The following is a 57,671-nucleotide window of genomic DNA, read 5'->3' as shown; positions in this document are numbered from 1 at the left end:
ACGCACCGTATGTCCGATTCCGTGACCGACGCCGACACCGCCGCAAGCGCGGCGCTCGCCGGCGCGCGGCTCTACCTGTGCACGGACGCCCGCAAGCGCCAGGGCGACCTCGCCGAGTTCCTGGACGCGGTCCTGGCCGGCGGCGTCGACATCGTGCAGCTGCGGGACAAGGGCATGGAGGCGGCCGAGGAACTGGCGCACCTGGAGGTGTTCGCCGACGCCTGCGTCCGGCACGGCAAGCTGCTCGCGGTCAACGACCGCGCGGACGTCGCCCATGCCGCCGGCTCCGACGTGCTCCACCTGGGACAGGGCGACCTCCCGGTGCCCGCGGCCCGCGCCGTCCTCGGCGCCGACGTGCTGCTGGGCCGCTCCACGCACGCCCCGGCGGAGGCCGCCGCCGCGGCCGTCCAGGACGGCGTGGACTACTTCTGCACCGGCCCGTGCTGGCCCACCCCCACCAAGCCCGGCCGGCCCGCGCCCGGCCTCGACCTGGTCCGGTACACGGCCGGGCTGGGCACCGACCGGCCCTGGTTCGCCATCGGCGGCATCGACCTGGGCAACCTCGACCAGGTACTCGACGCCGGTGCCCGCCGGGTGGTCGTCGTCCGCGCGATCACCGAGGCCGACGACCCGGGAGCGGCGGCGGCCGAGTTCGCCGAGCGGTTGCGGCGGGCCTAGCCCCCCGCTGTCCAAGGGGTGGACAAGAACTCGGCAAATCGGGCAAATTTCCGGTACTCGGTTGGGGGACCGGCCGCCCCTGGCTAACCTGCGGGTATGGCCCTTGGAACCGCGTCCACCAGGACCGACCGTGCGCGTACCGTGCGTGACATCCTGCGTACCGGCAAGACGACGTACTCGTTCGAGTTCTACGCGCCGAAGACGCCCAAGGGCGAGCGGTCCCTGTGGAACGCGCTGCGCAGGGTCGAGGCGGTCGCTCCCGACTTCGTGTCCGTGACCTACGGCGCCGGCGGCTCCACCCGTGCGACCACGGTCAAGGAGACCCAGCAGATCGTCGTCGACACCACGCTGACGCCAGTCGCCCACCTCACCGCCGTCAACCACTCCGTCGCGGAACTGCGCAACATCATCGGCCAGTACGCGGACGCCGGGATCCGCAACATGCTCGCCGTCCGCGGCGACCCGCCCGGCGACCCGATGGGCAAGTGGGTGGCGCATCCCAAGGGCCTGACCTACGCGGCCGAACTCGTCGCGCTCATCAAGGAGTCGGGTGACTTCTGCGTGGGTGTCGCCGCCTTCCCGGAGATGCATCCGCGCTCAAGTGACTGGGACACGGACGTCACGCACTTCGTCGACAAGTGCCGTGCGGGCGCCGACTACGCCATTACGCAGATGTTCTTCGAGCCGGAGTCGTATCTGCGGCTGCGCGACCGGGTCGCGGCAGCCGGCTGCGAGACCCCGGTCATCCCCGAGATCCTGCCGGTCACGAGCGTGCGGATGCTGGAGCGGCTGCCCCAGCTCAGCAACGCCCGCTTCCCGGAGGTGCTGAAAGAGCGGATCCTCACAGCGAAGGACGATCCGGCGGCGGTACGCTCCATTGGCATCGAGTTCGCCACGGAGTTCTGCGCGCGGCTGCTGGCCGAGGGAGTGCCCGGTCTGCACTTCATCACGCTCAACAACTCCACGGCGCCGCTGGAGATCTACGAGAACCTGGGCCTGCACCACCCCCCGCGGGCCTAGACCGGCCACACCGGTATACGACACACTGCGTAGCGGTCACTGGGAGAGGGGCGTACATGGGCTGGACGGTCCTCTACATCGCGTTCGGCATCGTCGCGCTGTGGTTGCTCGGCGAGGTGCTGTTGCAGTACAAGGCGCGGCTGCGCTGGCGACTGCTGGCGTTCGTCGGCTTCCTCGGTGTCGTGCTCGGCGTGCTGATCTCCGCCGTCGTCGTCATCGCACTGGGCGCGGTGGCCTTCGCGGTCGGCCAGACGTACGTCACGCTGTCGTTCCGGCGCGGCTTCACCGACGGCTGGGCGGTCAGCCGCCGCGGCGAGGGTGGCGGCAAGCGCCGGGGTGAGGAGCCGGGCCACCCGGAGCCCATGCCGGAGGTCTCCGGCCCGGAGGCGACCGACACCGGCCACGGCCGGCACGACGACGGTTACCGGCAGGACGGCGCCTACGGACCGGACGGCGGGTACGGGCAGGACGCCGGTTACGGCAGCGACGGCACCCCGTACGGCCGTGACGACGACTACGAGCGCGACGACGTGTTCGCGCCGGCCCCGCGCGCGGCCGAGCCCTCCGCCGCCGAGGCCAGCACCGTCTACGAACCGCAGCCCCTGCCCGACGACACCGGCTCCTACGGCATATACGGCGACCCGGCCCACGCGGCCGCCGCCCAGCACCAGGACCCGACCTACGCGGCGGCGGCCCAGGGCACCGACCAGGGCTACGCCTACGACTACTCGGGCTACGGCCAGCAGCAGTACGGCTACGACATCAACGGCCGGCAGCAGTACGCCAATTACTCCGACCCGTACGTCGGCGCCCAGGGCCACGGCGACGCCTCGTACGATCCCGGCTACGACGGTCAGCAGTACGGCCAACCCCCCTACGGCCAGGACCAGTACGGCACCGGCGGCCACGGCGAGACCCCGGCCGGCGGCGTCTGGGTCCCGCAGCAGCGCACCGACGAGACCTACGGCGGCCAACTCCCGCCGGAACAGTCCTACCCGTACCAGAACAACGGGCAGCAGCAGAACAACGGGCAGCAGCAGGGCAACGGCAACGGATACGACGAGCACTACCGCTTCTGACGCGCCGCTCCCGCCACGCCGGCACCCACCCCGAGCCTCCGGCTCACCGCGAGCCGAGCGTCCCGCTCACCGCGCCGAACCTCCGCTCACCGCGAGCCCCGGAAGTCCGGCCCCTCCACGATCAGCCCGGCGACCAGCGCGCCCGACATGCCGGCGTGCGGCAGCCCGCCCCCCGGATGCGACCAGCCGCCGACCGCGAACAGGCCCGGTATCTGCGTGCTGTTGGACGGATGCAGGGTTCCCTCGGCCGCGGCCAGCGCAGGCGCGGGCACGGCCCCGCCCTCGGCCCCCGTCTCCCGCTCGGTGTGCACCGGCGTGCGCACCTCGCGCCACAGCACGCGCTCCCGCAACCCCGGCACCGCCCGCTCGGCGGCGGCGACCATCCGGTCCGCGAAGGCGTCGGCGGCGCCCGGCGCGCTCCAGTCGTACCCCGCCGAGGACGGCACCGTCGCCGTCACCACCACGGACTCGTGCGCCGCGTCGGGGAGCAGGGCGGGGTCGTCCGGCCGGTCGACGCGGACCGTGGGCCGCTCGGGCGTCCCCTCCGCCGTGAACAGGTCCAACTCGGCCGTCGCGTCCGGGGAGTGCACCACCGTGCGGTGCGCGGCACCCGGCTCCCGGCCGCCGCGCAGCGCGAGGCACACCACGACCCGGCCCGGGAACAGTCCCTCGGCGGTCGGCGCGACGGCGCCCGGCCCGTACGGCTCCCGGCCGGGCAGCAGGCCGCGCAGCCGCCAGGGGCCCGTGGCGACCACCGCGTCCGCCTCGGCCACCGTCCCGCCCCCGGAGCCGCGAGCACCGAAGGCGCCCTCGGCCCACTCCACGCCCGCCACGCGGCCGTCCTTCTCCAGGATCCCGGTGACGTCCGCCCCGAAGACGAACTCGACCCTGCGCCGCACGCACCGCTCGTACACCGCGCGCGCCAACTCCCGTATGCCGCCGCCGACGTACCAGACGCCGAAGGCATGCTCCAGGTAGGGCAGCACGGCCGCGCTCGCCGGAGCGGTCCCGGGGTCCAGGCCGTACCCGAGCGCATGTCCCGCCAGCAGGGCGGCGAGCCGCGGGTCCCGCAGCTCCCACGCGCCGATCTCGGCCAGCGTCGCGGCCCGCCGGGTACGCAGCAGCCGCTTGTGGGGGACCGCCGGATAGGGCTCGCGCGCGGCGAGCACGGACCAGTTCGGCCACAGCGGCTCCTCCAGCAGGGGCCGGCGGGTGCGGTCCCAGGCCTCGCGGGCGCGCACCAGGAAGTCGCCCCAGCGCTGCCCGGCACCGGAACCCAGCGCCTCGTCCAGGGCCGCGACGACACCCGCGCGCGAGGCGTTCGGCAACGACACCTCCGTGCCGTCCGCGAACACGTGCCGCGACGACGGGTCGACCTGGGTGAGCCGGACCTGGTCCTCCAGCGGCTCCTTGCCGGTCTTGAGGAAGAGATCGCGCCACACCGCGGGCAGCGGCAGCACGCCCGGACCGGTGTCGAAGCCAAAGCCGTCCCGCTCGAACCGGCGCACCGCTCCGCCGTACGTCTCCGTGCGCTCGTACACCACCACCCGGTGGCCCGCGACGGCCAGCCGGGCGGCGGCCGCCATCGCGCCCATCCCGGCGCCGATCACCGCAATCCGTGCCATGCCTGCGACTTTATCGACCGGCACTGACAGCCGGGGCCACGGGAGGTCAGTCGGGCGGCGGCGCCGCCCCGGCGGCCGGTCGGCGATCCGCACGGCGCCGCGCCCGGCGGTGCAGGAACCGCCGGATCCGGGAGACCAGGAAGCACAGCGCGGCCAGACCAGCGGCCAGCAGCACCGCCGCGACGATCGCCGCCGCCTCCGGGTGGAACACGGCGAAGGAGACGACGGCGCCCACGCCGACGTCCTCGGCCGTGCTCAGGATCATGTTGCTGAAGGGCTCCGGCGAGGCGTTGACCGCCATCCGCGTGCCGGCCTTGACCGCATGGCTGGCGAGCGCCGTCGAACCGCCGAGCAGACCCGCCGCCACGTCCGAGAGCGCACCGCTCTGCCCAGCGAGCAACGCCCCGACCCAGGCGCCCGCGAGCGGCCGGACGACGGTGTGCACGGAGTCCCACACCGAGTCGACGTAGGGAATCTTGTCGGCGACCGCCTCGCACAGGAACAGCGCGCCGGCCGCGATGAGCACCTCGGGGCGTTGCAGTGTCTGCGGGACGTCGTCGCTCACTCCGGTCGCTCCGAACAGGCCGAGCAGCAGCACCACGGCGTAGGCGTTGACACCGCTGGCCCAGCCGCTGGTGAACACCAGAGGGAGTACGGACACGGAGGCGATCGTAACCAGTGGGCGGCGCCGCAGTCCTGCGCCTGCGCGCGGACGGCTGAGTAGGCGTACCTAGGCGGTGAGTTGAGTACGCGCGCGGATGGGCTCCGAACTGCAGGAAAGGGAAAGTGGGAGGCACGGCAGGGAGACAGCGACCGGCACCGCCGACACGGGGCGGCGGAACGGTGACCGTCCCGAGCCGCTCCTTCCGCCGACTCGTCGGCGGAAGCGAGGACACGGGGGAGCCCAGGGGGAAAGACCGCAACGGGGGTTCCCACGGGGGAACACGGGGGAACACGGGGGAACACAGGGAAGCGCCGGTCCGAGGCGGCCCGCGGGGGACGCGGCCACGGCGGACCGGCGCTTTCCCGTCAGACCCTGCCGCTCACCCGCCCCTGCAACAGCCGCGACAGGGCCGCGTGCACCTCGTCCAGAGACCGCTCCGGCTGGAACGACTTCCAGTCCAGCGCCGCCACCAGCACCATGCCGACCAGGGCTGCCGCCGTCAGCGGCACATCGATCTCCGCGCCGAACTCGCCGCACGTCACACCCTCGCGCAGCACTCCCTCGACGACCGCGACGGCCTGCTGCCGCACCACCAGCAGGGTGGACTGCCAGGCTCGGTTGGTGCGCCACAACTCGGCCACGTACAGCTGGGTGAAGGCCGGGTAGCGGTCGATGAAGACGAGACCGGCGCGGATCATCGCGTCCAGGGCGTCCACCGTGCCGCCGCCCTCGCGCGCCGTCCGGTCGGCCGCCTCCCGGAGGGAGGCGGTGAGCAGACCCACGCCGTGCCGCAGCAACTCCTCGAAGAGGACCGACTTGCTGGCGAAGTTGTAGTAGACCGTGCCCTTCGCGACCCCGGCGCGCTCGGCGATCTCGTCCACCGTCGTGGCGGAGAAGCCCTGCTCGGCGATGAGCGTGACGGCCGCCTCGTAGAGCCGCTGCCGGGTGACCTCGCGGCGCGTGCTGCCGCCGCGCGCGGCACTGCTGCTTTCCATGGCGCCGATTCTCACAGGAACGGGCTCCGCGCCGGGCCGGGACAGGCACGCCCCGGACGCGGGGCCGGTGACCACGCAGACCACGGCCTCCGCACCGGCCGGCCTGCGGTCGAACTGTCGATCGAGGTAAATGCCCAGGTCAGAACGGATTGTCAGTGGCATACCGCACGATGGGCACATACGGCACCTCGTAGCGGGTGTGCCGTCAACAGACGACAGGAGGTTCGTCATGGCCAGCTCGTCCGCAGCAGCCGCCCACCGGCGCCGCGCCACCGGCCCTGCCCCCTCACTGACCGGCCCGGCGAGCGACGTGCACCCCGTGCTCCGCCGGGCCACGGCCCCGCCCGCCGCCCTCGACCTGCTCGCCCAGGCCTGTGCCGGACTCGACGAGGCCGCCGTCCTCGAAACGCCCAACGAGCGCTATGCGACGGCCCATCTCGCCGCCCTGCGCACCGCCGCCGCCGTCCTCGCCGCCCGGGGCCGCCCGGAGCCGACCGCCCGGCACCGGCCGCGGATCCGCAGCGCCTGGGAGGTGCTTCCCGAGATCGCGCCCGAACTCACGGAGTGGAGCGCCCTGTTCGCCTCCGGCGCGGCCCGCCGCGCCCGCGCCGAGGCGGGCATCAAGGACGCGGCCAGCCGTCGCGACGCCGACGATCTGATACGGGACGTGGCGATGTTCGTCCGGATCGTGGAGCGGATGCTGGTGCTCCAGCCGGTCCTGCCACAGCCCCGTCAGGAAACCGCCGAACCGGCCGCCCGCGCCACCGGCGGGGACCTCACTGACAGAGACATGCCGGACGCGGGATGACCGCCCCGCGCCGTGCGGCCACGCCCGGGGCTGCACGGAAGAGGACGCCGGGGACCGGCCCGCCGCGCGGGACGCGGAGGCCGCGCGCCCCCACGATGACCAGGTACGGCGCCGGAGGCAATAGGGTGGAGAGCGCCTGAAGCCTTCCCTCCTCCCGCGCCCCGGGCGGGGGAGGGACCCCGTTCGCGCCGCCGGGCAACAGGCGGTGCCGCGCCGAGGAGTCAACTGTCGTGTCGGACCCGATGCGCCCCCGCGCCTCTCTCCGTACCGCCGTGGTCTGGGAGGTCCTTCAGGACGCCCTCGACCGCCGGGTCAAGGCCACGGGTCGGGACTCGCTGGACGTCCTCGACACCGGAGGCGGCAGCGGCAAGTTCGCGGTGCCCGTCGCCCGTCTCGGGCACCGCGTCACCGTCGTCGACCCGAGCCCCAACGCGCTGTTCGCGCTGGAACGGCGGGCCGGCGAGACCGGTGTCGCCGACCGGGTCCGGGGCGTCCAGGGCGACATCCACGGCCTCTTCGACGTCGTGGCGCGCGGCGGCTTCGACGTCGTGCTGTGCCACGGCGTCCTGGAGTACGCCGACGACCCGGCGGAGGGCGTCCGCAACGCGGTGGCCGCCCTGCGCCCCGAGGGCGTGCTCAGCCTGCTCGCGGCCGGGCTCGGCGGCGCCGTGCTCGCCCGCGCCCTGGCCGGACACTTCACGGAGGCCAGGCACGCCCTCGCCGACCCCGACGGCCGCTGGGGCGCGGGCGACCCGGTGCCCCGGCGCTTCACCGCCGAGCAACTGACCAGGCTGGTCGAGGGCGCGGGCCTCGCGGTCGGTGCCGTGCACGGCGTGCGGATCTTCGCCGACCTGGTGCCCGGAGTCCTCGTCGACACCGAGCCCGGAGCGCTCGACTCCCTGCTGAAGCTGGAGGCGGCGGCGGCCGAGTTGCCGGCGTTCCACTCCGTGGCCACGCAACTGCATGTGCTTGGCGAGACCCGCGGGGCCGGCGAGGCCTGAGCCGCCTTCAGGGTCAGACCGCTGATCAGCGACGCGACAGCAGATGGAGTAGGCCACAGGCCCCCCGATCGCGGGGTTCGCGCCGTATGATCGAAGGAGACCGCCCGGCATGACGGGTCGGCCGCTGGGGAATGGAAGCCTCAGCGAGCCGGGACGGCCATGGCGGGTTTCGGTTGGCCAATTGGCCTAGAGGGGCGGGTTTCACGGGGGCGATTCCCTGCCTATCCTGAAGGGACCCCCGGGTCGCCCCGGCGACTGCACGATGAGGAGGACTCCGTGCCGCTCTCGGAGCACGAGCAGCGCATGCTCGAGCAGATGGAGCGAGCGCTGTACGCCGAAGATCCCAAGTTCGCGACAGCGCTTGAGGGAAGCGGGCTGCGTACGTACACCCGGCGACGGGTCTACCAGGCGGTCGCAGGCTTCCTCGTAGGTATCGCGCTCCTCATGGCAGGAATGGTCGCGCAGCAGATCTGGGTCAGCGTGGTGGGCTTCCTCGTCATGCTGGGCTGTGCGGTACTCGCCGTCACAGGCTGGCGCAAGGCCCCCAAGCCGGGTGAGCAGCCCGCCCCGGGTGCCGCGGGTGCCCCGCACGCGCGGCGTCAGGCACGGCCGAAGCGCTCCCTGATGGACCGTATCGAACAGCGCTGGCAGCGCCGCCGCGACGAGCAGGGCGGTCGCTAGAGGGCGTCACCGGGAGAACGCCGGGAGAACAGGGTCACCCATACATATATGACTGAGGGGTGACCGCCCATCACGGGTGGTCACCCCTCAGTCATGCGGTCACCACGCGGCCCAGCGCCCCGGCTGTCCGGGACAGCCCGGACAGCCAGGGCGTCGGCTCAGCTCTGCTGGCCGGACGGCTTGCGCAGGGTCGGCCGTGCCGCCGCCGCCCGCGCCCTGAGCGCCGCCGACCACGCCGACACCGCCCACAGTGCGCGCACGGCCGAGCGCGGCGCGAACAGCGCGCGCAGTCGCGTACCGCGGCTGACCGCGCCGCCCAGCGCCCCGGCCACCCGGCGCACGTCCTCCGCGAGCCCGGCCGTAGGCCGCGGCCGAGGCGCATAGAGGACCTGTTCCAGGGCGTCCGCCACCCGGTGCACCGCGGCACCGGCCGCCGCATCGAGGTGTCCGAGCCGGACGATCCGGGCCGCCGCCCGGCGCGGCGTCTGCGACTCGTCCGGCAGGATCCCGAAGTCCCACGCGGTGTCGGTCAGCTCCTGCCAGGCCGCCAGGGTGTGGGCCGCCGCGCCCTCCTCGGTGCGGGCATGACCGCCCAGCCGAACGGCCCGCAGCCGCTTGCGCCACAGCAGCGGCGACAACGGGAGGACCAGCACGACGAGCCCGCCGACGGCCCACAGCGCCGACTGCCACCCCTTCGGCCCGTCACCGCCGCCCGCCGCCGCGGCCGGCACCGACGGGCCGTCGCACGCCTCCAGCTTGCGCATCTGCGCCGTGCAGCTCTCGCTCGGCGAGGCCGCGGCAGAGGGCGCCTCGGACGCCTGCTGCGAGGGACGCGTCACGTCCGGCAGGGACGTGCCGGGCGTGTCCGACTGGGTGTACTCGGGCGCCGTGCCCCGGGTCGGGGTCGGCTCGAAGCGGGTCCAGCCCACCCCCTCGAAGTACAGCTCGGGCCAGGCGTGCGCGTCCTTCAGGCCGACCGACACCGTGCCGTCCGACTGTGGCGTACCGGGTGCGAAACCGACCGCGACCCGGGCCGGGATGCCCAGCGTGCGGGCCATCGCGGCCATCGCGAAGGAGAAGTGGATGCAGAAGCCCTGCTTCTTCTCCAGGAAGGTCGCTATCGCGTCCGGGCCCCGGCCGACCTGCACCTCGGTGTCGTACTGGAAGCCACCGGTCAGGGCGAAGTAGTCCTGGAGCTTGACCGCCTCCTCGTAGTGGCTCGTCGCCCCCGCGGTGACCTGCTCGGCCGTGCTCGCCACCACCGACGGCAGCGACTTGGGCACCTTGGTGTACTCGCGCCGCAGCGCCTGCGACGGCTCCGGGGCCGAGGCCAGCTGCTCCGCGGTCGGCTGCACGTCCAGGCTGGTCACCTCGTACGCCGCACCGCGGGTGTTCTGGCCGTGGTCGCCGACCAGCGTCATGCCCACCGGCTCGTAGCGCCACTTGCCGGAGACCTGCACACCGCTCGGCGGGTACGGCATCGGCAGCCAGTCCTGCGCGTACCAGTCGGCGGCCGTGATCCTCGTCCTGACCTGCGAGCGCCTGACGTCCTCGGCCAGTCCGGCCGGCGTGGGAAACCGGTCCGGTACGCCGACGATGTGCCGCTGGGACGGTTTCCAGGTGGTGCCGTCGAAGTCGTCCAGGGAGACGATCCGCAGATACAGGTCCGAGATGTCGTTGGAGCTGGTCCTCACGGACAGCACCTGGCGGTCCTCGTCCACGTTCAGGCTGTCGCGCAGCGACACCAGGGGGTTGACCGCGGAGATGGTGCCGCCGCTGCCGTTGCCCGCGCCCACCCCGGTTCCGGTGCCGTCCAGGAGGCCGCCCTGCATCGCCGGCAGCGCCAGAGGCACCACCAGGGCGACGCCCAGCGCGACCATGCCGATGCGCCGGCCCGTGCGGACGGGCGCCACCGCGCCGCCGGTCGGCCCGCCGGGGGAGCGGGCGGCGCCGCCGAAGACCCGGCCCCACTGGGAGAGCCGCTCCCGGCCCTCGGCGAGCAGCAGCATCAGATAGCCCGCGGCGGCGACCAGGAACCACAGCCAGTCGGTGCCGCCGTCGGACAGGCCCGCGGCGACCGAGTACAGGGCCAGCAGCGGCAGCCCGGCCGGGGCCGCGCTGCGCAACGTCACCGCGAGGAGGTCCACGATCAGCCCGATCACCAGGACACCGCCGACGAGCATCAACCGGATGCCGTCGGACAGCGGCGCCGGGATCGCGAACCGGCTCACGTCGTCCGAGCCCTGCTGGAGCAGGTCGGCGAAGTGACGGAAGGTGTCGGGCACCGGGATCAGCCCGAGGAGTGCCTGCTCCCGCGCGAAGACCAGGGTCAGCAGCAGGAGGCTCACCAGGGCCTGGGCCGCCACGGTCAGCGACCGGGCCAGCGGCACCCGCCGGGTCGCCGCGCCCACGCCCGTCTGCACCGCCACCAGGAGGCCCGCCTGGAAGATCCAGGTCGCCGGGGAGACCAGCGGGATCAGCGCACACGCCGCCATCAGCGTGGCCACGGCGGCGCCGATCGCCAGTCGGGCCCGCCCACTCATGCCGTCACCTCCCGCCCGCGCGCTCCGCCACCGGGCCCCGGCGCCCGTACCACGGCCCCGGCCGCAGCTGCCCGGCCCAGCCGTGTCCGTTCCGCTCGGGTCCTGTCGCCGTTCATGACCGTGCCTCCCCGCCGCTCAGCGCGGCCGCGCCCGTGCGTTCGTGGTCCGCCCGGCGCCACAGTTCGTCCAGCGAGGCGCCGCGCGGCACGCTCACGGTCGTCCAGCCCGCCTCCCGCAGCAGCCGCACCCGATCCGCCTGAGCGTGTGCCGGTCCTGGCACGTCCGCCGGTTCCCGCACCCAGGTGTCCGGGTCCAGCAGAAAGGCGACGGCGCCGCCGCTGCGCCGGCGCATCTTGGCGACCACGGCGGCCTGCTCCTCGTCCAGTTCGCCGAGGAAGGCCACCAGCAGGCCCTCGCTGCCGCCGCGCAGCACGTCGTAGGCACGGGACAGGCCCGCGCCGTCCGAGTGGTCGATCACGGCGAGGGTGTCCATCATCAGCCCGGCCGCGTCGGCCGTCTCCTGGCTGGCGCCGGCGAACCCGTCGGTGCCCTCCCCGGGCACCGAGCTGCCGGTGTCCGTCAACAGGCGTACGGAGAAGCCGCGTTCGAGCATGTGCACCAGTACGGACGCGGTGCCGGACACCGCCCACTCGAAGGCCGAGTCGGGGCCCGCGCCCGCGAAGGCGATGCCCCGGGTGTCCAGCAGCACCGTGCACCGGGAGCGCTGCGGCTGCTCCTCGCGGCGCACCATCAGCTCGCCGTAGCGCGCGGTGGAGCGCCAGTGGACGCGGCGCAGATCATCGCCGTACCGGTAGCCGCGCGGGATCACGTCGTCCTCGCCCGCCAGGGCCAGCGAGCGCTGCCGCCCGTCGCCGTATCCCTTCGCGTCGCCGCTGAAGCGCACCGGCGGCAGCGCCTCCACGCGCGGGATCACCGTCAGGGTGTCGTACGTCGAGAAGGAGCGGGTCAGCTCGCACATCCCGAACGGGTCGGTCAGGCGCAGTTGCAGCGGACCGAGCGGATAGCGGCCCCGCAGGTCGGAGCGGACCCGGTAGGACACCTCACGGCGACCGCCCGGCTCCACCCGGTCGAGCACGAAGCGGGGCCGCGGCCCGAGCACGTACGGCACCCGGTCCTGGAGCATCAGCAGGCCCGTGGGCAGCCGTGAGACGTTGTCCATGCGCAGATGGACCCGGGCCTCGGCGGCCGCGGGCACCCGCGAGGGGGAGAGCCGGCGGCTGCCCGCCACCCGGTAGCGCGTGCGGTAGAGCACCGTCGCGCAGGTGAGGGGCAGCGCGGCCAGCAGCAGCCCGACCCGGAGCAGTTCGCCCTGCCCCAGCACGTAGGCGCAGACGGCGGCGGCGACGCCGGCCGCCAGGAACGAACGGCCGCGCGTGGTCAGCCCGGCCAGCGCCGTGCGGACACCGCCCTTGTCGTCGCGTTCGGTCTCCGGCCGACCGGTCCCCCCGCCGCTCATCACAGCCTCCGCGGCGGCTGCTGGCCGTACGCGGTCGCACCCAGTGCGCCGAAGCCGCTCTGCCGCGGTGCCGCGGGCACCGGCGTGCGCTGCACGATCTCCTGGACCACCTGCTCCGCCGTGCGCCGGTTGAGCTGGGCCTGGGCGGTGGGCAGCAGCCGGTGCGCGAGGACCGCCACGGCCAGGGCCTGGACGTCGTCCGGCAGCGCGTACTCCCGGCCGGCCAGGGCCGCGGCGGCCTTCGCCGCGCGCAGCAGGTGCAGCGTCGCGCGCGGGGAGGCGCCGAGTCTCAGATCGGGGTGGGTGCGCGTGGCGGCGACCACGTCGACCGCGTAGCGCCGGACGGTTTCCGCGACATGCACCCCGCGGACGGCCTCGACCAGCTTCACGATCTCGTGCGCGTGGGCGACCGGCTGGAGGTCCGTCAGGGGCGAGGCGCCGCCGTGCACGTCCAGCATCTGCAACTCGGCCTCGACGCTCGGGTAGCCGACGGAGACGCGGGCCATGAAGCGGTCGCGCTGTGCCTCCGGCAGCGGGTACGTGCCCTCCATCTCGACCGGGTTCTGCGTGGCCACCACCATGAAGGGGCTGGGCAGTTCATAGGTCTGCCCGTCGATGGTGACCTGGCGCTCCTCCATGGACTCCAGCAGCGCCGACTGGGTCTTGGGTGAGGCGCGGTTGATCTCGTCGCCGATCACGATCTGCGCGAAGATCGCGCCCGGCTTGAACTCGAAGTCCCGGCGCTGCTGGTCCCAGATGGACACGCCCGTGATGTCCGACGGCAGCAGGTCGGGGGTGAACTGGATGCGGCGCACCGAGCAGTCGATGGACCGCGCCAGCGCCTTGGCGAGCATCGTCTTGCCCACGCCGGGAACATCCTCGATCAGAAGATGCCCCTCGGCGAGCAGTACGGTCAGCGAAAGCCGTACGACCTCGGGCTTGCCCTCGATCACTCCTTCCACCGAACTGCGGACACGCTCCACAGTGGCGGTCAGATCAGTAAGGCTCGCTCGATCGTCATAGGTCGTCACCCGGCCCTCCTCGGCCCGTTCTCACTCCGGGCCGTCGCTGTCAGCTGCGGACCGGCCCACCCCGAAACACGGACACCACACGGGAAAAGTTCCGCGTGACGCCACACCCGCATTCTTCCTGCCGTTACCGATTCGTGTCACTCGCCTGTGGACAACTGCCCGCACCATGTCGGTCCCAGGCCCGCTTCGAGCGGCCCGTCCGGCGTCGGACGCCGGCCGTTCACGGGGCGGCCGGGGGCGCTCAGGCGGGGTCGACCTCGCGCAGCAGGCCCGACCTGACGTCGAACACAAAACCGCGGACGTCATCGGTGTGCGGCAGGAACGGCGAGGTGCGCACCCGCTGCATGGACTGCCGCACATCCTGGTCGACGTCCCGGAAGGACTCCACCGCCCAGGAGGGGCGCTGGCCCACCTCCATCTCCAGTTCGTGCCGGAACTCCTCGGTGAGGGACTCCAGGCCGCAGCCGGTGTGGTGGATGAGGACGATACTGCGGGTGCCGAGGGCCCGCTGGCTGATCGTCAGGGAGCGGATCACATCGTCGGTGACGACACCGCCCGCGTTGCGGATGGTGTGACAGTCGCCGAGCTCCAGGCCGAGCGCGGCGTGCAGGTCGAGACGGGCGTCCATACAGGCCACGACCGCGACATGCAGAACGGGGCGGGCGTCCATCCCGGGATCGGTGAACGCGGCGGCGTACCGCCCGTTGGCCTCCACGAGACGGTCCGTCACGGTGCCCTTGGCCGTTGTGGCGTCTTCGGAGCCGGCGGGAACTGCTGCAGAAGTCGTCATAGTCACGACGGTACTGGTCACTGGGCGATCGGTCCTGCTACGCGAGGGACAAAGAAGGTCATCGTCGCATGGTGTGAATTAACCCACACGGAGGAGAAAGCCGAGTCGGACAGGTGATTCTTTCCGGATCGCGCCGCCGACCGGAGTGCGCTGCGCGACGCGCAGGCCGGTTGATTGACCGCGAGACACGGTGGACTAAAGTGACGCGAAGCGGGAGGCGCGTCTCTCCCCGCTGGACTGATTTCACCAGGAGACCCCGGCACGCGCGCGGTCCGTCTCCCCACGTGCGCGGCGCGTACGTACGGCTCGGCCTCCTCCCGCTCCCGGCCGGCTGACGCTTTCGGCGCCGGCAGGCCTCCCCTTCACGAGCGGGCGGGGACCCGGCGGTGCGTACGGCCCGCGCCGGACCTGAGAGGGCCCCTTGAGCCAGAGTCGACACGTCCCGGTGATGCTCCAGCGGTGCCTGGACCTGCTGGCGCCCGCCCTGGAGCGGCCGGGATCCGTGGTCGTCGACTGCACCCTGGGCCTCGGCGGGCACAGCGAGGCGCTGCTGAGCCGGTTCCCGCAGGCCCGGCTCGTCGCCCTCGACCGTGACAAGGAGGCTCTGCGCCTGTCCGCGCAGCGGCTCGCGCCCTACGGAGAGCGGGCCACCCTCGTACACGCCGTCTACGACGAGCTGCCCGATGTCCTTGCGCGGCTCGGCATCGCGCGCGTGCAGGGCGTCCTCTTCGACCTCGGCGTCTCCTCCATGCAGCTCGACGAGGCCGACCGCGGCTTCGCCTACGCCCAGGACGCCCCCCTCGACATGCGTATGGACCAGTCGACGGGGATCGGCGCCGCCGAGGTCCTCAACACCTATCCGGCCGGCGAACTCGTCCGGATCCTGCGCGCCTACGGCGAGGAGAAGCAGGCCAAGCGGATCGTCGCCGCGATCGTCCGTGAGCGCGACAAGGAGCCCTTCACCACCAGTGCGCGCCTGGTGGAGGTGATCCGGGACGCGCTGCCGCAAGCCGCCAAGCGCACCGGCGGCAACCCGGCCAAGCGCACCTTCCAGGCGCTGCGCATCGAGGTCAACGGGGAACTGGCCGTCCTGGAGCGTGCGGTACCCGCGGCGGTGAAGGCGCTCGCCGTGGGCGGCCGGATCGCCGTCCTGTCGTACCACTCGCTGGAGGACCGCCTGGTCAAGCGGGTGTTCGCGGCCGGCGCCGGTTCCACCGCCCCGCCGGGGCTGCCGGTCGTGCCCGAGCGGTATCAGCCCCGGCTCAAGCTGCTCACGCGCGGTGCCGAACTTCCCACCGAGGAAGAGATCACCGACAACCGCCGGGCGGCCCCGGCGCGGCTGCGCGGGGCCGAGCGCATCAGGGAGGACGCCGAGTGAGCGAGTCGGGTCCCCGGACTCACCGGAGGACATGTGCGTAGGAACCCCGAAGTGAGGGGCAGGGCCGCCCGGCTCGCCCGGCTGCTGCCGGCCGGCCGCGCCAAGGCGGCCCGCACCCCGTTCGTCCTCCTCGTCGTCCTGCTCCTCGGCGGTGGCCTCATCGGTCTGCTCGTGCTGAACTCCGCGCTCAGCGAAGGCTCGTTCCGGCTCGACGACCTGCAAAAGGGCACGAAGAATCTCACCGACGAGGAACAGGCCCTGCGCCGCGGTATCGACGCCTACTCCGCGCCCGACGCCCTTCAGCGGCGTGCCCGCCAGCTCGGCATGGTGCCCGGCGGCGACCCGGCCTTCCTCGACCCCGACGGCTCCGTCAAGGGCGTCCCCAGCCCGGCCGCCCGGCAGTCCGCTGCCCGCTCGTCCGCGCCCCCCGAGGCACTGACCAGCGCCGCTCCCGGCGCGAGCCCGGCCATCACTTCCGGCGCGACCCCGGTCGCCCCCGGCGCGAGCCCGTCCGCCTCGTACGCCGATCGGGGCTCCCCGTACGTCGGCTCGGGCGCCCCGTATGTGAGCCCGTCCGGCTCGGCCGCGAGCCCCGCCGGCCCGGCGGCCGGTCCGCCTGCCGCGGCATCCGCCGCGTCGGTGCCGGCCCCGCCCTCCTCCGCCCCCCGGTCCGTCTCGACCCCGACCCCCGGCAGGTGACGGAAGTGTCCGACAGGGAACCGCCGCGCCGACGCGTGCCCGGCCCCGCCAAGCCCGTCCCGCCCCGGATCCGCGCGGACCGGGGCGACCCGCACCGCGCCGGACCCGGCGGCCGGCGCCCTCCCGGCCCCGGGGCCCGCCCGGCCCGGCGCCCGAGCCCGCCCCGGCCCGCGCCGCCGGCCCTGCGGCTCGGCAGCCCCCGTCCCCGCCTGCGCATGGTCAGCCTCGCCCTGACCCTCGTCCTGCTCGCCTTCGTCGTCCGGCTGCTCCAGGTCCAGGCCGTCGACGCCAGCGCGTACGCCGCGAAGGCCGAGCAGAACCGCTATGTGGTGCACACCCTGACCGCCGAGCGCGGCGGGATCACCGACCGCAACGGCGTCTCCCTCGCCGTCAGCGAGGACGCCGACGACATCACGGCCGACCCGACGATGTTCACCCGCAAGCAATTGGGCATCGACGACGGCCCCGAGCAGGCCGCCGCGCTCCTCGCGCCGATCCTCGGCCAGGACCAGGCCGACCTGGTCCGCAAGCTGCGCCCGGCGAACAAGGAGCTGCGTTACGTCAAGCTCGCCGGCCGGCAGACACCACAGGTCTGGAAGCAGATCAAGGACCTCAGGAGCGCGCTCGCCAAGAAGGCCGAGACGGACAAGTCCACCGTCAACGTGCTGGCCGGGGTGTTCTCCGACCCCAGCAGCCAGCGCGTGTACCCCAACGGCGACCTCGCCGCCGGGATACTGGGCTGGGTCAACGCCGAGGGCAAGGGCGGCGGCGGCATCGAGCAGCAGCTGAACAAGAAGCTGGCCGGCAAGGACGGCAAGATCCGCTACGCCCAGTCCGGCGGCCGTCAGGTGCCCACCGCGGGCTCCACCGAGACCCCCGCGGTGCCCGGCGCGGACATCGAGCTGACCATCGACCGCGACATCCAGTGGGCCGCGCAGAAGGCGATCAGCGAGCAGGTCGCGAAGTCCAAGGCCGACCGCGGCTATGTGATCGTCCAGGACACCCGCACCGGCGAGATCCTCGCCATGGCCAACTCGCCCGGCTTTGACCCCAACGACCTGTCGAAGGCCCACGCGTCGGCGATGGGCAACGCGGCCCTCCAGGACGCCTACGAGCCCGGCTCCACGGCGAAGGTCATGTCGATGGCGGCCGTGCTGGAGGAGGGCGCCGCCACCCCCCTCACCCACGTCGAGGTGCCCAACCGGCTGCACCGCGGCGACCGGCTCTTCCAGGACGACATCGACCACGCGACCTGGTACCTCACGCTCAACGGCGTGCTGGCCAAGTCCAGCAACATCGGCACCATCCTGGCCACCGGCCAGCTCGGCAAGACCCAGCCGGAGGCCAACCAGGTCCTCTACTCGTACCTGCGCAAGTTCGGCATCGGCGGCTACACCGGGCTCGGCTTCCCCGGCGAGACCAGGGGCATCCTGGCCGCCCCGGACGACTGGTCGACGTCGCAGCAGTACACGATCCCTTTCGGCCAGGGCTTCTCCATCAACGCCATGCAGGCCGCCTCTGTGTACTCGACGATCGCCAACGGCGGCGTCCGCGTCGAGCCGACCCTGCTGCGCGGCGAACGGGGCGCCGACGGGCGCTTCACCCCGGCTCCGGAGCCCAAGAAGACCCGCGTGGTCAGCGAGAAGACGGCCAAGACCCTCGCCCAGATGCTGGAGTCCGTGGTCGACGACGAGCAGGGCACCGGCGTCAAGGCCCGCATCCCCGGCTACCGGGTCGCGGGCAAGACCGGCACCGCCAACCGCGTGGATCCGGCCACCGGGAAGTACCACGGTTACACGTCGTCGTTCGCCGGGTTCGCACCCGCGGACAACCCCCGGATCACCGTCTACTGCGCGATCCAGAACGCCACCTCCGGCAGTTACTTCGGCGGCCAGATCTGCGGACCCATCTACAAGGAGGTGATGGAGTTCGCCCTGAAGAGCCTCCAGGTCCCGCCGACCGGCGCCAAGGCCGCCAACCTGCCCGTGACCTACCAGCCCTGATCAGCACCTCCGGGAACGACCACCAGGAACCAGCCCGTGACAACGATCACTCCCGACCCCGGGAACCACCCACCGCCCGCGCCCTCGCTTCGCTCCGAGGCGGCTGTGCCCGGTACGCTCACCGCCGTGCCACACGCTGATCAGTCCCAAACCACCCAGAAGGGCGCATCCGTGACATCGCCGGGGCCGCCACGACCGGTGCGGGTCTCCGCCACACCCCTCGCGGAACTCGCCGATCAGCTGGGTGCCGCCGCACCGGCCGGCGCCGCCGAGGTCACCGGCATCACCCATGACTCGCGTGCCGTCCGCCCCGGCGACCTGTACGCCGCCCTGCCCGGCGCCCGTCTGCACGGCGCCGACTTCGTCCGCCAGGCCGCCGGTCTCGGCGCGGTCGCCGTGCTGACCGACCCGGCGGGTGCGAAGCGGGCCGCCGCGACCGGCCTGCCGGTCGTGGTGGTCGACGACCCGCGCGCGCGGATGGGCGCCCTCGCGGCCACGATCTACGGCGCCCCGGGCCGTGACCTGCTCCAGATCGGCATCACCGGCACCTCAGGCAAGACCACCACCGCCTACCTCGTGGAGGGCGGCCTGCGGACGGTCAGGTCCACCGGGCTGATCGGCACGGTCGAGATGCGCATCGGCGACGAGCGCATCAAGTCCGAGCGCACCACCCCCGAGGCCACCGATCTGCAGGCCCTGTTCGCCGTCATGCGCGAACGCGGCGTCGAGGCGGTGGCCATGGAGGTCTCCAGCCACGCCCTGGTCCTCGGCCGGGTCGACGGCTGCGTCTTCGACGTCGCCGTCTTCACCAACCTCAGCCCGGAGCACATGGAGTTCCACTCCGGCATGGAGGACTACTTCCAGGCCAAGGCACAGCTGTTCACGCCCGCGCGCAGCAGACTCGGCGTGATCAACACCGATGACGCGTACGGCCGCCGGCTGGCCGAGGAGGCGTCCGTCCCGGTCGTCACCTACTCCGCCGAGGGCCACCCCGACGCGGACTGGCGCGCCGAGGACGTGCGGATCGGCCCCTTGGACTCGACGTTCACCGTGCTCGGCCCGCACGGCGAGCGGATCGCCGCCAGGTCGCCGCTGCCCGGCCCGTTCAACGTGGCCAACACCCTCGCCGCGGTCGTCGCGCTCGCCGCCGCGGGCCTCGACCCGCAGGCCGCGGCCGACGGCGTCGCCGCCGTGCCGGGCGTGCCCGGCCGGCTGGAGCGGGTGGACGCCGGACAGTCGTATCTCGCGGTCGTCGACTACGCTCACAAGACCGACGCCGTCGAATCGGTCCTCAAGGCCCTGCGGAAGGTCACCAAGGGCCGTCTGCACGTGGTCCTCGGCTGCGGCGGCGACCGCGACCAGACCAAACGCGCCCCGATGGGCGCCGCCGCGGCCCGGCTCGCCGACACGGCCGTACTGACCTCCGACAACCCACGCTCCGAGGATCCCCTGGCGATCCTCGCCACCATGCTCGAAGGCGCGGCGTCCGTGCCCGCGCACGAGCGGGGTGAGGTGCTGCTCTTCGAGGACCGGGCCGCCGCGATCGCCGCGGCGGTCGGCCGGGCGCGGCCCGGGGACACCGTGCTGGTCGCGGGCAAGGGCCACGAGCAGGGCCAGGACATCGCCGGGGTGGTCCGTCCCTTCGACGACCGCCAGGTGCTTCGCGAAGCTATCCAGCAGACCCAGGGATGAACTTGTGATCGCCCTCTCCCTCGCCGAGATCGCAGCAGTCGTCGGCGGGCAGACGCACGACATACCGGACCCGTCCGTCCAGGTCACCGGGCCGGTCGTCCGGGACTCCCGCGAGGTGGAGCCCGGCAGCCTGTTCGTCGCCTTCGCCGGCGAGCACGTGGACGGCCACGACTTCGCGGAAGCGGTCGTCGAGGCGGGCGCGGTCGCCGTCCTGGCGTCGCGCCCCGTCGGCGTGCCCGCGATCGTCGTCGCGGACGTGCAGAGCGCCCTCGGTGCCCTCGCCCGGCACGTCGTGGCCCGCCTCGGCGCCACCCTCGTGGCCCTCACCGGCTCCGCGGGCAAGACCAGCACCAAGGACCTCGTGGCGCAGGTGCTGCGCCGCAAGGCGCCGACCGTGTTCACGCCGGGCTCCCTGAACAACGAGATCGGGCTGCCCCTGACCGCCCTGTCCGCCACCGAGGAGACGAAGTTCCTCGTGCTGGAGATGGGCGCCCGCGGGATCGGCCACATCCGCTACCTCGCCGGCCTCACCCCGCCGAGGATCGGCCTCGTCCTCAACGTCGGCACCGCCCACATCGGAGAGTTCGGCGGCCGGGAGCAGATCGCGCAGGCCAAGGGCGAACTCGTGGAGGCCCTGCCGGCGGCTGCGGACGGCGGCACGGCGGTGCTGAACGCCGACGATCCCTTCGTACGGGCCATGGCCTCCCGTACGAAGGCGAAGGTGATCCTTTTCGGAGAGTCAGGCGAAGCGGACGTACGCGCCGAGAACGTGCGACTCACGGACAGCGGACAGCCCTCCTTCAGGCTTCACACACCCTCCGGTGCAAGCGATGTGACCATGCGCCTGTACGGTGAGCACCACGTGTCGAACGCGCTCGCCGCGGCCGCCGTCGCCCATGAGCTGGGCATGTCCGCGGAAGAGATCGCCACCGCGCTCTCCGAGGCGGGCACCCTCTCCCGCTGGCGGATGGAGGTCACCGAGCGCCCGGACGGCGTGACCATCGTCAACGACGCCTACAACGCCAACCCCGAGTCCATGCGGGCCGCCCTGCGCGCGCTGGCAGCCATGGGCAAGGGGCGCCGCACGTGGGCGGTGCTCGGCAAGATGGCCGAGCTCGGGGACGAGGCGCTCGCCGAGCACGACGCGGTCGGGCGGCTAGTCGTCCGGCTCAACGTCAGCAAGCTCGTCGCGGTCGGGGGCAGGGAAGCGTCCTGGCTGCAACTGGGCGCATATAACGAGGGTTCGTGGGGTGAGGAGTCGGTGCACGTGTCCGACGCACAGGCGGCGGTCGACCTGTTGCGCAGCGAGTTGCGCCCGGGAGACGTCGTCCTCGTGAAGGCGTCCCGTTCGGTCGGTCTGGAGGGCGTCGCCCAGGCGCTGCTCGCGGCCGGTGCCGAGGGTGAGGTCGCTGCCCGATGATGAAGCAGGTCCTGTTCGCAGGAGTCATTGGTCTGTTCCTCACCCTGGTCGGCACCCCGCTGCTGATCAAGCTCCTTGCCCGTAAGGGCTATGGTCAGTACATCCGCGACGACGGCCCGCGCGAGCACGCCAGCAAGCGTGGTACGCCGACGATGGGCGGCATCGCCTTCATCCTGGCGACGGTCGCCGCCTACTTCCTGTCGAAGGTGATCACGACCTGGACCAGCGACCGGGCGGCTACGCCGACCTTCTCCGGTGTGCTGGTCCTCGGCCTGATGGTCGGCATGGGCCTGGTCGGCTTCCTCGACGACTACATCAAGATCGTCAAGCGGCGTTCGCTGGGTCTGCGGGCCAAGGCGAAGATGGCGGGCCAGCTGCTGGGCGGTATCGCCTTCGCGGTGCTCTCGCTCCAGTTCGCGGACTCCCGCGGCAACACCCCGGCCTCCACGAAGCTGTCGTTCATCACCGACTTCGGCTGGACGATCGGCCCGGTGCTGTTCGTCGTCTGGGCGCTGTTCATGATCCTTGCGATGTCGAACGGCGTGAACCTCACCGACGGCCTCGACGGCCTCGCCACCGGCGCCTCGGTGCTCGTCTTCGGCGCGTACACGTTCATCGGGGTGTGGCAGTTCCAGGAGTCCTGCGCCAACGCGACGACCCTGACCAACCCCAACGCCTGTTACGAGGTGCGCGATCCGCTCGACCTCGCGGTCGTCTCCTCCGCGCTGATGGGCGCCTGCCTCGGCTTCCTGTGGTGGAACACCTCGCCGGCGAAGATCTTCATGGGCGACACCGGTTCGCTGGCGCTCGGCGGTGTGCTCGCGGGCCTGGCGATCTGCTCCCGCACCGAGCTGCTGCTCGCCATCCTCGGCGGCCTGTTCGTGCTCATCACCATGTCGGTGGTCATCCAGGTCGGCTCCTTCCGGCTCACCGGGAAGCGGGTCTTCCGGATGGCGCCACTCCAGCATCACTTCGAACTCAAGGGCTGGTCCGAAGTCCTTGTGGTGGTCCGGTTCTGGATCATTCAAGGCATCTGTGTGATTGTCGGACTAGGCCTCTTCTATGCGGGATGGGCAGCGGACAAGTGACCGACTGGCAGGGCAGGAACGTCACCGTCGCGGGACTCGGCGTCTCCGGTGTCCCGGCGGCCAAGGTGCTGCACGGCCTCGGCGCGCACGTCACCGTGGTCAACGACGGCGACGACGAGCGGGCCCGCGCCCAGGCGGTCGAGCTGAGGGCACTCGGCGTGACCGTGCGCCTCGGTGACGGCGACACCCTGCCCGAGGGCACCGACCTCATCGTCACCGCGCCCGGCTGGCGGCCGGACAAGCCGCTGTTCGCCGCCGCCGAGCGGGCCGGCGTGCCCGTCTGGGGCGACGTGGAGCTGGCCTGGCGGCTGCGCGGCCCCGACGCCCCGCCCTGGCTCGCCGTCACCGGCACCAACGGCAAGACCACCACCGTACGGATGCTCGCCGCCATCCTGGAGGCGGCGGGCCTGCGCACCGCCGCCGTCGGCAACATCGGCGTCTCCCTGCTCGACGCGGTCCTCGGCGACAAGGAGTACGACGTCCTCGCCGTGGAGCTGTCCAGCTACCAGCTGCACTGGGCGCCCTCGCCGCGCGCCCACTCCGCCGCCGTCCTGAACCTGGCACCGGACCACCTCGACTGGCACGGCTCCATGGAGGCCTACGCCGTCGACAAGGGCCGTGTCTACGAGGGCAATCGGGTCGCCTGCGTCTACAACGCGGCCGACAAGGCCACCGAGGACCTGGTGCGCGCCGCGGACGTCGAGGAGGGCTGCCGGGCCATCGGCTTCACGCTCGGCGCCCCGGCCCCGTCCCAACTCGGCGTCGTGGACGGCATCCTGGTCGACCGCGCCTTCGTGGCGGACCGGCAGCGCAACGCCCAGGAACTCGCGGAGGTCGGCGACATCGACCCGCCCGTCCCGCACAACATCGCCAACGCCCTTGCCGCCGCGGCCCTCGCGCGCGCCTACGGGGTGCCCGCCAAGGCCGTACGGGACGGCCTGCGGGCCTTCACCCCGGACGCCCACCGCATCGCGCACGTGGCCGACGTGGACGGCGTCGCGTACGTCGACGACTCCAAGGCCACCAATACGCACGCGGCACAAGCCTCGTTGGCCGCCTACGAGTCCGTCGTGTGGATCGCCGGCGGCCTCGCGAAGGGCGCGACCTTCGACGAACTCGTCGCCGGGGCGGCTGCGCGGCTGCGCGGCGCGGTCCTGATCGGCGCGGACCGCGCCCTGATCCGGGAAGCCCTCGCGCGACACGCGCCGGAAGTACCCGTCGTCGACCTCGACCGGACCGACACTGGGGCGATGCTCCAGGCGGTCCAGGAGGCGAAGCGGCTCGCACGGCCCGGCGACACGGTGCTCCTCGCGCCGGCCTGTGCCTCCATGGACATGTTCACCAACTACAACAAGCGCGGTGACGCGTTCGCGCAGGCGGTACGCGAACTCGGCGCGGGCGCCTGACGGCGGTTCTCGGCCACGGCGGGGGCTCCGGGACCCATGGAGGGACGCGTGACTCGGAAGTGGCTGGCGGCGCCCGGACGGACCGGAGCGCCCCCCGGCGGGCGTGCCCCCCGTGGCTGGTCAGGAGCCGGCGATGCCCGGTAGCCGCACGGGGCGTCCTCCGGTGCAGCGGTCCGTACGGCGGCCCGCCGTACCCCCCAAGGCCCCCGGGGACAATCCGCTGCGCGGGCTGCGCGACCGCGTGAAGAAGGCCTGGGACCGGCCGCTCACCGCGTACTACCTGATCCTCGGTGGCAGTCTGCTGATCACCGTGCTCGGTCTGGTGATGGTCTACTCGGCCTCCCAGATCACCGCGTTGCAACTGTCGCTGCCCGGTTCGTACTTCTTCCGCAAGCAGTTCCTGGCCGCTGTCATCGGCGGCAGTCTGCTGTTCGCCGCCGCCCGCATGCCGGTGAAGCTGCACCGGGCGCTGGCCTACCCGATCCTCGCGGGCGCCGTCTTCCTGATGGCCCTGGTACAGGTGCCGGGGATAGGGATGGCGGTCAAGGGCAACCAGAACTGGATCGCCCTCGGCGGCTCGTTCCAGATCCAGCCGAGCGAGTTCGGCAAGCTCGCGCTGGTGCTGTGGGGCGCCGACCTGATCGCGCGCAAGCAGGACAAGAAGCTGCTGGCCCAGTGGAAGCACATGCTGGTGCCGCTCGTCCCGGTCACCTTCCTGCTGCTCGGGCTGATCATGCTCGGCGGCGACATGGGGACCGCGATCATCCTGACGGCGATCCTGTTCGGGCTGCTGTGGGTCGCGGGGGCGCCGACCCGGCTGTTCGTCGGCGTGCTGTCGATCGCCGCCACGCTCGGTGTGATCCTCATCAAGACGAGCGACAACCGGATGGCCCGCCTCGCCTGCATCGGCGCCACGGAACCCAAGGAGGGCGTCGCCGACTGCTGGCAGGCCGTGCACGGCATCTACGCCCTTGCCTCCGGCGGACTCTTCGGCTCCGGGCTCGGCGCGAGCGTGGAAAAATGGGGTCAACTCCCCGAGGCCCACACCGATTTCATCTTCGCCGTCACCGGTGAGGAACTGGGCCTGGCAGGGACACTGTCGGTGCTGGCCCTCTTCGCGGCTCTAGGCTATGCGGGTATCCGCGTGGCCGGACGCACGGAGGATCCCTTCGTGAGGTATGCCGCGGGAGGCGTGACGACCTGGATCACCGCCCAGGCGGTGATCAACATCGGTGCGGTGCTCGGCCTGCTGCCGATCGCCGGCGTCCCCCTCCCGCTGTTCTCCTACGGAGGATCCGCCCTGCTGCCGACCATGTTCGCCATCGGGCTGCTGATCGCCTTCGCGCGCGACGAGCCCGCTGCGCGAGCGGCGCTTGCGATGCGGCAACCTCGCTTTGGTAGAAAGCGGGCCAGGGGCTCCGGCTTCGGCCGCGAGCCTCGGAGATGGAACACGATGCGACGGCGTGCCTCAGCGGCGCGTTCGTCCGGAGAGCGGTGAATTTCGGTGCATGTCGTACTCGCCGGCGGGGGCACCGCGGGCCACATCGAGCCCGCGCTCGCCCTCGCGGACGCCTTGCGCAGGCAGGACCCGACCGTGGGGATCACGGCCCTGGGCACGGAACGCGGCCTGGAGACCAGGCTCGTCCCCGAGCGCGGCTACGAGCTGGCGCTGATCCCCGCGGTTCCGCTGCCGCGCAAGCCCACACCCGAACTGATCACCGTCCCGGGCCGGCTGCGCGGCACCATCAAGGCGGCCGAGCAGATCCTGGAGCGCACCAAGGCGGACGCCGTCGTCGGCTTCGGCGGCTATGTCGCCCTGCCCGGCTATCTGGCCGCCAAGCGCCTCGGCGTGCCGATCGTGATCCACGAGGCCAATGCCCGCCCCGGCCTGGCCAACAAGATCGGTTCCCGGTACGCGGCCCAGGTCGCCGTCTCCACGCCGGACAGCAAGCTGCGCGGCGCCCGCTACATCGGCATCCCGCTGCGCCGCTCCATCGCCACGCTGGACCGGGCCGCCGCGCGCCCGGAGGCCCGCGCGATGTTCGGCCTGGACCCGAACCTGCCCACGCTGCTCGTCTCCGGCGGCTCGCAGGGCGCCCGCCGCCTCAACGAGGTGGTCCAGCAGGTCGCTCCCTGGCTCCAGCAGGCCGGCATCCAGATCCTGCATGCGGTCGGCCCGAAGAACGAACTGCCGCAGGTCCACCAGATGCCGGGAATGCCCCCCTATATCCCGGTAAGTTACCTGGACCGGATGGACCTCGCGTACGCCGCGGCCGACATGATGCTCTGCCGCGCGGGCGCGATGACCGTCGCCGAACTCTCCGCCGTCGGACTCCCGGCCGTCTATGTCCCGCTGCCCATCGGCAACGGCGAACAGCGCCTGAACGCCCAGCCGGTGGTGAAGGCCGGCGGCGGGCTCCTCGTCGACGACGCGGAACTCACGCCCGAGTGGGTGCAGCAGAACGTCCTGCCCGTGCTCGCCGATCCGCACCGGCTGTACGAGATGTCCCGCGCCGCCGGTGAGTTCGGCCGCCGGGACGCCGACGATCTGCTCGTCGGCATGGTGTACGAGGCGATCGCCTCGCGCCGTCGCCAGTAACGGATCGGCGAGTGAGCCGAAGGGGCGCGCGGGTGTCGAGAGGCCGAGCGCGCGGAGCCCGAAGGGCTGAGCACGGTCGGGCTCTCGACACCGGCTGAGGCGCCCCGGAGGTGAACCGAGCCTGGAAAGGGAGCAAGCGTGGCCGGACCGACCACCGCCGAGCGCGGTGAACGCCAACAGGAGTCGTCCGGCCCGCCGCCCGCCCGGCGGCCGAGGAGGCCCCGCCTTCGTACGATCGTCATTCTGGCCGTGGCGGCCGTCCTCCTCGCGAGTGGTTCTGTCTGGCTGTTGTACGGCTCGCCGTGGCTGCGCGTGGAACGCGTCTCCGTCACCGGGACCCGGGTGCTGACCCTCCAGCAGGTGCGTTCGACCGCCGCCGTTCCGCTCGGGGCGCCGCTGGTGTCCATCGACGCCGATGCGATCGAGGCCCGACTGCGCAGGAAACTGCCGCGAATTGACTCGGTCGACGTCGTCCGGTCATGGCCGCACGGAATCGGTGTGAAGGTGACCGAGCGCACTCCGGTTCTGGTCCTGCGCAAGGGCGGGGAGTTCGTCGAAGTGGACGACGACGGCGTCCGTTTCGCCACGGTTCCCCAGGCGCCTAAAGGCGTTCCCGTACTGGAACTGGCCATCTCCCGGCCGGGTACGGCCGCGGCCGGCCTGCGGCGTTTCGGCACCGACGGCCTGGTGCGCGAGGCGGTGCGGATCGCCGCCGACATTCCGCCCGCCGTCGCCCACACCACCCGCACCCTCAAGGTCCGTTCCTACGACAACATCTCACTGGAGTTGAGCGGCGGCCGGACCGTCTCGTGGGGCAGCGCCGAGAACGGCCCGGCGAAGGCCCGCACGCTCACCGCCCTCATGAAAGCCGCGCCCGATGCGCGGCACTTCGACGTCACGGTGCCCACCGCACCGGCGTCATCGGGGAGTTGACGCACATCAGCGCAGGCCAGCACCCTGGGTGGGCACTGCTACGGCTGATCACATAGGGTGAAAAGAAAAACGGGAGGTTCGGCGTGTTCGTTGAACGTGCGCCACTTGTCGACTTAGTGTCCTGTCCGGAAGAGTCCAAGGAACAGACACACTGGTAACCCTAAACTTCAGCGTTAGGGTTCGGGTCGGCGTTCGGACCGTCCCATTCGGCATCAGTCGTCGGATCGCGGCAAGGCCGCGACGCGGCGACACGTAATCGAGGCGAGAGGCCTTCGACGTGGCAGCACCGCAGAACTACCTCGCAGTCATCAAAGTCATCGGTGTCGGCGGCGGTGGTGTCAATGCCATCAACCGGATGATCGAAGTCGGTCTCAAGGGCGTCGAGTTCATCGCCATCAACACCGACGCGCAGGCGCTGTTGATGAGCGACGCCGACGTCAAGCTCGACGTCGGCCGCGAACTCACCCGCGGGCTCGGCGCGGGCGCCAACCCGGCCGTCGGCCGCAAGGCCGCCGAGGATCACCGCGAGGAGATCGAGGAGGTCCTCAAGGGGGCCGACATGGTCTTCGTGACGGCCGGTGAAGGCGGCGGCACCGGCACCGGCGGCGCGCCCGTCGTGGCCAACATCGCACGCTCCCTGGGCGCCCTCACCATCGGCGTGGTCACGCGCCCCTTCACCTTCGAGGGCCGGCGCCGCGCGAACCAGGCCGAGGACGGCATCGCCGAACTCCGCGAAGAGGTCGACACCCTCATCGTCATCCCGAACGACCGGCTGCTGTCCATCTCGGACCGCCAGGTCTCGGTGCTCGACGCCTTCAAGTCGGCCGACCAGGTCCTGCTCTCCGGCGTCCAGGGCATCACCGACCTCATCACCACGCCCGGCCTGATCAACCTCGACTTCGCCGACGTGAAGTCGGTCATGTCCGAGGCCGGCAGCGCCCTCATGGGCATCGGCTCGGCCCGCGGCGACGACCGCGCGGTGGCCGCGGCCGAGATGGCGATCTCCTCGCCGCTGCTGGAGGCCTCCATCGACGGCGCCCGGGGCGTCCTGCTCTCCATCTCCGGCGGCTCCGACCTCGGTCTGTTCGAGATCAACGAGGCCGCCCAGCTGGTCAGCGAGGCAGCCCACCCCGAGGCCAACATCATCTTCGGCGCGGTCATCGACGACGCCCTCGGCGACGAGGTGCGGGTCACCGTGATCGCGGCCGGCTTCGACGGCGGCCAGCCGCCGGCCCGCCGGGAGAACATGCTCGGCTCGGCATCCTCCTCCTCGGGCCGCCGCGAGGAGCCCGCCCCGGCCCGGCAGCCCGAGAGCCGCCCGTCCTTCGGCTCGCTCGGCAGCGTGACCCCGCAGGAGGAGCCGGAGCCCGCGCCCGCCCCGGTCAACGAGGCCCCGGTCGCCCCGCCCATCCCCCCGGCGCCGCGTACCTACGCGGACAGCGCGGCCGAGGAGCTGGACGTGCCGGACTTCCTGAAGTGATAGGACAGCGCGACACCGTGAGCGGCGCGCACTTCGCCTTCACCGACAGGTGGGGCGGGGTGAGCGCCGTTCCGCACGAGGAGCTGAACCTCGGCGGAGCGGTCGGTGACGACCCCGACGCCGTACGCACCAACCGCGAACTGGCCGCCAAGGCGCTGGACCTCGACGCGGCGCGGGTGGTGTGGATGAACCAGATCCACGGCGCCGGCGTCGCCGTGGTCGACGGCCCCTGGGCGGACCGCCCGGCGCCGGAGGTCGACGCGATCGTCACCGTGCGGCCCGGGCTCGCGCTCGCCGTGCTCACCGCCGACTGCACGCCCGTCCTGCTCGCCGACCCCGTCGCCCGGGTCGCCGCCGCGGCCCACGCGGGCCGGCCCGGCCTGGTCGCCGGGGTGGTCCCCGCCGCGGTCCGGGCGATGATGGAACTGGGCGCGGACCCGGCCCGGATCGTCGCCCGCACCGGGCCCGCCGTCTGCGGCCGGTGCTACGAGGTACCGGAGGCGATGCGCGCCGATGTGAGTGCCGTCGAACCGGCGGCGCACTCCGAGACGAGCTGGGGCACACCGGCGGTCGACGTGAGCGCCGGCGTGCACGCGCAGCTCGATCGGCTCGGGGTGCGCGACCGGGCGCAGTCACCGGTGTGCACGCTGGAGTCGGGTGACCACTTCTCGTACCGCCGCGACCGCACCACCGGGCGGCTCGCGGGCTATGTATGGCTGGACTGATAGGGCATGACGGACCGTAGTGCTGAGATCGCCGCGAATCTGGCGAAAGTGGAGGAACGGATCGCCGCGGCCTGCGCGGCGGCCGGGCGCAAGCGGGAGGAGGTGACCCTGATCGTGGTCACCAAGACCTACCCGGCGAGCGATGTACGGATCCTGTCGGAACTCGGTGTGCGTCATGTGGCGGAGAACCGGGACCAGGACGCCGCCCCCAAGGCGGCCGCCTGCTCGGATCTGCCCCTTGTATGGCACTTTGTCGGTCAGTTGCAGACCAACAAGGTGCGTTCCGTGGTCGGTTATGCGGGCGTCGTGCAGTCCGTCGATCGTTCCCGGCTCGTCACGGCGCTCTCGAAGGAGGCTGTGCGCGCCGGACGCGAGGTGGGCTGCCTCATCCAGGTCGCCCTCGACGCGGCGGAGTCCGCGGGCCCGGCGGCACCGGCGCCGGGCGGGGGCCCGGGAGGCGAGCGGGGCGGCGTGGCGCCGGGCGGAATCGAAGAGTTGGCCGCCGTCGTCGCCGGCGCGCCGGGGCTGCGGCTCGACGGGCTGATGACCGTCGCTCCGCTCGCCGGTGAGTACGCCGGCCGTCAACGGGCCGCCTTCGAGCGGTTGATGGATTTGTCGACTGACCTGCGCCGGGCCCATCCGGCTGCGAACATGGTCTCCGCAGGGATGAGTGCGGACCTCGAACAGGCCGTGGCGGCCGGAGCGACACATGTGCGCGTCGGCACCGCGGTACTCGGAGTCCGCCCCAGGCTCGGGTAACGTCGCCAAGAAGTCGGACCACAGCAGAAAATATGGTCAATGTCGCCGAAAGATGGCACAACGACCTCGTGGATCGCGGGCACTTGGCAGTAGTCAGTCGATCCACCACAGAGCGGAGGACTCAGAGCATGGCCGGCGCGATGCGCAAGATGGCGGTCTACCTCGGCCTCGTGGAGGACGATGGGTACGACGGCCGCGGATTCGACCCCGACGACGACTTCGAGCCCGAACTGGACCCGGAGCCCGAGCGGGACCACCGACGGCACGAACCGTCACACCAGTCGCATGGATCACATCAGCCCCAAAGGGGCGAACCGGTACGAGTGGTACAGCCGCCGGCGCCGCGCGAGCCGGTGTCCCATCCCGCTTCGCTATCCGCGGAATCCGGACGTCCCGCGCGTATCGCACCCGTGGCGTCCATCACACAAGAACGTCAGTCCCTGGAGAAGAGCGCACCGGTGATCATGCCCAAGGTCGTGTCCGAACGAGAGCCTTACCGGATCACCACGCTTCACCCCCGGACCTACAACGAGGCCCGTACCATCGGGGAACACTTCCGTGAGGGCACTCCGGTGATCATGAATCTGACTGAGATGGATGACACAGACGCGAAGCGACTTGTCGACTTTGCGGCCGGTTTGGTGTTTGGTCTTCATGGCAGCATCGAGCGGGTGACGCAGAAGGTGTTTCTGTTGTCGCCTGCTAACGTCGATGTCACGGCGGAGGACAAGGCCCGCATCGCAGAGGGCGGGTTCTTCAACCAGAGCTGAGACACAACACCGGACAGCGCACGGAAACAGGGGAGAGGGAAGCACGGATCATGAGCGTGTTCCTGGACGTGGTCTACATCGCGCTGATGTGCTTCCTCATCGTGCTCATCTTCCGGTTGGTCATGGACTACGTCTTCCAGTTCGCCCGCTCATGGCAACCCGGCAAGGCGATGGTGGTCGTTCTGGAGGCCACCTACACTGTCACCGATCCACCGCTCAAGCTCCTGCGGCGGTTCATCCCGCCGCTGCGTCTCGGGGGCGTGGCGCTCGATCTGTCCTTCTTCGTACTGATGATCATCGTCTACATCCTGATCGCGATCGTGAGTCGGCTGTGAGCGATGTGAACTACCGTCTTGCCGAATGCCGACGACTACGTTGAGGTGAAGAGATGCCGTTGACCCCCGAGGACGTGCGGAACAAGCAGTTCACGACCGTCCGCCTCCGAGAAGGCTATGACGAGGACGAGGTCGATGCCTTCCTCGACGAGGTCGAAGCCGAGTTGACCCGTCTGCTCCGCGAGAACGAGGACCTGCGCGCCAAGCTGGCGGCCGCCACGCGGGCCGCCGCGCAGAACCAACAGAACATGCGCAAGCCTCCGGAACAGGACCAGCAACAGGGCATGCGAGGTCCGGGCGCTCCGGTGCCCGCCGGCATATCGGGCCCGCCGCAGCAGCAGATGGGTGGCCCCATGGGTGGGCCGCCCCAGCTGCCGAGCGGTGCCCCGCAGCTGCCCGCCGGTCCCGGCGGGCAGGGCGGTTCGCAGGGCCCCGGCCCGATGGGTCAGGGTCCTATGGGTCAAGGTCCTATGGGCCAGGGCCCGATGGGTGGTCAGCCCCCCATGCAGCAGCAGATGGGCGGTCCGATGGGCGGCCCCCCCATGGGCGGTCCGATGGGCGGCCCCGGTCAGGGCCCCGGTGGCGACAGCGCCGCCCGTGTCCTCTCGCTGGCCCAGCAGACCGCCGACCAGGCGATCGCCGAGGCCCGCTCCGAGGCCAACAAGATCGTCGGCGAGGCCCGCAGCCGTGCCGAGGGTCTGGAGCGTGACGCCCGTGCCAAGGCCGACGCCCTGGAGCGGGACGCGCAGGAGAAGCACCGTGTCGCCATGGGTTCCCTGGAGTCCGCGCGCGCCACGCTGGAGCGCAAGGTCGAGGACCTGCGGGGCTTCGAGCGCGAGTACCGCACGCGCCTGAAGTCGTACCTGGAGTCGCAGCTGCGTCAGCTGGAGACCCAGGCCGACGACTCGCTGGCCCCGCCGCGCACCCCGGCCGCCGCCTCCCTGCCGCCCTCCCCGGCGCCTTCCATGGCCCCGGCCGGCGCCGGTGCCCCGTCGTACGGCGGCAACCAGACGATGGGTGGTCCGCCCGCGCCGCCCGCCCCGTCCTACGGCGGTCAGCAGCAGATGTCCCCGGCGATGACCCAGCCGATGGCTCCCGTCCGTCCGCAGGGTCCGTCCCCGATGGGCCAGGCACCCTCGCCGATGCGTGGATTCCTCATCGACGAGGACGACAACTGAGGGCCGCCGCACGGTAAGTAGTACGCCGTAGGCGTCGGCAGCGTTCACAGGGCGGGGCCCCGGATCACGATCCGGGGCCCCGCCCTTGTGCTACGCGTGTTCACTGTGGGGCACAAGTGCTCTATGGGACACGTGTGTTCGTGCGACGCCGAAGGGCCGGGCCGCCGGAAACCCCGGCGCCCGGCCCTCTCCGGTTTCCGCGGGCCTACGCCTTGCGCAGACGGAAGGTCAGCGACAGCCCCTCGTCGGTGAACGGGGTCCCGTAGGAGTCGTCCGCCTCACCCTGGGCGAAGTCCGTGGCCAGGACCTCGTCGGCGATCAGGCCCGCATGCTCGGACAGTGCCGCGATGACCGCCGGGTCCGTGGCGGTCCAGCGCAGCGCGATCCGGTCCGCCACATCGAGGCCGCTGTTCTTGCGGGCCTCCTGGATCAGCCGGATCGCGTCACGGGCGAGACCCGCCTGGCGCAACTCCTCGGTGATTTCCAGGTCGAGGGCCACGGTGGCGCCCGAGTCCGAGGCCACCGACCAGCCCTCGCGCGGGGTCTCGGTGATGATCACCTCGTCCGGGGCGAGCGTGACCGTCTCGCCGCCGACCTCCACGGACGCCGTCCCCTCGCGCAGGGCCAGGGACAGCGCCGCCGCGTCGGCGTTCGCGATGGCCTTGGCGACGTCCTGGACGCGCTTGCCGAACCGCTTGCCCAGCGCGCGGAAGTTCGCCTTGGCCGTCGTGTCGACGAGCGAGCCGCCCACCTCCGAGAGGGAGGCCAGGGAACTGACGTTCAGCTCGTCGGTGATCTGGGCGTGCAGTTCGGGGTGGAGGGACTCGAAGCCCGCGACCGCGACCAGCGCTCGGGACAGCGGCTGCCGGGTCTTGACGCCCGACTCCGCGCGCGTGGCGCGGCCCAGCTCCACCAGCCGGCGGACCAGGACCATCTGCCGCGACAGCTCCGGGTCGATCGTGGACAGCTCCGTCTCGGGCCAGGACGCCAGGTGCACCGACTCGGGCGCGCCCGGGGTGACCGGCACGATCAGGTCCTGCCAGACGCGTTCCGTGATGAACGGGGTCAGCGGGGCCATCAGCCTCGTCACCGTCTCGACGACCTCGTGCAGGGTGCGCAGTGCGGCCTTGTCGCCCCGCCAGAAGCGGCGGCGGGAGCGGCGGACGTACCAGTTCGAGAGGTCGTCGACGAACGCGGACAGCAGCTTGCCGGCGCGCTGGGTGTCGTACGCCTCCAGGGACTGCGTCACCTGGTCGGTGAGCGCGTGCAGTTCGGAGAGCAGCCAGCGGTCCAGCAGCGGACGGTCGGCCGGTGCCGGGTCCGCCGCGGAGGGGGCCCACTCGGACGTGCGCGCGTACAGGGCCTGGAAGGCGACCGTGTTCCAGTACGTCAGGAGCGTCTTGCGGACGACCTCCTGGATGGTGCCGTGCCCCACGCGGCGGGCCGCCCAGGGCGAGCCGCCCGCCGCCATGAACCACCGCACCGCGTCCGCGCCGTGCCGGTCCATGAGGGGGATCGGCTGCAGGATGTTGCCCAGGTGCTTGGACATCTTGCGGCCGTCCTCGGCGAGGATGTGGCCCAGGCAGACGACGTTCTCGTACGACGACCTGTCGAAGACCAGGGTGCCGACCGCCATCAGCGTGTAGAACCAGCCGCGGGTCTGGTCGATGGCCTCGGAGATGAACTGCGCCGGGTACCGGCTCTCGAACAGCTCCTTGTTCTTGTACGGGTACCCCCACTGCGCGAACGGCATCGAACCCGAGTCGTACCAGGCGTCGATGACCTCCGGGACGCGAGTGGCCTCCTTGGCGCACTCGGGGCAGGCGAAGGTGACCTCGTCGATGAACGGGCGGTGCGGGTCGAGGCCGGACTGGTCGGTGCCGGTCAGCTCGGTGAGTTCGGCGCGTGAGCCGACGCAGGTGAGATGGCCGTCCTCGCAGCGCCAGATCGGCAGCGGGGTGCCCCAGTAGCGGTTGCGGGACAGGGCCCAGTCGATGTTGTTGTTCAGCCAGTCCCCGTACCGGCCGTGCTTGACCGTCTCCGGGAACCAGTTGGTCCTCTCGTTCTCCGCCAGGAGCCGGTCCTTGATCGCCGTGGTGCGGATGTACCAGGACGGCTGCGCGTAGTAGAGCAGCGCCGTGTGGCAGCGCCAGCAGTGCGGGTAGCTGTGCTCGTACGGCACGTGCCGCAGGAGCAGGCCGCGCGCGGCGAGGTCCTCGGTGAGCTTTTCGTCGGCCTTCTTGAAGAAGACGCCGCCCACCAGCGGGACGTCCTCCTCGAAGGTGCCGTCCGGGCGGACCGGGTTGACGACCGGCAGGCCGTAGGCGCGGCAGACCTTGAGGTCGTCCTCACCGAAGGCGGGGGACTGGTGGACCAGGCCCGTACCGTCCTCGGTCGTCACGTATTCGGCGTTGACCACGTAGTGGGCCGGCTCGGGGAACTCCACCAGCTCGAACGGGCGCCGGTACGTCCAGCGCTCCATCTCGGCGCCGGTGAACGTCTGCCCGGTGGTCTGCCAGCCCTCGCCGAGTGCCTTGGCGACCAGCGGCTCGGCGACGACCAGCCGCTCCTTGCCGTCGGTCGCGACGACATAGGTGACCTCGGGGTGCGCCGCGACCGCCGTGTTGGACACCAGGGTCCAGGGGGTGGTCGTCCACACCAGGAGCGCGGCCTCGCCCGCGAGCGGTCCGGAGGTGAGCGGGAAGCGGACGTAGACGGACGGGTCGACGACGGTCTCGTAGCCCTGCGCCAGCTCGTGGTCGGACAGGCCCGTGCCGCACCGCGGACACCAGGGGGCGACGCGGTGGTCCTGGACCAGCAGACCCTTGTTGAAGATCTCCTTCAGCGACCACCAGACCGACTCGATGTACTCGGGGTCCATCGTGACGTAGGCGTCGTCGAGGTCGACCCAGTAGCCCATGCGGGTCGTCAGCTCGGAGAAGGCGTCGGTGTGCCGCAGGACGGACTCGCGGCACTTGGCGTTGAACTCGGCGATGCCGTACGCCTCGATGTCCTGCTTGCCGGAGAAGCCCAGCTCCTTCTCGACCGCCAGTTCCACCGGCAGGCCGTGGCAGTCCCAGCCCGCCTTGCGGCCCACGTGGTAGCCGCGCATGGTGCGGAAGCGGGGGAAGACGTCCTTGAAGACACGGGCCTCGATGTGATGGGCGCCGGGCATGCCGTTGGCGGTGGGCGGGCCCTCGTAGAACACCCACTCGGGGCGGCCTTCGGACTGCTCCAGGGTCTTGGCGAAGATCTTCTGCTCGCGCCAGAAGTCGAGCACCCCGTGTTCCAGGGCGGGCAGGTCCACCTGGGCGGGCACCTGGCGGTACGTCGGCGCTGTCATCTGCGGGCTTCCTCCAACGGAGAGTGCTGCCTTCCGTCGGAGGGACGAGAGCCTTCTGGCCTGTCGACGCCGTGTGCGGCGCGCTCCCGCGGTACCACCCTCCTTGGCCCCCCGGTGCGTCGCGGACGCCGGTGAGCCCCCTCATTGAGGTCGCGATGCCGGTTCTACTCGCCGTGGCGGGTCCTCCACGGCTTTCTTCCGGCGGCTCCGGGGTGATCTTCACGTCGCGCTCGCCCCCGGGCTTCCACCGTCCCCGGGTCGCTCTGGGCTGCGTACGCCGCTACTCGTCCCCATCCACGCTTTTCGCTCCGCCCAGTGTACGGCGCCCGGGGGACAGCGGCCGACTTGGTTTCCGGCACCGGTGGCGGGGGATCCCCGCAGGTGGTGAGATGACCCGAATGGAGAGGTACGGGTGTTCGTATCCTGGGATGCCCGGCTCGGCGGATTACCCGGCGGGCAGCTGGGCACAACGCATGAAGGCTTGCCGCGCGGGGGTCGCGGGGCGGGCGGATCGGGCGGCGTGCCCCGTTGCCGCGGGACTCAAGTCGATTTATCGTCCCAGCACGATTCGCGAGCAAGATCACAATATGTGAAGGGGCCGCGGCCATGGTGGCGAAGAAGACCGCCGTACAGCAGTCGGCATCGGGCAGGTCCCGGGCCGCAGCCGCGGGTGCCTCCGGCGGCCCGGCCAAGGGCGCGGGAGGCAAGAAGAGCACGCAGGGACGGGCCGCGACGACATCGCCCGCGTCGAAGCGGGCGCCCTCGAAGAAGGCGGCCGAGGCGGCGGTGGCGAAGGGCCCGGCCAAGGAGACCGCCGGTACGGCTACTCCCCGGAAGGCCGCCGCGCGGAAGAAGACGGCCGAGAAGACCATGGGCAAGGAGACGGCACCGAAGGCCGCAGAGGAGACCACCCTGAAGGAGCCGGTCGCCGAGGAGCCGCACCCGAAGAGGCCGGCCGCGAAGAAGCAGGCCGCGCAGGAGACGGCCGCGAAAAAGCCGGCCGCGAGGGAGACGGCCGCGAAGAAGCCGGCTGAGAAGGAGACGGCGGCTGAGAAGCCGGCCGCGAAGGAGACGGTCCGGAAAAAGGCGGTTCAGAAGAAGGCCGCCCAGAAGAAGACGGTCGCCAAGAAGGCGGCCAAGGGGTCGGCGGCCGCCGAGCGGACGGTGGCGCAGGAGGGCGGCTTGCCGAAGGACGCCGCCAAGGACGCGGGCAGCAAGAGCACGGCCAAGAAGGCGGGCGCGGCACAGGCCGCGAAGCAGACGGGAGCCACGACAGTGGTTGCGAAGAAGACTCCTGGCACGGCCACGGCGGCCACGACCGCCGTCCCCAAGGCACGGGTCGCCGCCGCGGCGGAACCCGGCGAGCTGGCGGTCCGCCCCGGCGAGGACCCCTGGACGCCGGAGGAGGTCGAGGAGGCCCGCGCGGAGCTGCTGTCCGAGGTGACGCGGCTGCGCACCGAGATCAGCTCCTCCGAGGCCTCGCTCGTGGGCCTGATGCGGGACTCCGGGGACGGCGCGGGCGACGACCAGGCGGACACCGGCACCAAGAACATCACGCGCGAGCACGAGATGGCGCTGGCCGCCAACGCGCGCGAGATGCTCGTCCAGACCGAACGCGCCCTGCAACGGCTGGACACGGGCACGTACGGCCTGTGCGAGAACTGCGGCAACCCCATCGGCAAGGCCCGGATGCAGGCGTTCCCGAGGGCCACCCTGTGCGTCGAGTGCAAGCAGAAGCAGGAACGCCGCTACTGAGCGCGTGGGCCGTCCCGGGCGTGCCGTAGTCTCATCCTCAGTCAGGTACCTAGGTTGAGGGACTCACGTGGCAGAGGCGGAGCGCATCATCGGTACGCCGGACACCCCGGACGACAGTGACGAGCGGACGGCCCAAGCGGACCAACAGGACATCCCGGCCGAGCGGCCCCGGGGCAGGCGCCGGATCGCCGTGCTCTTCGCGGTGGCCGTCTTCGCGTACGCCCTCGACCTGGTCAGCAAGATGATCGTGGTCGCGAAGCTGGAGCACCATGCGCCGATCAAGGTCATCGGGGAGTGGCTGGAGTTCAACGCCATCCGCAACCCCGGCGCCGCCTTCGGGGTCGGACAGGCCTTCACGATCATCTTCACAGTGATCGCGGCGGCCGTGATCGTGGTGATCATCCGTCTGGCCCGCAAGCTCTACAGCCTGCCCTGGGCGATCGCGCTCGGGCTGCTGCTCGGCGGCGCGCTCGGCAACCTGACCGACCGGATCTTCCGTTCGCCGGGCGTCTTCGAGGGCGAGGTCGTCGACTTCATCGCCCCCAAGGGCTTCGCGGTGTTCAACCTGGCCGACTCGGCGATCGTCTGCGGCGGCATCCTGATCGTGCTGCTGTCGTTCCGCGGCCTCGACCCGGACGGCACCGTCCACCGGGACTGACCGCGGCGCGCCCCGGATCCGGCCCACGGCGCCGCGGGACTCTCGTACGGGACTGTCGGTCCCGTCCGGCATACTCGACGGGTGAGCACGATTCCCGAGATCCGCACCCTGCCCGTGCCCGACGGCCTGGAGGGCGAGCGCGTCGACGCCGCCATCTCCCGCATGTTCGGCTTCTCCCGGACGAAGGCGGCGGAGCTGACCGCAGCAGGCAAGGTACAGGTCGACGGCGCGGTGGTCGGCAAGTCGGAGCGGGTGCGCGGCGGGGCCTGGCTGGAGGTCGAGATGCCGCAGGCGCCGACGCCGGTGCAGGTGGTCGCCGAACCGGTCGAGGGCATGGAGATCGTGCACGACGACGAGGACGTCGTGGTGATCGTCAAGCCGGTCGGTGTCGCGGCCCATCCGTCGCCGGGCTGGAGCGGTCCGACGGTCATCGGCGGGCTCGCCGCCGCCGGCTACCGGATCTCCACCTCCGGCGCGGCCGAGCGCCAGGGCATCGTGCACCGCCTCGACGTCGGCACGTCGGGCCTGATGGTGGTCGCCAAGTCCGAGTACGCGTACACGTCGCTCAAGCGCCAGTTCAAGGAGCGCACGGTCGACAAGCGCTACCACACGCTGGTCCAGGGCCACCCGGACCCGACCAGCGGCACCATCGACGCGCCCATCGGCCGGCACCCCCACCACGACTACAAGTGGGCGGTCACCGCCGACGGAAAGCCCTCCGTCACGCACTACGACCTGATCGAGGCGTTCCGCGCGGCCTCCCTGCTCGACGTGAAGCTGGAGACCGGCCGCACCCACCAGATCCGGGTCCACATGGCCGCCCACCGCCACCCCTGCGTCGGTGACCTCACCTACGGCGCCGACCCCACGCTCGCCAAGCGGCTGCGTCTCGGCCGCCAGTGGCTGCACGCCGTGCGTCTCGGCTTCGAGCACCCCGGGGACGGCACCTGGGTCGAGTTCGCCAGCGACTACCCCGAGGACCTGCGGCAGGCGCTGGACCGGGTCCGTGAGGAGACCTACGCATGAACCCGCCGTACGCGGTGCGCGTGGCCGAGGACCCCGCCGACCGCGAGGCGTGCTTCGCGGTGCGCAAGCAGGTCTTCGTCGTCGAGCAGGGTGTCCCGCAGGACATCGAGTACGACGCGTACGACGCCGTCGCCGTGCATGTCCTCGCGGTGCCCGAGGACGGGGAGCCGCTCGGCACCGGCCGGCTGCTGTACGGCGCGCAGGCCGCCGAGAAGACCGGCGGCGACCTGTGGCTCGGCTCGCTGGGGCGGCTCGCGGTCCGCCGGGAGGCGCGCGGGTTCGGCGTCGGTGTGGCCCTGGTGCGGGCCATCGAGGAGGCGGCACGTGCGCGTGGCCTGACGGCGGTCGACCTGCACGCCCAGACGCACGCTCTCGGCTTCTACGAGCGGCTGGGCTATGTGCCCTACGGGCCGGAGTACCCGGAGGCGGGGATAGCTCACCGGGCGATGCGGCGCGCCCTGTAGCGGTCGGCGCCGGGTGGGCGCAAAGGGGGACATGGCAGGCTTGAACACTGTTGTGTGATCGTCGACTCCCGGAGCGCCGGCCGTGGATCAGTTGGCCCTGTTGTTCGTGTTGCTGCTCGGGGCCCTGGTCAGTGTCCCGGTGGGGGACCGGCTCGGGCTGCCGGCGCCGATCCTGGTGACCCTGTTCGGCATCGTCCTCGCGGTGCTCGACTTCGTGCCGAACGTGAACATCCCGCCCGAGCTGATCCTGCCCGCACTGCTGCCGCCCCTGCTGTACGCGGCGGTGCGGCGCACGTCCTGGCGGCAGTTCGCGGCCAACAAGCGGCCGATCTTCCTGCTGGCCGTCGCCCTGGTGTTCGTCACGACGGTCAGCGTGGCGGTCGTGGCCAACGCGATCGTGCCCGGACTGCCGATCGCCGCGGCGGTGGTGCTGGGCGCGCTGGTCGCCCCGCCCGACCCGGTCGCCGCCACCGCCGTCGCCGGGCAGCTGGGACTGCCACGCCGGCTGGTGTCGATCCTGGAGGGCGAGGGGCTGTTCAACGATGTCACCGCGATCGTGCTGTACCACGTGGCGATCGCCGCCGCCGTCAGCGGCGCCTTCTCGCCCTGGCGGGCCGGGCTCGACCTGGTGCTGTCCGCCGTGGTCGCCGTCGCCGTGGGACTCGCCCTGGGCTGGGGCGCGAACAAGCTGATGGACGTGCTCGGGGACGCGACGCTGCAGATCGGGCTGACCCTGCTCGTGCCGTACGTGTCGTACGTGCTCGCCGAGGAGCTGCACGGCTCCGGCGTGCTGGCGGTGCTCACCACCGCGCTGTTCATCTCCGAGTACGCCACCGACGCCGACGACGTGATGACCCGGCTCGCCGGGCACACCTTCTGGGACATCGTCGACACGCTCGTCACCGGGGTCGCGTTCGGCCTGATCGGGCTCGAACTGCACAACGCGATCCGGACGGCCTCCGGTCACTGGGCCCAGATGCTCGGCTGGGCCGCCGCCGTGGTGGGTGTCGTGGTGCTCGTGCGGCTGCTGTGGCTGGTGCCCGCCACCTGGCTCACAAAACGGCTGCACGCGAAGCGGGACTTCGACGAGGACATCCCGATGAGCCTGCGCGAGACCGTCGTCATGTGGTGGTCGGGGATGCGCGGGGTGGCCTCGGTGGCCCTGGCGCTGGCCATTCCGCTGAAGACCGAGAACGGGTCACCGTTCCCCGACCGGGACGAGATCGTGTTCATCGCGTTCGGGGTGATCATGGCGACGCTGGTGCTCCAGGGGCTGACCCTGCCGTGGCTGGTGAAGCGGCTCGGCGTGCGGGCCGACACCGAGCGGGAGAAGGAGTTCGAGAAGGAACTGGCGGTGCGGGCGGCGCGGGCGGCCAAGCGGAGGCTGCGGGAGATCGAGGAGGTCGAGGACCTGCCGGAGGAACTGTCCGAGCAGATGCTGCGGCGGGCCTTCGACATCGGCGTGCGGATCAGTCCCGACATCGGCGAGGAGGAGCGCCGTGAGGCGCATGAGAAGCGGGTGCGGCGGGTGAAGCGGCTGCGACGGATCCAGGGGGAGCTGCTGAGCGCGGCACGGCACGAGGTGCTGGCGGCGCGGAGCGAGCCGGGGGCGGATCCGGAGATCGTGGACCGGGTGCTGCGGCATCTGGACGTGCGCAGCCTGCGCTGAGGTGATCGGCTCGGCCGGCTCGGCCGGGTGCGGGACGGCGGTCGGTCCGGGGTGCCGTCCGGGGTGCCGGGCCGGGGTGCCGGTCCGCAGGTGGTCATATGAGCATATGGGGGTTGTGGATATCCGGAGGCCCGGGCGGCGCCCCGCTCGTACTCTCGGATCATGGCTCGCAACATTGTGATCAGTGGTGGTGGGACGGGGATCGGGCTCGCGGCGGCCCGCGTCTTCGCGGCGGACGGGGACCGGGTGCTGCTGCTCGGCCGGCGCGGCGGAGTGCTGGAGCAGGCGAGAGTGCCGGGGGCGCTGACGTACGCCGTCGACCTCGGCGACCCGGCGGCCGTGCGCGGCGTGGCGCGGTTCGTCGCCGAGGAGTTCGGCACCGTGGACGTGCTCGTGCACAGCGCCGGCGGCACCGGGGGCAGGGAACCCGAAGGGCCCGCCGAGGACCCCCTCGACGCCGTCGCGCACACCTGGTCGCTCTCCTTCCGGATCAACACCCTGACCGCCGTGCTTCTCACGGAGGCGCTGAAGGAGCGGCTCGCCGAGCCCGGCGGGCGGGTGCTGTTCCTCAGCTCCATCGCCGCCTACCGCGGCTCAGGAACCGGGGCGTACGCGGCGGCCAAGGCCGCCCTGCATCCGTACGCCCACGATCTGGCCCGCCAGTTGGGCCCGCGCGGCATCACCGTGAACGTGGTAGCGCCCGGCTATGTGGAGGACACCGAGTTCTTCGGTGAGGCGATCGAGGAGGCGAGACGGGAGCGGCTGATCGCCGAGACGTCCACCGGCCGGGCCGGCACCCCGGGGGATGTCGCGGCCACCCTGCACTGGCTGGCCTCGCCGGGCGCCGCACACATCACGTCCCAGATCGTCCAGGTCAACGGAGGTGCGGAACGCGGCCACTGACCGACCCGGCGCGGCCGCCGGCCGACGAGGTCACCCTCGGTCCGTCCGTGGCGGCTCGTGCGCCCGCCGCGCGGCCGGGCCGTCCTGGGCGGGGATACCGCCCGGCGGCTGCACCGCGTCCGCCGTGTTCACCCGGGGCAGCGCGTACGGGTGCTCCGCGCCCAGCCAGCGGATCATCTGCTCGCGCACCGTGACCCGGACCGTCCACACGTCGTCCGAGTCCTTGGCGGTCACCAGGGCACGGACCTGGATGGTGTTCGGCGTCGCGTCGGTGACCGCGAGGTTGCACGCGCGGCCGTCCCAGGCCGGGCACGCGCGCAGGATGTCGCGCAGCTTCTCCCGCATCGCCTCCAGCGGCGCCGAGTGGTCCAGGTGCCAGTAGACGATGCCGGTCATCTGCGGCGTGCCGCGCGACCAGTTCTCGAACGGTTTGGAGGTGAAGTACGACACCGGCATGGTGATCCGGCGCTCGTCCCAGGTCCGCACGGTCAGGAAGGTCAGCGTGATCTCCTCGACGGTGCCCCACTCGCCGTCCACGACGACCACATCGCCGAGCCGCACCATGTCGCCGAACGCGATCTGCAGCCCCGCGAACAGATTGGCCAGCGTGGACTGGGCGGCGACACCGGCGACGATGCCGAGGATGCCGGCCGAGGCCAGCAGCGAGGCGCCGGCCGCGCGCATCGCCGGGAACGTCAGCAGCATCGCCGCCGCGGCCATCACGCCGACCACGGCGGCCACCACGCGCATGATCAGCGACACCTGTGTGCGCACCCGGCGGACCCGGGCCGGATCGCGGTGCACGCGGGCGTAGCGGGAGTAGGAGGTCTCGACGATCGCCGCCGCGATCCGCACCACCAGCCAGGCCGCCGACCCGATCAGCACCAGGGTCAGCGTCCTGCCCACGGCGACCCTGTGGTCCGGCAGCAGGCGGGCCGGTTCGTAGGAGCCCCTGAGCAGGGCCGCGGCCAGCACCAGCTGGTACGGGATCCGGCCGCGGCGCAGCAGGCCCCACAGCGGGGTCTCGTGGTGCCGTGCGTCGGCCTTGCGCAGCAGCAGGTCCGTGGCCCAGCCGATGAGCAGGGTCAGAACGACACAGCCACCGACCACGATCAGGGGGCGGAGCACGTTTTCCATGCCTGAGAACGTAACCGGCTCCGGCGGCCCTGAACCTGCGGATCGGTGACGGGAGGGATCCGGCCGTGTGGCGTTGTCGTACCCGGCTGGCACGATGGCGGCATGAACATCATGCTCTTTCACTCGACCTACGGCCTCAGACCGGCGGTGCGCGCCGCGGCCGACCGGTTGCGGGCCGCCGGGCACGAGGTGTGGACTCCGGACCTCTTCGCGGGGCGCACGTTCGAGACGGTCGAGGAGGGCATGGCCTGCAAGGACGAGATCGGCAAGGACGAGCTGCTGAAGCGGGCCGTGCTGGCGGCGGCCCCCTACTCGGAGCGCGGGCTGGTGTACGCCGGGTTCTCGCTCGGCGCCTCCCTCGCGCAGACCCTGGCCCTCGGCGACGAGAAGGCGCGCGGACTGCTGCTCCTGCACGGCACGTCGGACCTCGCGCCGGGCGTCTCGGTGGACGGCCTGCCGGTCCAGCTGCACGTGGCCGAGCCGGACCCGTTCGAGACGGACGACTGGCTGAGCGCCTGGTATCTGCAGATGGGCAGGGCGGGCGCGGACGTCGAGGTGTACCGATACGCCGGGGCCGGCCATCTGTACACCGACCCCGGGCTGCCGGACTACGACGAGGAGGCGGCCGAGGCCACCTGGCGGGTGGCGCTCGGCTTCCTCGACGCTCTGTAGTCCGCGGCTACACCGGGTCGTAGCTGCGCTCGACCTTCTGGGTGCCGCTGCGCGTGCGGTACGAGCGCGCCCAGGAGGAGGTCGCGTCCGCGGCGGTGCGGTCGGACAGGGTGTAGTAGTCCATCTGCGCGCGGTCGGCGGTGAGGTCCAGCACGCCGTAGCCGTGGCGGTCGGTGTCGACCCAGTGGACGTGCCGATTGGCCGCGCGGATGATCGGCGCGGCGATCGCCGAGACGGTGCCCTCGGGGACCTTCACGATGTCGTCGAGGTTGTCGGAGGTGACCGAGGTGACCACGAACTCGGTGGCGGCCGACGGCGACAGCGGGTAGGTCCCGGCGTCCACGGGCACGTCGTTGGCCCAGGCCATGTGGATGTCGCCGGTGAGGAAGACCGTGTTGCGGATCGCGTGCGAGCGCAGATGGGCGAGGAGTTCGCGGCGGTCGTCGGTGTAGCCGTCCCACTGATCGGTGTTGAGGGCGAGCCCCTCCTGGGGCAGCCCGAGCAGCTTGGCGAGCGGCTTGAGCAGGTCCGCGGTCAGCGAACCGACCGCGAACGGCGCGATCATCACCGAGTTGCCGACCAGCCGCCAGGTGGTGTCGGAGGCCTTCAACCCGGCCTTCAGCCAGTCGAGTTGCGCGCGGCCCGTGATCGTACGGTCGGGGTCGTCCACCGAACCGCTGCCCGTGGCCACCTGCTGCGAGCGGAAGGAGCGCAGATCGAGCAGGGACAGGTCGGCGAGTCTGCCGAAGCGCAGCCGGCGGTAGGTGGTGCCCTCGGTGGCCGGGCGTACCGGCATCCACTCGAAGTAGGCCTGCCGGGCGGCCGCCTGCCGGGCGCTCCAGGTGCCCTCGGCGCCCTCGGTGTGGTTCTCGGCGCCGCCGGACCAGGCGTCGTTGGCGAACTCGTGGTCGTCCCAGATCGCGATGACCGGCGCCCGCTGGTGCAGGGCCCGCAGATCGGGGTCGGTCTTGTACGTGCCGTGCCGGGCGCGGTAGTCGGCGAGCGTGATGATCTCGTGCGTGGGTGTGTGCGGGCGGACGACCCTGCCGCGGGTCCCGTAGTCGCCGGACCCGTATTCGTAGAGGTAGTCGCCGAGGTGCAGCCAGGCGTCCAGGTCGCCGCGCGCCGCGAGGTGGCGGTAGGCGGCGAAGTGGCCGGCCTCCCAGTTGGAGCAGGAGACCACGCCGAAGCGCAGGCCCGTGACGGTCGCGTCCGCCGCCGGCGCGGTGCGGGTGCGCGCCACCGGGGAGTCGGTGCCGCCGGCCGAGAAGCGGAACCAGTAGTCGGTGCCCGGCCTCAGGCCGCGGATGTCGGCCTTGACGGTGTGGTCGGCCGCTGCCGTCGCGGTCGTGGAGCCCCGGGCGACGACGTCCAGCAGGGCCTTGTCCTGGGCGACGACCCAGCTGACCTCGGTGTCCGGGCCGACGCCGGAGCCGGGGACGGCATCGGCGACCGGGGTCACCCGGGTCCACAGCAGGATGCCGTCGGGCAGAGGGTCGCCGGAGGCGACGCCGTGCAGGAAGGCGGGGGCCTGCGCGGCGGCCCGGGCGGGCAGCGCCGCGGTGAGCGGCGCGGCGGCTATGGCCGCGCCGGCGGTGGCCGCGGCGGCCTTGACGACCGTACGGCGGCGTGGCGAGGGGGAGTTGGGGCCCTCGGATGCTCTGTGTCGACTGGTCACGACCGATCAGGTTACTGATCGGTACGAACGGGAGCGGGCGAACGGGGGAAGTTCGCCCGCTCTTCATCCGGGGGTCAGATCCGGCCGGGCGTCAGCCCTTGAGGGCGGCGTCCACCACACGGTTGAAGTCGTCCACCGTCATGGGCGGGCTGCCCTGGCTGTCGGCGGTGAGGATCTTGCCGTCCATGACGAGGCTCGGGGTGCCCGTCACGCCGTCCTTGTTGGTGTCGAAGGTCTTCGACATGGCGAGGGCCCAGGCGTCGTAGGTGCCGTTCTTCACCGCGTCCTGGAACTTGGTGTTGCCCTTCAGCGCCGGCACGGTGTCCGCGACCTCGATGAGGTAGTCGTCGCTCTTGAACTTGTCGTCGGTCTCCTGCGGGTGCCACTTCGCCGAGTAGAGAGCCGCCTTGTAGTCGAGGAACGCCTCCGGGCTGACGTTCAGCGCGGCGCCCATGGCGCTCATCGCGTTCTTGGAGCCCTCGCCGTTGCTGCCGACCTTGCCCTTGCCCAGCGAGTCACCGTCGATGAACGTGCCGCCGATGAACTGGACCTTGAACTTGCCGTCGTCGACGTCCTTCTTCAGGGTCGAACCGACGGTCTGCTCGAACTGGGCGCAGATCGGGCAGCGCGGGTCCTCGAAGACCTTGAGGGTCTTCTTCGCGCTGCTCTTGCCGATCTCCACGGTGGTGCCGTCGGTGCCGGTGGTGTTGGCCGGGGCGACGACCTTGTCGTCCTTCTGGGCCTCCCAGTGGCTGGGCTTGTTGGCCTGGACGACGGCGTAACCTATGCCGCCCGCGGCGGCGAGTACGGCCACCACCGAGCAGGCCACGACGAGTTGCCGCCTGACCTTGGCGCGCTTGGCCTGCCGCTCGCGTTCCTCGCGCAGCCGCTCCCGGGCCGCCGTCTTCGCCGTCTGGCTGTTCCGCTTGCTCATATTGATGATCTCCATGTGGGACGCGCACATGTCGTACGCGGGATACGTATGAGGGACTTCTGGTGCTCGGCTGTGCCCGGTCCGCTGCGACGGGCCGGCGGCCTCGCTCAGGCGAAGGCCGAAGAGCCCGACGGGGCCGGGGGGCACGAGCACGGCGGTCCACGCCGTCCCAGGGAGTGCACGAGAAGCCGGTCGCGGGCGGCGGCCGCCCGCGGCGCGGGGCGCGGCAGCCGGCGCGCCGGAACGAGCCGCACCACCACCGCCACCGCGGCCGCCGCCAGCAGCAGTGGCCGGAACGTGGTGGCGGCGACGGCGCGCAGCAACTGCGCCAGCGCCCGCTCGCCGCGGCGCAGCCAGCAGGCCGCCAGGAGCCCCACGCAGACATGCGCGGCGAGCAGCAGCCAGGCGGCGGCCGGATCGGCGTGCGCGAGCAGCGCGGCAGCGCGGCCGGGGCCGCCGGTCACCTGGGCCAGCGGGGCGCCCACGGTGCCGCCCTGGCACAGCACGTCAAGCCCCACCGCGCGCAGCGGGCCGGCGACCGGGCCGCCGGCCCGGCCGTAGCAGGCGTGCTGGCCGGTGGTGAACACCGTGTCGGCGGCCAGCTCCAGCGGAATCAGCAGGGCCGCGATATGGCCGAAGCCGCGTTCGCGGCCCGCCAGCGCGTACGCGGTCACGAAGACGGCGGCGGCGACCGCGGCCACCGTGGGCAGCGGCAGCGGGACCTGTGACAGCAGCACGTGCGACGCGGTGCTGAGCGTCACGACGAAGGCCGTGAACAGCGCCGCGCGCACGGCTCTGAGCTGGGTCCCGGATATGTCCATAGCGGTGGAGAGTCTGTCACGTACTCATGTAAGAGACCCCTAAAGGGTGCCTGTGAATGCCACTGGTCACAGCCCCGGGATCCGGCCGTTGCGGAACAGGTCGACGAAGATCTGGTGGTCGGCACGCGCGCGTGCGCCGTAGCGGTGGGCGAAGTCGGTCAGCAGGGCCGAGAAGCCGTCCTCGTCGGCCGCGATCGCCGCGTCGATGGCCCGCTCCGTGGAGAACGGCACCAGGGACTCGCCGGAGGTGTCGTCCGCCGCGGCGTGCATCGTCGCGGTGGCCCGGCCCAGGTCGGCGACGACGGAGGCGATCTCCTCCAGGTCGTCGATGTCGCCCCAGTCCAGGTCCACGGCGTACGGCGAGACCTCCGCGACCAGCTGGCCCGCGCCGTCCAGCTCGGTCCAGCCCAGCCACGGGTCGGCGTGCGCCTGCAGGGCACGCTGGGAGATCACCGTGCGGTGACCCTCGTGCTGGAAGTAGCCGCGGATCGCCGGGTCGGTGACATGGCGGGAGACGGCCGGGGTCTGCGCCTGCTTGATGTAGATCACGACGTCGTTCTCCAGGGCGTCGCTGTTGCCCTCCAGGAGGATGTTGTACGACGGCAGCCCGGCCGAGCCGATGCCGATGCCGCGCCGCCCCACGACGTCCTTCACGCGGTACGAGTCCGGGCGCTCCAGCGACGACTCCGGCAGCGTCTCCAGATAGCCGTCGAAGGCGGCGAGGACCTTGTAGCGGGTCGCCGCGTCCAGCTCGATGGAGCCGCCGCCGGGCGCGAAGCGGCGCTCGAAGTCGCGGATCTCGGTCATGGAGTCCAGCAGCTCGAAGCGGGTCAGCGAGCGCGCGTCACGCAGCGCGTCGAGCAATGGGCCCTGCGCCGTGTCCAGCGTGAAGGGCGGCACCTCGTCGCGCTTGGCGCCGGTGGCCAGGGCGTGGATGCGCTCGCGGTAGGCGGAAGCGTACACGGCGACCAGGTCGGTGATCTGTTCGTCGCTGAGCGCCTTCGCGTACCCGATGAGGGCGATGGAGGCGGAGAAGCGCTTCAGGTCCCAGGTGAACGGGCCGACGTACGCCTCGTCGAAGTCGTTGACGTTGAAGACCAGGCGGCCGTTGGAGTCCATGTAGGTGCCGAAGTTCTCCGCGTGCAGGTCCCCGTGGATCCACACGCGCGAGGTGCGCTCGTCCAGGTACGGCCCGGCGAGTATCCGGCCGGCGGCCCGCTCGGCGTGCTCGGCGTCGAGGTCGTGGTAGAAGAGGCACGCCGTGCCCCGGTAGAACGCGAACGCCGAGGCCGCCATCTTCCGGAACTTCACGCGGAACGCGGCCGGGTCGGCGGCCAGCAGCTCGCCGAAGGCGGTGTCGAAGACGGTGAGGATCTCCTCGCCGCGCTGCTCGTCGTTGAGCTGGGGGACCGACATCGCTGGGTGCCTCCTGGTGCGGATGGTGCGTGTCATGGGGACGGATCTTCCTCCCTCCCGGCAACGTGCGACGGGTCGGGGGAGTGCCCGTGCTCTCGGGATGAAGGTACGCGGGGGAGCCCGTCGGGTGTCAGTGCCGAGGCATAGACTTCGACGCTGTCCCCCCGGACCGTCCGCAGCCGATCGGAAGATCGTCGACGATTGTTTCCTTTGGAGGCCGAAACCGTGTCGAAGCCGCCCTTCACGCACCTGCACGTCCACACCCAGTACTCGCTGCTGGACGGTGCCGCGCGGCTCAAGGACATGTTCAACGCCTGCAATGAGATGGGCATGACCCACATCGCCATGTCCGACCACGGCAACCTCCACGGGGCGTACGACTTCTTCCACTCCGCGAAGAAGGCCGGGGTCACCCCGATCATCGGCATCGAGGCGTACGTCGCCCCGGAGTCACGGCGCAACAAGCGCAAGATCCAGTGGGGCCAGCCGCACCAGAAACGGGACGACGTCTCCGGTTCCGGCGGTTACACCCACAAGACGATCTGGGCGGCGAACAGGACGGGCCTGCACAATCTCTTCCGGCTCTCCTCGGACGCGTACGCCGAGGGCTGGCTGCAGAAGTGGCCCCGCATGGACAAGGAGACCATCGCCCAGTGGTCGGAGGGCCTGATCGCCTCCACCGGCTGTCCGTCCGGCGAACTCCAGACCCGGCTGCGCCTCGGCCAGTACGACGAGGCCCTGAAGTCGGCCGCCGAGTACCAGGAGATCTTCGGCAAGGACCGCTACTTCCTGGAGCTGATGGACCACGGCATCGACATCGAGCGCCGGGTCCGCGACGGCCTCCTGGAGATCGGCCGGAAGCTCGGCATCCCCCCGCTGGTCACCAACGACTCGCACTACACGTACGCGCACGAGGCGACCGCCCACGACGCCCTGTTGTGCATCCAGACCGGCAAGAACCTCTCCGACCCCGACCGCTTCAAGTTCGACGGCACCGGCTACTACCTGAAGTCCACGGACGAGATGTACGCCATCGACTCCTCGGACGCCTGGCAGGAGGGCTGCCGCAACACGCTGCTGGTGGCCGAGCAGATCGACACCTCGGGCATGTTCGAAAAGCGCGACCTCATGCCCAAGTTCGACATCCCCGAGGGCTACACCGAGGTCACCTGGTTCCAGGAGGAGGTCCGCCGCGGCATGGCGCGCCGCTTCCCCGGCGGCGTCCCCGAGGACCGCCAGAAGCAGGCCGAGTACGAGATGGACGTCATCATCCAGATGGGGTTCCCGGGCTACTTCCTCGTGGTCGCCGACTTCATCATGTGGGCCAAGAACAACGGCATCGCGGTCGGCCCCGGCCGCGGCTCCGCGGCCGGCTCCATCGTCGCGTACGCGCTCGGCATCACCGACCTCGACCCGATCCCGCACGGCCTGATCTTCGAGCGGTTCCTCAACCCCGAGCGCATCTCGATGCCCGACGTCGACATCGACTTCGACGAGCGCCGGCGCGTCGAGGTGATCAGGTACGTGACGGAGAAGTACGGAGCCGACAAGGTCGCCATGATCGGCACCTACGGCACCATCAAGGCCAAGAACGCGATCAAGGACTCCGCGCGCGTGCTCGGCTACCCGTACGCGATGGGCGACCGGATCACCAAGGCCATGCCCGCCGATGTCCTCGGCAAGGGCATCCCGCTGTCCGGCATCACCGACTCGCAGCACCCCCGCTACTCGGAGGCGGGCGAGGTCCGCGGGATGTACGAGAACGAGCCGGACGTGAAGAAGGTCATCGACACCGCGCGCGGTGTGGAGGGCCTGGTGCGGCAGATGGGCGTGCACGCCGCCGGCGTGATCATGTCCAGCGAGACCATCACCGAGCACGTCCCGGTGTGGGTGCGGCACACGGACGGCGTGACCATCACGCAGTGGGACTACCCGAGCTGTGAGTCGCTCGGCCTGCTGAAGATGGACTTCCTGGGCCTGCGCAACCTCACGATCATGGACGACGCCGTCAAGATGGTGAAGGCCAACAAGGGCGTCGACATCGACCTCCTCGGCCTCCCGCTCGACGACCCGAAGACCTTCGACCTGCTCCAGCGCGGCGACACCCTCGGCGTCTTCCAGTTCGACGGCGGCCCGATGCGCTCGCTGCTGCGCCTGATGAAGCCGGACAACTTCGAAGACATCTCCGCCGTGTCCGCCCTGTACCGGCCGGGCCCGATGGGCATGAACTCGCACACCAACTACGCGCTGCGCAAGAACGGCCAGCAGGAGATCACGCCGATCCACCCGGAGCTTGAGGAACCGCTCAAGGAGGTCCTGGACGTCACCTACGGCCTGATCGTCTACCAGGAGCAGGTGCAGAAGGCCGCCCAGATCATCGCGGGCTACTCGCTCGGCGAGGCCGACATCCTCCGCCGCGTCATGGGCAAGAAGAAGCCCGAGGAACTGGCGAAGAACTTCACCATCTTCCAGGCCGGCGCCCGCAAGAACGACTACAGCGACGAGGCCATCCAGGCCCTGTGGGACGTGCTGGTCCCGTTCGCCGGCTACGCGTTCAACAAGGCGCACTCCGCCGCGTACGGACTGGTCTCGTACTGGACCGCGTACCTGAAGGCGAACTACCCGGCCGAGTACATGGCCGGGCTGCTGACCTCCGTCAAGGACGACAAGGACAAGTCGGCGGTCTACCTCAACGAGTGCCGCCGCATGGGCATCAAGGTGCTCCCGCCGAACGTCAACGAGTCCGAGTCGAACTTCGCCGCGCAGGGCGACGACGTGATCCTCTTCGGCCTCTCCGCGGTGCGCAACGTCGGCACGAACGTGGTCGAGTCGATCATCAAGTGCCGCAAGGCCAAGGGGAAGTACGCCTCCTTCCCCGACTACCTCGACAAGGTCGACGCGGTGGTGTGCAACAAGCGCACCACGGAATCGCTCATCAAGGCGGGCGCCTTCGACACGATGGGCCACACCCGCAAGGGCCTCACCGCGCAGTACGAGCCGATGATCGACAACGTGGTCGCGGTCAAGCGCAAGGAGGCCGAGGGCCAGTTCGACCTCTTCGGCGGGATGGGCGAGGACACCGGCAGCGAGCCCGGCTTCGGCCTCGACGTGGAGTTCACCACCGACGAGTGGGAAAAGACCTATCTGCTCGCCCAGGAGCGGGAGATGCTCGGTCTCTACGTCTCCGACCACCCGCTCTTCGGCCTGGAGCACGTGCTGTCCGACAAGGCCGACGCGGGCATCGCCCAGCTCACCGGAGGCGAGCACGCGGACGGCGCCGTCGTCACCATCGGCGGCATCATCTCGGGCCTGCAACGCAAGATGACCAAGCAGGGCAACGCCTGGGCGATCGCCACGGTGGAGGATCTGGCGGGCTCCATCGAGTGCATGTTCTTCCCGGCCACGTACCAGCTGGTGTCGACCCAACTCGTCGAGGACGCCGTGGTGTTCGTCAAGGGCCGGCTCGACAAGCGTGAGGACGTGCCGCGGCTCGTCGCGATGGAGCTGATGGTCCCGGACCTGTCCAACGCGGGCACCAACGCGCCCGTGGTGCTCACCATCCCGGCGCTCAAGGTGACCCCGCCGATGGTCAGCCGCCTCGGCGAGATCCTCAGTCACCACAGGGGCGACAGCGAGGTCCGGATCAAGCTCCAGGGCCCGCGCAAGACGACGGTGCTGCGCCTCGACCGGCACCGGGTGAAGCCGGATCCGGCGCTGTTCGGCGACTTGAAGGTGCTGCTCGGTCCGTCCTGCCTGGCCGGCTGACGTCCCGCCGCGCGGTCCGCCGCGGCGGACCGCGCGGCGGGCCCGGCGGCCCGCACCAGCCGACGAGGGGCGCACCCGCTCAGGGTGCGCCCCTCGCGTGCCTGGGTCTCAACGGCCCCGTCGGGCCGTGCGAGTCCGAGCCGGCGAGCGTCAGTTGTGGCCGAAGCTCTTCTTCTGCTTACGGGCACCATCCGCCGGGCCGCCCTGGGCGTGCGTCATCGACGCCTCGTGGGACTCCGTCGTCGTCCGCGGCGACTGCTGCTGGGCCTGCTCGCCCTGCGCGGCGCGGTTCTGCGGGCCGGCCTGCTTGCGGTTCTTGTTCTTGGCCATGGTGATCTGCCTCCTGTGGGGAACTAGGGGTCAGGGCCGCCATCAGATTCACATAGGCTGACAACAGTCGCGTTTCGGATAATTACCGTCTGTGACAGGGCGGCTCGGAGCAAACGACCCGGATACGCCACGCCGAAGATCGAGTTCGAGCCGTTAACCCCCGCGTGGTCGGGCAGACTCGAAGCACAGCCTGAAGCAAACCTCCCGGGAAGAGGGTGAGTCGCGTGGACCGCTGCATCGTCCTGGTGGACGCTGGGTATCTGCTGGGGGCCGCCGCCAGTCTCCTCGCCGGTGAGCCCTCCCGCTCCCGCATCACCGTCGACCATGCCGCGCTCATCCAGGCGCTGCGCGAACGCGCCGAGGCCGACACGGAACGGCCGTTGCTGCGCATCTACTGGTTCGACGGCGCCCCCGACCGGGTCCCGCAGCCCGAACACCGCCGGCTGCGCGTGATGCCCCGCGTCACCGTCCGGCTCGGCGCCCTCACCCGCAGCGACGGACGCTGGGCGCAGAAGGGCGTGGACGCGGCCATGCACGCCGAGCTGACGGAACTGGCCCGCAACCGCGCCTGCTCCGACGTCGTCCTGGTCACCGGCGACGGCGACCTGCTGCCGGGCATGATGGCCGCCAAGGAGCACGGCGTCGCCGTCCACCTGTGGGCCGTACAGGCCGCCGACGGCGACTACAACCAGTCCGAGGACCTGGTCGCCGAGGCCGACGAGCGGCGCGTCCTCGACCGTACGTGGATCACCAAGGCCGTACGCGCCAAGGAACTCACCGGCATCTGCGCACCGCCGCCCGCGCCCCGGCCCGAGATCGCCGCGATCCTCTCCGCGCCGCTGCCCGAGTCCGCGCTCACCGCCGCCGAACCGCCCGCCGCCGAGGACGCCGAACGTGCCCCGGCGGCCGGGACGGCGCAGGACGGCGCGCCGGAGCGGGTGCCCGCGGCCAAGGGCGTACCCACCCCCAAGGACCTCGCCGCGCTGCGCGCCCCCGGCGCCCAGGCCGTCCAGCACCCCGCGACCGCGACCCTGCGCTGGTCCTCCGACAAGGGCTGGGTGGACCGGCCCGGCGTCCCGGCCGAGTCCCCCGACGCCGCCTCCATGCCGACGCTGGCGCAGCTGACCACGGCCGAGCAGCGCTGGGCCGACCGGGAGGAGGACATCACGACGGTCGGCGGCGACCCCTACGAGGTCGGGCAGGTCTTCGCCCGGCGCTGGATGTCCCGCCTCGGTGATCCGGGCCATCTGCAGAAGCTGTCCGGCATGTACCCGCGGGTCCCGCACCGCATCGACGGCGAGCTGCTCAGGTACGCGGCCCGCTTCGGGCTCCTCGCCCACAAGGACGACCAGATCGACGAGCACGACCGTTACGCCATCCGGGCGGGGTTCTGGCGGGAGATCGACGTACGGACCGCCGCCGAGCACGGCCCCGGCGGGGAGCGGGCCGAGCCGACGGCCCCCAACGCAGAGCGGGCGCCGCGCACCCCTTAGGCTCGTCCCTTGTGATGACGCGCGCGGCACAGGCACTTCGGCACCGGGATGACGTCGTGTGCGCGGTGCGCGGACTGACCAAGACCTATCCGGCGGTGCGCGGACGGCGCGGCGCCGCCGGGACGCCCGAGGTACGGGCCACCGACGGGGTGGAGCTGGACGTCCGGCGCGGCGAGATCTTCGGACTGCTCGGGCCGAACGGGGCCGGCAAGTCCACCCTGGTGCGGCAGGTGACCGGACTGCTCAGGCCGGACTACGGCAGCGTCGAGATCCTCGGCCACGACATCGTGCGCCACCCCGAGCGGGCCGCCCGCATCCTCGCCTACCTCGGCCAGGAGTCCACCGCCCTCGACGAGCTGACCGTGTCCCTCGCCGCCGAGACCACCGGGCGGCTGCGCGGCCTCGACGTGCGGCAGGCCCGCGCCGAGCGGGACGCCGTGCTGGACGAACTGGGGCTCGCCCCGATCGCCGGGCGGGCCCTGAAGAAGCTGTCCGGCGGGCAGCGGCGGCTCGCCTGCTTCGCCGCCGCGCTGGTCGGCGAGCGCCCGCTGCTCGTCCTCGACGAGCCGACCACCGGCATGGACCCGGTGGCCCGGCGCGCGGTGTGGGCGGCCGTCGACCGGCGGCGCGCCGAGCACGGCGCGACCGTGCTGCTGGTCACCCACAACGTCATCGAGGCCGAGACCGTCCTCGACCGGGTCGCCGTCCTCGACCGGGGCCGGGTCATCGCCTGCGACACCCCCGCCGGACTCAAGGAGCGGGTGGCCGGCGAGGTGCGGGTCGAGCTGGTCTGGCGGGAGCGGGCGCCGCTGGAGGTGCCCGAGGTCGCCGTGCTGCGGGACCAGGCCGTTCAGTCCGGCCGCCGCTGGACGCTGCGACTGGGGCCCGAGGAGGCCCGGGCGGTCGTCGCCACGGTGACCGGCGGGGCCGCGTTCGCCGCCCTGGACGACTTCACACTCGCCACGCCCAGCCTGGAGGACGTGTACCTGGCGCTGGGCGGCGCCGCGCGGCAGGGGCTGGTGAAAGCATGACCGGGACCCCGAGCAGCATGGTGCGCACGTTGAGCGCCGGGGCCGTCGCGTCCGTACGGTCCCCGTGGGGCGGCCCGGCCGCCGTGGGGGACCCGGGCGTCGGAGGGAAGAGGAGCAGCACGACGTGAGCGTCACACCCGTGAAGGTGCCGGCGGGCAGTGCCCCGACCGTGGCGGACCCGGCCGGTGGCCCGGCCCGGCTCGGACCGCGGGCGCGGCTGTGGCCGTCGCTGATCGCCGTCTACCGGGCCCAGCTGTCCCGGGCCCGGGTGGCGCGGATCCCGCTGCTGTTCGTCGCGACCTTCCAGTCGGTCGGCATCATGATCATGATGCGCGGGGTGGTGGACACCCGCGGCGAGGCGCAGTCCGTGGTGGCCGGTTCGTCGATCGTGGTCGTCGCCTATGTGGCGCTCAATCTGCTCGCCCAGTACTTCGGGCAGCTGCGGGCCAGCGGCGGGCTCGACCACTACGCCACGCTGCCGGTGCCGCCCGCGGCGGTGGTGCTTGGCGCGGCGGCCGCGTACGCGTCCTTCACCGTGCCGGGGACCCTGGTGACCGCCGTGTTCGGCTGTCTCCTGTTCGGGCTGCCGCTGACGAATCTGTGGATCCTGCTCGCGGTGATCCCGCTCGCCGGAGCCGCGCTCGCCGGGCTCGGGGCGGCCTGCGGACTGCTCGCGCCGCGGCCCGAACTGGCCACCCTGCTCGGACAGTTGGGCATGTCGGCGGCGCTGTTGCTGGGCGTGCTGCCGCCGGACCGGATGCCGGAGATCGTCCGGCTGGCCCGTGATCTGCTGCCGTCCACCTACGGCGTCGAGGCCTATGCGCGGACCTTCGGGGACGGCCCCGACTGGGCCCTCGTCCTCGCTGACCTGGGAGTGTGCGCCGGGGTCGGGGTGATTTCGCTGGCCGTGGCCACCTGGGCGTACCGTCGGGCCGCCGTCCGATGACGCGCCGCACAGGCCGGCCTGGCACGATGTCAGAGTGACCGCACCGCTGACTCCGCCTCCGCCGCCACCCGACCAGTCCCCGCACCAGGCCTGGCAGGCGCCGCCCGACGGCGCGGCGGGCGGCGCGTACGAACAGGACGGTCCCGGGATGAAGTCCGAAGTGCGCGAGGGCGTGGTGGTCACCGTTGCGGTGGCGCTGTGCGGGGTGCTGCTCGGCCTGCTGTGGTGGCGGCTTGCCCCTCATGTGCCGCTGGTCGGGGACCAGGTGGCCAAGAACTGGGTGGTCTACCTGAAGGACAGCGAGGGGGAGCAGGCGATCGGCGTCGACGGCACGTTCACGCTGCTGGCCCTGGCCTTCGGTGTGGTCAGCGCGGTTGTCGTCTTCCTGGTGCGGCGGCGCGGCGGGATACCGCTCGTGGTGGGGCTGGCCGTCGGCGGGCTGCTCGGTTCGCTGCTGGCCTGGCGGCTCGGGGTGTGGCTCGGACCCACCCAGGACGTGATCGCGCATGCGAAGGCCGTCGGCAAGGGCGTGACCTTCTCGGCCCCGCTGAAGCTGGGCGCGGCGGGGGTGCTGCTCGCGTGGCCCGTGGCCGCGCTGGTGGTGCACCTCGGCCTGACAGCACTGTTCGGCCCTCGCGACCCCGACCCCTACCACGCACCGTACGCGGCCCCCCCGGCCTAGATGAGTGAGTCCAAGGGGTGTGGTTGCGGTCAGTGATCGTAGGCGGTCAGTGACCGCTTGATCGGCTGTCCGGTTTTGTCGTTGTGCCAGA

The 57,671-nt window shown here is 71.7% G+C and carries 48 protein-coding genes; 34 read left to right on the top strand and 14 right to left on the bottom strand.

Features of this window, described 5'->3' with window-relative positions:
* Nucleotides 1–9: 9 nt before the first annotated feature.
* From thiE to ACFYTE_RS37965, 3 genes are all read left to right on the top strand, one after another.
* Nucleotides 10–678 carry a thiamine phosphate synthase gene (thiE, locus tag ACFYTE_RS37975; RefSeq protein WP_388720792.1) on the top strand — a complete coding sequence of 223 codons (669 nt, stop codon included), beginning with the start codon at nt 10–12 and terminating at the stop codon, nt 676–678.
* A 96-nt stretch (nt 679–774) separates the two neighbouring features.
* A complete protein-coding gene (metF, locus tag ACFYTE_RS37970; protein WP_388720789.1) occupies nt 775–1,698 on the top strand; it encodes a methylenetetrahydrofolate reductase [NAD(P)H] in 924 nt (307 codons plus the stop codon).
* Between the two features lie 56 nt (nt 1,699–1,754).
* A complete protein-coding gene (locus ACFYTE_RS37965) occupies nt 1,755–2,777 on the top strand; it encodes a hypothetical protein (RefSeq protein ID WP_388720786.1) in 1,023 nt (340 codons plus the stop codon).
* 86 nt (nt 2,778–2,863) lie between these two features.
* On the opposite strand, the gene ACFYTE_RS37960 is transcribed toward ACFYTE_RS37965, so the two are convergent.
* The 3 genes from ACFYTE_RS37960 to ACFYTE_RS37950 all read right to left on the bottom strand — a co-directional run bounded on the left by ACFYTE_RS37960 (nt 2,864) and on the right by ACFYTE_RS37950 (nt 6,061).
* Nucleotides 2,864–4,402 (bottom strand): phytoene desaturase family protein, encoded by a 1,539-nt coding sequence (locus ACFYTE_RS37960; protein ID WP_388720784.1) that lies wholly within the window; start codon nt 4,400–4,402, stop codon nt 2,864–2,866.
* 46 nt (nt 4,403–4,448) lie between these two features.
* A complete protein-coding gene (locus ACFYTE_RS37955; RefSeq protein WP_388720781.1) occupies nt 4,449–5,063 on the bottom strand; it encodes a DUF4126 domain-containing protein in 615 nt (204 codons plus the stop codon).
* Between the two features lie 368 nt (nt 5,064–5,431).
* The gene (locus ACFYTE_RS37950) at nt 5,432–6,061 is read right to left on the bottom strand and encodes a TetR/AcrR family transcriptional regulator (protein WP_388720778.1); all 630 of its coding nucleotides are present in this window, start codon (nt 6,059–6,061) and stop codon (nt 5,432–5,434) included.
* Nucleotides 6,062–6,290: 229 nt separating this feature from the next.
* Here ACFYTE_RS37950 and ACFYTE_RS37945 point away from each other — a divergent pair, with 229 nt between their 5' ends.
* The 3 genes from ACFYTE_RS37945 to ACFYTE_RS37935 all read left to right on the top strand — a co-directional run bounded on the left by ACFYTE_RS37945 (nt 6,291) and on the right by ACFYTE_RS37935 (nt 8,551).
* The gene (locus ACFYTE_RS37945) at nt 6,291–6,869 is read left to right on the top strand and encodes an SAV_6107 family HEPN domain-containing protein (protein WP_388720775.1); all 579 of its coding nucleotides are present in this window, start codon (nt 6,291–6,293) and stop codon (nt 6,867–6,869) included.
* 230 nt (nt 6,870–7,099) lie between these two features.
* Nucleotides 7,100–7,870, top strand: a complete 771-nt coding sequence (locus tag ACFYTE_RS37940; RefSeq protein ID WP_388720772.1) for a methyltransferase — start codon at nt 7,100–7,102, stop codon at nt 7,868–7,870.
* A 276-nt stretch (nt 7,871–8,146) separates the two neighbouring features.
* Nucleotides 8,147–8,551 carry a DUF3040 domain-containing protein gene (locus ACFYTE_RS37935; RefSeq protein WP_388720769.1) on the top strand — a complete coding sequence of 135 codons (405 nt, stop codon included), beginning with the start codon at nt 8,147–8,149 and terminating at the stop codon, nt 8,549–8,551.
* Nucleotides 8,552–8,709: 158 nt separating this feature from the next.
* Here ACFYTE_RS37935 and ACFYTE_RS37930 read toward each other — a convergent pair whose 3' ends face one another.
* The 4 genes from ACFYTE_RS37930 to ACFYTE_RS37915 all read right to left on the bottom strand — a co-directional run bounded on the left by ACFYTE_RS37930 (nt 8,710) and on the right by ACFYTE_RS37915 (nt 14,392).
* Entirely contained in the window at nt 8,710–11,094 is a 2,385-nt protein-coding gene (locus ACFYTE_RS37930; protein WP_388720766.1) for a DUF3488 and DUF4129 domain-containing transglutaminase family protein, read from the bottom strand.
* Between the two features lie 112 nt (nt 11,095–11,206).
* Nucleotides 11,207–12,571 carry a DUF58 domain-containing protein gene (locus tag ACFYTE_RS37925; protein ID WP_388720763.1) on the bottom strand — a complete coding sequence of 455 codons (1,365 nt, stop codon included), beginning with the start codon at nt 12,569–12,571 and terminating at the stop codon, nt 11,207–11,209.
* Nucleotides 12,571–13,602, bottom strand: a complete 1,032-nt coding sequence (locus ACFYTE_RS37920; RefSeq protein ID WP_388720760.1) for an AAA family ATPase — start codon at nt 13,600–13,602, stop codon at nt 12,571–12,573. The genes ACFYTE_RS37925 and ACFYTE_RS37920 overlap by 1 nt, the downstream gene beginning before the upstream one ends.
* Nucleotides 13,603–13,843: 241 nt before the next feature.
* Entirely contained in the window at nt 13,844–14,392 is a 549-nt protein-coding gene (locus tag ACFYTE_RS37915; protein WP_388720757.1) for a beta-class carbonic anhydrase, read from the bottom strand.
* A 421-nt stretch (nt 14,393–14,813) separates the two neighbouring features.
* Here ACFYTE_RS37915 and rsmH point away from each other — a divergent pair, with 421 nt between their 5' ends.
* The 16 genes from rsmH to ACFYTE_RS37835 all read left to right on the top strand — a co-directional run bounded on the left by rsmH (nt 14,814) and on the right by ACFYTE_RS37835 (nt 32,857).
* Nucleotides 14,814–15,770 carry a 16S rRNA (cytosine(1402)-N(4))-methyltransferase RsmH gene (gene rsmH / locus ACFYTE_RS37910; protein ID WP_388720754.1) on the top strand — a complete coding sequence of 319 codons (957 nt, stop codon included), beginning with the start codon at nt 14,814–14,816 and terminating at the stop codon, nt 15,768–15,770.
* Nucleotides 15,771–15,803: 33 nt separating this feature from the next.
* A complete protein-coding gene (locus ACFYTE_RS37905; RefSeq protein ID WP_388720751.1) occupies nt 15,804–16,469 on the top strand; it encodes a septum formation initiator family protein in 666 nt (221 codons plus the stop codon).
* Nucleotides 16,470–16,474: 5 nt separating this feature from the next.
* On the top strand, nt 16,475–18,472 hold the full coding sequence (locus ACFYTE_RS37900) for a peptidoglycan D,D-transpeptidase FtsI family protein (protein ID WP_388720748.1): 1,998 nt from the start codon (nt 16,475–16,477) through the stop codon (nt 18,470–18,472).
* Between the two features lie 171 nt (nt 18,473–18,643).
* Nucleotides 18,644–20,164, top strand: coding sequence for a UDP-N-acetylmuramoyl-L-alanyl-D-glutamate--2,6-diaminopimelate ligase (locus ACFYTE_RS37895; RefSeq protein ID WP_388720840.1), 1,521 nt, complete (start codon nt 18,644–18,646; stop codon nt 20,162–20,164).
* Between the two features lie 4 nt (nt 20,165–20,168).
* Nucleotides 20,169–21,584: a UDP-N-acetylmuramoyl-tripeptide--D-alanyl-D-alanine ligase gene (murF, locus tag ACFYTE_RS37890; protein WP_388720745.1), complete on the top strand. Its 1,416-nt coding sequence runs from the start codon at nt 20,169–20,171 to the stop codon at nt 21,582–21,584.
* Nucleotides 21,584–22,672 (top strand): phospho-N-acetylmuramoyl-pentapeptide-transferase, encoded by a 1,089-nt coding sequence (gene mraY / locus ACFYTE_RS37885; RefSeq protein ID WP_388720837.1) that lies wholly within the window; start codon nt 21,584–21,586, stop codon nt 22,670–22,672. The genes murF and mraY overlap by 1 nt, the downstream gene beginning before the upstream one ends.
* Complete coding sequence (gene murD, locus ACFYTE_RS37880) at nt 22,654–24,078, top strand: UDP-N-acetylmuramoyl-L-alanine--D-glutamate ligase (protein WP_388720742.1); 1,425 nt, start codon at nt 22,654–22,656, stop codon at nt 24,076–24,078. Before mraY ends, murD begins: the two co-directional genes overlap by 19 nt.
* A gap of 133 nt (nt 24,079–24,211) precedes the next feature.
* Nucleotides 24,212–25,576 (top strand): putative lipid II flippase FtsW, encoded by a 1,365-nt coding sequence (gene ftsW, locus ACFYTE_RS37875; protein WP_388720739.1) that lies wholly within the window; start codon nt 24,212–24,214, stop codon nt 25,574–25,576.
* A 6-nt stretch (nt 25,577–25,582) separates the two neighbouring features.
* A complete protein-coding gene (murG, locus tag ACFYTE_RS37870) occupies nt 25,583–26,677 on the top strand; it encodes an undecaprenyldiphospho-muramoylpentapeptide beta-N-acetylglucosaminyltransferase (RefSeq protein WP_388720736.1) in 1,095 nt (364 codons plus the stop codon).
* 138 nt (nt 26,678–26,815) lie between these two features.
* Nucleotides 26,816–27,610, top strand: coding sequence for a cell division protein FtsQ/DivIB (locus ACFYTE_RS37865; RefSeq protein ID WP_388720733.1), 795 nt, complete (start codon nt 26,816–26,818; stop codon nt 27,608–27,610).
* Between the two features lie 277 nt (nt 27,611–27,887).
* The gene (gene ftsZ, locus ACFYTE_RS37860; RefSeq protein WP_388720730.1) at nt 27,888–29,090 is read left to right on the top strand and encodes a cell division protein FtsZ; all 1,203 of its coding nucleotides are present in this window, start codon (nt 27,888–27,890) and stop codon (nt 29,088–29,090) included.
* Nucleotides 29,087–29,815, top strand: a complete 729-nt coding sequence (gene pgeF, locus ACFYTE_RS37855) for a peptidoglycan editing factor PgeF (protein ID WP_388720727.1) — start codon at nt 29,087–29,089, stop codon at nt 29,813–29,815. Before ftsZ ends, pgeF begins: the two co-directional genes overlap by 4 nt.
* A gap of 6 nt (nt 29,816–29,821) precedes the next feature.
* Nucleotides 29,822–30,574, top strand: coding sequence for a YggS family pyridoxal phosphate enzyme (locus ACFYTE_RS37850; RefSeq protein ID WP_388720724.1), 753 nt, complete (start codon nt 29,822–29,824; stop codon nt 30,572–30,574).
* A 128-nt stretch (nt 30,575–30,702) separates the two neighbouring features.
* The gene (locus ACFYTE_RS37845; RefSeq protein ID WP_388720721.1) at nt 30,703–31,344 is read left to right on the top strand and encodes a cell division protein SepF; all 642 of its coding nucleotides are present in this window, start codon (nt 30,703–30,705) and stop codon (nt 31,342–31,344) included.
* A 50-nt stretch (nt 31,345–31,394) separates the two neighbouring features.
* Entirely contained in the window at nt 31,395–31,679 is a 285-nt protein-coding gene (locus ACFYTE_RS37840; protein WP_388720719.1) for a YggT family protein, read from the top strand.
* Nucleotides 31,680–31,732: 53 nt separating this feature from the next.
* Complete coding sequence (locus ACFYTE_RS37835; protein ID WP_388720717.1) at nt 31,733–32,857, top strand: DivIVA domain-containing protein; 1,125 nt, start codon at nt 31,733–31,735, stop codon at nt 32,855–32,857.
* 205 nt (nt 32,858–33,062) lie between these two features.
* On the opposite strand, the gene ileS is transcribed toward ACFYTE_RS37835, so the two are convergent.
* Nucleotides 33,063–36,200 carry an isoleucine--tRNA ligase gene (gene ileS, locus ACFYTE_RS37830; RefSeq protein ID WP_388720714.1) on the bottom strand — a complete coding sequence of 1,046 codons (3,138 nt, stop codon included), beginning with the start codon at nt 36,198–36,200 and terminating at the stop codon, nt 33,063–33,065.
* 606 nt (nt 36,201–36,806) lie between these two features.
* Between ileS and ACFYTE_RS37825 the strand changes: the two genes are divergently transcribed.
* The 6 genes from ACFYTE_RS37825 to ACFYTE_RS37800 all read left to right on the top strand — a co-directional run bounded on the left by ACFYTE_RS37825 (nt 36,807) and on the right by ACFYTE_RS37800 (nt 42,675).
* On the top strand, nt 36,807–37,955 hold the full coding sequence (locus ACFYTE_RS37825; RefSeq protein WP_388720711.1) for a TraR/DksA C4-type zinc finger protein: 1,149 nt from the start codon (nt 36,807–36,809) through the stop codon (nt 37,953–37,955).
* Between the two features lie 67 nt (nt 37,956–38,022).
* Complete coding sequence (gene lspA, locus ACFYTE_RS37820) at nt 38,023–38,613, top strand: signal peptidase II (RefSeq protein WP_388720709.1); 591 nt, start codon at nt 38,023–38,025, stop codon at nt 38,611–38,613.
* Nucleotides 38,614–38,694: 81 nt separating this feature from the next.
* Nucleotides 38,695–39,639, top strand: a complete 945-nt coding sequence (locus ACFYTE_RS37815) for an RluA family pseudouridine synthase (protein ID WP_388720706.1) — start codon at nt 38,695–38,697, stop codon at nt 39,637–39,639.
* Nucleotides 39,636–40,103 (top strand): GNAT family N-acetyltransferase, encoded by a 468-nt coding sequence (locus tag ACFYTE_RS37810; RefSeq protein WP_388720704.1) that lies wholly within the window; start codon nt 39,636–39,638, stop codon nt 40,101–40,103. The genes ACFYTE_RS37815 and ACFYTE_RS37810 overlap by 4 nt, the downstream gene beginning before the upstream one ends.
* Before the next feature lie 82 nt (nt 40,104–40,185).
* The gene (locus ACFYTE_RS37805; protein WP_388720702.1) at nt 40,186–41,772 is read left to right on the top strand and encodes a Na+/H+ antiporter; all 1,587 of its coding nucleotides are present in this window, start codon (nt 40,186–40,188) and stop codon (nt 41,770–41,772) included.
* Between the two features lie 162 nt (nt 41,773–41,934).
* Nucleotides 41,935–42,675: an SDR family NAD(P)-dependent oxidoreductase gene (locus ACFYTE_RS37800; protein WP_388720699.1), complete on the top strand. Its 741-nt coding sequence runs from the start codon at nt 41,935–41,937 to the stop codon at nt 42,673–42,675.
* Nucleotides 42,676–42,705: 30 nt separating this feature from the next.
* On the opposite strand, the gene ACFYTE_RS37795 is transcribed toward ACFYTE_RS37800, so the two are convergent.
* Nucleotides 42,706–43,812: a mechanosensitive ion channel family protein gene (locus ACFYTE_RS37795; protein WP_388720696.1), complete on the bottom strand. Its 1,107-nt coding sequence runs from the start codon at nt 43,810–43,812 to the stop codon at nt 42,706–42,708.
* Nucleotides 43,813–43,914: 102 nt separating this feature from the next.
* On the opposite strand from ACFYTE_RS37795, the gene ACFYTE_RS37790 reads away from it, so the two are divergent.
* A complete protein-coding gene (locus ACFYTE_RS37790) occupies nt 43,915–44,484 on the top strand; it encodes a dienelactone hydrolase family protein (RefSeq protein ID WP_388720693.1) in 570 nt (189 codons plus the stop codon).
* A gap of 7 nt (nt 44,485–44,491) precedes the next feature.
* Here the strand turns inward: ACFYTE_RS37790 and ACFYTE_RS37785 are convergent, their stop codons facing one another.
* From ACFYTE_RS37785 to ACFYTE_RS37770, 4 genes are all read right to left on the bottom strand, one after another.
* Nucleotides 44,492–46,162 carry an alkaline phosphatase D family protein gene (locus ACFYTE_RS37785; RefSeq protein WP_388720690.1) on the bottom strand — a complete coding sequence of 557 codons (1,671 nt, stop codon included), beginning with the start codon at nt 46,160–46,162 and terminating at the stop codon, nt 44,492–44,494.
* Nucleotides 46,163–46,253: 91 nt separating this feature from the next.
* Nucleotides 46,254–47,096 (bottom strand): thioredoxin domain-containing protein, encoded by an 843-nt coding sequence (locus ACFYTE_RS37780; protein ID WP_388720687.1) that lies wholly within the window; start codon nt 47,094–47,096, stop codon nt 46,254–46,256.
* A 107-nt stretch (nt 47,097–47,203) separates the two neighbouring features.
* Nucleotides 47,204–47,917, bottom strand: a complete 714-nt coding sequence (locus ACFYTE_RS37775; RefSeq protein WP_388720684.1) for a hypothetical protein — start codon at nt 47,915–47,917, stop codon at nt 47,204–47,206.
* Nucleotides 47,918–47,983: 66 nt separating this feature from the next.
* Nucleotides 47,984–49,333, bottom strand: a complete 1,350-nt coding sequence (locus ACFYTE_RS37770) for a DUF2252 domain-containing protein (RefSeq protein WP_388720834.1) — start codon at nt 49,331–49,333, stop codon at nt 47,984–47,986.
* A 225-nt stretch (nt 49,334–49,558) separates the two neighbouring features.
* On the opposite strand from ACFYTE_RS37770, the gene dnaE reads away from it, so the two are divergent.
* Complete coding sequence (dnaE, locus tag ACFYTE_RS37765) at nt 49,559–53,098, top strand: DNA polymerase III subunit alpha (protein ID WP_388720681.1); 3,540 nt, start codon at nt 49,559–49,561, stop codon at nt 53,096–53,098.
* 150 nt (nt 53,099–53,248) lie between these two features.
* Here dnaE and ACFYTE_RS37760 read toward each other — a convergent pair whose 3' ends face one another.
* Entirely contained in the window at nt 53,249–53,428 is a 180-nt protein-coding gene (locus ACFYTE_RS37760; RefSeq protein ID WP_388720678.1) for a hypothetical protein, read from the bottom strand.
* 224 nt (nt 53,429–53,652) lie between these two features.
* Between ACFYTE_RS37760 and ACFYTE_RS37755 the strand changes: the two genes are divergently transcribed.
* The 4 genes from ACFYTE_RS37755 (at nt 53,653) to ACFYTE_RS37740 (ending at nt 57,580) form a co-directional block, all read left to right on the top strand.
* On the top strand, nt 53,653–54,921 hold the full coding sequence (locus ACFYTE_RS37755; protein ID WP_388720675.1) for an NYN domain-containing protein: 1,269 nt from the start codon (nt 53,653–53,655) through the stop codon (nt 54,919–54,921).
* Nucleotides 54,922–54,977: 56 nt separating this feature from the next.
* Entirely contained in the window at nt 54,978–55,952 is a 975-nt protein-coding gene (locus ACFYTE_RS37750) for an ABC transporter ATP-binding protein (RefSeq protein WP_388720831.1), read from the top strand.
* A gap of 124 nt (nt 55,953–56,076) precedes the next feature.
* Nucleotides 56,077–56,898, top strand: a complete 822-nt coding sequence (locus ACFYTE_RS37745) for an ABC transporter permease (protein ID WP_388720672.1) — start codon at nt 56,077–56,079, stop codon at nt 56,896–56,898.
* 34 nt (nt 56,899–56,932) lie between these two features.
* Nucleotides 56,933–57,580: an AAA family ATPase gene (locus ACFYTE_RS37740; RefSeq protein WP_388720669.1), complete on the top strand. Its 648-nt coding sequence runs from the start codon at nt 56,933–56,935 to the stop codon at nt 57,578–57,580.
* The last annotated feature ends 91 nt before the right edge of the window (nt 57,581–57,671 follow it).

This window comes from Streptomyces sp. NPDC004629, from assembly GCF_042873595.1.
Classification (GTDB): domain Bacteria; phylum Actinomycetota; class Actinomycetes; order Streptomycetales; family Streptomycetaceae; genus Streptomyces.
This window is presented reverse-complemented; position numbering and strand designations above follow the sequence as displayed.

Bases quoted from the DNA above. Each gene is read 5' to 3' on its own strand.
- thiE (WP_388720792.1), top strand. From the start codon at position 10: ATGTCCGATTCCGTGACCGACGCCGACACCGCCGCAAGCGCGGCGCTC.
- metF (WP_388720789.1), top strand. From the start codon at position 775: ATGGCCCTTGGAACCGCGTCCACCAGGACCGACCGTGCGCGTACCGTG.
- ACFYTE_RS37965 (WP_388720786.1), top strand. From the start codon at position 1,755: ATGGGCTGGACGGTCCTCTACATCGCGTTCGGCATCGTCGCGCTGTGG.
- ACFYTE_RS37960 (WP_388720784.1), bottom strand. From the start codon at position 4,402: ATGGCACGGATTGCGGTGATCGGCGCCGGGATGGGCGCGATGGCGGCC.
- ACFYTE_RS37950 (WP_388720778.1), bottom strand. From the start codon at position 6,061: ATGGAAAGCAGCAGTGCCGCGCGCGGCGGCAGCACGCGCCGCGAGGTC.
- ACFYTE_RS37945 (WP_388720775.1), top strand. From the start codon at position 6,291: ATGGCCAGCTCGTCCGCAGCAGCCGCCCACCGGCGCCGCGCCACCGGC.
- ACFYTE_RS37930 (WP_388720766.1), bottom strand. From the start codon at position 11,094: ATGAGTGGGCGGGCCCGACTGGCGATCGGCGCCGCCGTGGCCACGCTG.
- ACFYTE_RS37925 (WP_388720763.1), bottom strand. From the start codon at position 12,571: ATGAGCGGCGGGGGGACCGGTCGGCCGGAGACCGAACGCGACGACAAG.
- ACFYTE_RS37915 (WP_388720757.1), bottom strand. From the start codon at position 14,392: ATGACGACTTCTGCAGCAGTTCCCGCCGGCTCCGAAGACGCCACAACG.
- mraY (WP_388720837.1), top strand. From the start codon at position 21,584: ATGAAGCAGGTCCTGTTCGCAGGAGTCATTGGTCTGTTCCTCACCCTG.
- murD (WP_388720742.1), top strand. From the start codon at position 22,654: ATGGGCAGCGGACAAGTGACCGACTGGCAGGGCAGGAACGTCACCGTC.
- ftsW (WP_388720739.1), top strand. From the start codon at position 24,212: ATGCCCGGTAGCCGCACGGGGCGTCCTCCGGTGCAGCGGTCCGTACGG.
- ACFYTE_RS37850 (WP_388720724.1), top strand. From the start codon at position 29,822: ATGACGGACCGTAGTGCTGAGATCGCCGCGAATCTGGCGAAAGTGGAG.
- ACFYTE_RS37845 (WP_388720721.1), top strand. From the start codon at position 30,703: ATGGCCGGCGCGATGCGCAAGATGGCGGTCTACCTCGGCCTCGTGGAG.
- ACFYTE_RS37840 (WP_388720719.1), top strand. From the start codon at position 31,395: ATGAGCGTGTTCCTGGACGTGGTCTACATCGCGCTGATGTGCTTCCTC.
- ACFYTE_RS37835 (WP_388720717.1), top strand. From the start codon at position 31,733: ATGCCGTTGACCCCCGAGGACGTGCGGAACAAGCAGTTCACGACCGTC.
- ileS (WP_388720714.1), bottom strand. From the start codon at position 36,200: ATGACAGCGCCGACGTACCGCCAGGTGCCCGCCCAGGTGGACCTGCCC.
- ACFYTE_RS37825 (WP_388720711.1), top strand. From the start codon at position 36,807: ATGGTGGCGAAGAAGACCGCCGTACAGCAGTCGGCATCGGGCAGGTCC.
- ACFYTE_RS37810 (WP_388720704.1), top strand. From the start codon at position 39,636: ATGAACCCGCCGTACGCGGTGCGCGTGGCCGAGGACCCCGCCGACCGC.
- ACFYTE_RS37800 (WP_388720699.1), top strand. From the start codon at position 41,935: ATGGCTCGCAACATTGTGATCAGTGGTGGTGGGACGGGGATCGGGCTC.
- ACFYTE_RS37795 (WP_388720696.1), bottom strand. From the start codon at position 43,812: ATGGAAAACGTGCTCCGCCCCCTGATCGTGGTCGGTGGCTGTGTCGTT.
- ACFYTE_RS37790 (WP_388720693.1), top strand. From the start codon at position 43,915: ATGAACATCATGCTCTTTCACTCGACCTACGGCCTCAGACCGGCGGTG.
- ACFYTE_RS37780 (WP_388720687.1), bottom strand. From the start codon at position 47,096: ATGAGCAAGCGGAACAGCCAGACGGCGAAGACGGCGGCCCGGGAGCGG.
- ACFYTE_RS37775 (WP_388720684.1), bottom strand. From the start codon at position 47,917: ATGGACATATCCGGGACCCAGCTCAGAGCCGTGCGCGCGGCGCTGTTC.
- ACFYTE_RS37770 (WP_388720834.1), bottom strand. From the start codon at position 49,333: ATGTCGGTCCCCCAGCTCAACGACGAGCAGCGCGGCGAGGAGATCCTC.
- ACFYTE_RS37760 (WP_388720678.1), bottom strand. From the start codon at position 53,428: ATGGCCAAGAACAAGAACCGCAAGCAGGCCGGCCCGCAGAACCGCGCC.